At 68.5% G+C, this 57,280-nt stretch carries 53 protein-coding genes and 2 pseudogenes (2 of these 55 only partly in view); 27 read left to right on the top strand and 28 right to left on the bottom strand.

The features are described 5' to 3' along the window. Positions 1 to 508, bottom strand: partial view of a TetR/AcrR family transcriptional regulator gene (locus ABH933_RS09395; RefSeq protein WP_429415938.1) — the 5' portion only. 167 nt of this gene lie to the left of the window's left edge; the window shows 508 of its 675 coding nt (coding positions 1–508); the start codon lies at positions 506 to 508; its stop codon lies beyond the left edge, outside the window. Between the two features lie 84 nt (positions 509 to 592). On the opposite strand from ABH933_RS09395, the gene ABH933_RS09400 reads away from it, so the two are divergent. Next, entirely contained in the window at positions 593 to 2,197 is a 1,605-nt protein-coding gene (locus ABH933_RS09400; RefSeq protein WP_429415941.1) for an FAD-dependent monooxygenase, read from the top strand. A gap of 193 nt (positions 2,198 to 2,390) precedes the next feature. Beyond that, entirely contained in the window at positions 2,391 to 3,560 is a 1,170-nt protein-coding gene (locus ABH933_RS09405) for a hypothetical protein (protein ID WP_429415944.1), read from the top strand. 58 nt (positions 3,561 to 3,618) lie between these two features. Here the strand turns inward: ABH933_RS09405 and ABH933_RS09410 are convergent, their stop codons facing one another. Further along, positions 3,619 to 4,602 carry a heme o synthase gene (locus ABH933_RS09410; protein ID WP_429415947.1) on the bottom strand — a complete coding sequence of 328 codons (984 nt, stop codon included), beginning with the start codon at positions 4,600 to 4,602 and terminating at the stop codon, positions 3,619 to 3,621. Positions 4,603 to 5,061: 459 nt separating this feature from the next. On the opposite strand from ABH933_RS09410, the gene tkt reads away from it, so the two are divergent. The 6 genes from tkt to ABH933_RS09440 all read left to right on the top strand — a co-directional run bounded on the left by tkt (position 5,062) and on the right by ABH933_RS09440 (position 12,940). Beyond that, complete coding sequence (gene tkt / locus ABH933_RS09415) at positions 5,062 to 7,206, top strand: transketolase (protein ID WP_429415950.1); 2,145 nt, start codon at positions 5,062 to 5,064, stop codon at positions 7,204 to 7,206. Between the two features lie 5 nt (positions 7,207 to 7,211). After that, positions 7,212 to 8,339, top strand: a complete 1,128-nt coding sequence (gene tal, locus ABH933_RS09420) for a transaldolase (protein ID WP_429415953.1) — start codon at positions 7,212 to 7,214, stop codon at positions 8,337 to 8,339. Positions 8,340 to 8,344: 5 nt separating this feature from the next. Continuing rightward, on the top strand, positions 8,345 to 9,907 hold the full coding sequence (zwf, locus tag ABH933_RS09425; protein WP_429415956.1) for a glucose-6-phosphate dehydrogenase: 1,563 nt from the start codon (positions 8,345 to 8,347) through the stop codon (positions 9,905 to 9,907). Then, positions 9,904 to 10,812 (top strand): glucose-6-phosphate dehydrogenase assembly protein OpcA, encoded by a 909-nt coding sequence (opcA, locus tag ABH933_RS09430; RefSeq protein WP_429415959.1) that lies wholly within the window; start codon positions 9,904 to 9,906, stop codon positions 10,810 to 10,812. Before zwf ends, opcA begins: the two co-directional genes overlap by 4 nt. Before the next feature lie 121 nt (positions 10,813 to 10,933). Continuing rightward, on the top strand, positions 10,934 to 11,668 hold the full coding sequence (gene pgl / locus ABH933_RS09435) for a 6-phosphogluconolactonase (protein WP_429415962.1): 735 nt from the start codon (positions 10,934 to 10,936) through the stop codon (positions 11,666 to 11,668). A 198-nt stretch (positions 11,669 to 11,866) separates the two neighbouring features. After that, a complete protein-coding gene (locus ABH933_RS09440; protein ID WP_429415965.1) occupies positions 11,867 to 12,940 on the top strand; it encodes an MCE family protein in 1,074 nt (357 codons plus the stop codon). Positions 12,941 to 12,955: 15 nt separating this feature from the next. Here the strand turns inward: ABH933_RS09440 and ABH933_RS09445 are convergent, their stop codons facing one another. After that, positions 12,956 to 13,945 carry an alpha/beta fold hydrolase gene (locus tag ABH933_RS09445; RefSeq protein ID WP_429415968.1) on the bottom strand — a complete coding sequence of 330 codons (990 nt, stop codon included), beginning with the start codon at positions 13,943 to 13,945 and terminating at the stop codon, positions 12,956 to 12,958. Positions 13,946 to 13,986: 41 nt separating this feature from the next. Between ABH933_RS09445 and ABH933_RS09450 the strand changes: the two genes are divergently transcribed. After that, on the top strand, positions 13,987 to 14,826 hold the full coding sequence (locus ABH933_RS09450; RefSeq protein WP_429415971.1) for an SDR family NAD(P)-dependent oxidoreductase: 840 nt from the start codon (positions 13,987 to 13,989) through the stop codon (positions 14,824 to 14,826). Positions 14,827 to 14,894: 68 nt separating this feature from the next. Next, positions 14,895 to 15,587, top strand: a complete 693-nt coding sequence (gene pnuC, locus ABH933_RS09455) for a nicotinamide riboside transporter PnuC (RefSeq protein WP_429415974.1) — start codon at positions 14,895 to 14,897, stop codon at positions 15,585 to 15,587. Between the two features lie 45 nt (positions 15,588 to 15,632). Here the strand turns inward: pnuC and secG are convergent, their stop codons facing one another. Further along, positions 15,633 to 15,866 (bottom strand): preprotein translocase subunit SecG, encoded by a 234-nt coding sequence (gene secG, locus ABH933_RS09460; protein WP_215924022.1) that lies wholly within the window; start codon positions 15,864 to 15,866, stop codon positions 15,633 to 15,635. A gap of 169 nt (positions 15,867 to 16,035) precedes the next feature. Here secG and ABH933_RS09465 point away from each other — a divergent pair, with 169 nt between their 5' ends. Further along, complete coding sequence (locus ABH933_RS09465; RefSeq protein ID WP_429415978.1) at positions 16,036 to 16,809, top strand: META domain-containing protein; 774 nt, start codon at positions 16,036 to 16,038, stop codon at positions 16,807 to 16,809. 149 nt (positions 16,810 to 16,958) lie between these two features. Continuing rightward, positions 16,959 to 19,307 carry a thiamine pyrophosphate-dependent enzyme gene (locus ABH933_RS09470; RefSeq protein WP_429415981.1) on the top strand — a complete coding sequence of 783 codons (2,349 nt, stop codon included), beginning with the start codon at positions 16,959 to 16,961 and terminating at the stop codon, positions 19,305 to 19,307. 284 nt (positions 19,308 to 19,591) lie between these two features. Here the strand turns inward: ABH933_RS09470 and ABH933_RS09475 are convergent, their stop codons facing one another. After that, positions 19,592 to 20,803 (bottom strand): cytochrome P450, encoded by a 1,212-nt coding sequence (locus ABH933_RS09475; RefSeq protein WP_429415984.1) that lies wholly within the window; start codon positions 20,801 to 20,803, stop codon positions 19,592 to 19,594. A gap of 75 nt (positions 20,804 to 20,878) precedes the next feature. On the opposite strand from ABH933_RS09475, the gene ABH933_RS09480 reads away from it, so the two are divergent. Together ABH933_RS09480 and ABH933_RS09485 are read left to right on the top strand one after the other, a co-directional pair. Further along, the gene (locus tag ABH933_RS09480) at positions 20,879 to 21,691 is read left to right on the top strand and encodes an SAM-dependent methyltransferase (protein WP_429415987.1); all 813 of its coding nucleotides are present in this window, start codon (positions 20,879 to 20,881) and stop codon (positions 21,689 to 21,691) included. A gap of 5 nt (positions 21,692 to 21,696) precedes the next feature. After that, positions 21,697 to 22,701: a glycoside hydrolase family 3 N-terminal domain-containing protein gene (locus ABH933_RS09485; protein WP_429415990.1), complete on the top strand. Its 1,005-nt coding sequence runs from the start codon at positions 21,697 to 21,699 to the stop codon at positions 22,699 to 22,701. 78 nt (positions 22,702 to 22,779) lie between these two features. Here the strand turns inward: ABH933_RS09485 and tpiA are convergent, their stop codons facing one another. The 9 genes and pseudogenes from tpiA to ABH933_RS09530 form a co-directional block, all read right to left on the bottom strand. Beyond that, entirely contained in the window at positions 22,780 to 23,565 is a 786-nt protein-coding gene (gene tpiA, locus ABH933_RS09490) for a triose-phosphate isomerase (RefSeq protein ID WP_429415993.1), read from the bottom strand. Positions 23,566 to 23,568: 3 nt separating this feature from the next. Further along, entirely contained in the window at positions 23,569 to 24,780 is a 1,212-nt protein-coding gene (locus tag ABH933_RS09495; RefSeq protein ID WP_429415996.1) for a phosphoglycerate kinase, read from the bottom strand. 5 nt (positions 24,781 to 24,785) lie between these two features. After that, positions 24,786 to 25,805, bottom strand: coding sequence for a type I glyceraldehyde-3-phosphate dehydrogenase (gene gap, locus ABH933_RS09500; RefSeq protein WP_429415999.1), 1,020 nt, complete (start codon positions 25,803 to 25,805; stop codon positions 24,786 to 24,788). 413 nt (positions 25,806 to 26,218) lie between these two features. Then, positions 26,219 to 27,196, bottom strand: a complete 978-nt coding sequence (gene whiA, locus ABH933_RS09505; protein ID WP_215924045.1) for a DNA-binding protein WhiA — start codon at positions 27,194 to 27,196, stop codon at positions 26,219 to 26,221. Further along, positions 27,193 to 28,239, bottom strand: a complete 1,047-nt coding sequence (locus ABH933_RS09510) for a gluconeogenesis factor YvcK family protein (protein ID WP_215924027.1) — start codon at positions 28,237 to 28,239, stop codon at positions 27,193 to 27,195. The genes whiA and ABH933_RS09510 overlap by 4 nt, the downstream gene beginning before the upstream one ends. Continuing rightward, positions 28,236 to 29,162, bottom strand: a complete 927-nt coding sequence (rapZ, locus tag ABH933_RS09515; protein ID WP_429416003.1) for an RNase adapter RapZ — start codon at positions 29,160 to 29,162, stop codon at positions 28,236 to 28,238. Before rapZ ends, ABH933_RS09510 begins: the two co-directional genes overlap by 4 nt. A gap of 129 nt (positions 29,163 to 29,291) precedes the next feature. Next, positions 29,292 to 30,350, bottom strand: a pseudogene (uvrC, locus tag ABH933_RS09520) (excinuclease ABC subunit UvrC); the annotation flags it as partial. Between the two features lie 303 nt (positions 30,351 to 30,653). Next, positions 30,654 to 31,532: pseudogene (uvrC, locus tag ABH933_RS09525) on the bottom strand (excinuclease ABC subunit UvrC); the annotation flags it as partial. A gap of 44 nt (positions 31,533 to 31,576) precedes the next feature. Beyond that, on the bottom strand, positions 31,577 to 32,446 hold the full coding sequence (locus ABH933_RS09530; protein WP_429416006.1) for a LysR substrate-binding domain-containing protein: 870 nt from the start codon (positions 32,444 to 32,446) through the stop codon (positions 31,577 to 31,579). A gap of 77 nt (positions 32,447 to 32,523) precedes the next feature. Here ABH933_RS09530 and ABH933_RS09535 point away from each other — a divergent pair, with 77 nt between their 5' ends. From ABH933_RS09535 to ABH933_RS09545, 3 genes are read left to right on the top strand one after another with little or no spacing between them, the layout of a single operon-like run. Next, on the top strand, positions 32,524 to 33,543 hold the full coding sequence (locus tag ABH933_RS09535) for a bile acid:sodium symporter family protein (RefSeq protein ID WP_429416009.1): 1,020 nt from the start codon (positions 32,524 to 32,526) through the stop codon (positions 33,541 to 33,543). Positions 33,544 to 33,585: 42 nt separating this feature from the next. Next, positions 33,586 to 34,026: a PaaI family thioesterase gene (locus ABH933_RS09540; protein ID WP_429416012.1), complete on the top strand. Its 441-nt coding sequence runs from the start codon at positions 33,586 to 33,588 to the stop codon at positions 34,024 to 34,026. Continuing rightward, on the top strand, positions 33,939 to 34,580 hold the full coding sequence (locus ABH933_RS09545; protein ID WP_429416015.1) for a YbhB/YbcL family Raf kinase inhibitor-like protein: 642 nt from the start codon (positions 33,939 to 33,941) through the stop codon (positions 34,578 to 34,580). The genes ABH933_RS09540 and ABH933_RS09545 overlap by 88 nt, the downstream gene beginning before the upstream one ends. 89 nt (positions 34,581 to 34,669) lie before the next feature. On the opposite strand, the gene ABH933_RS09550 is transcribed toward ABH933_RS09545, so the two are convergent. Together ABH933_RS09550 and ABH933_RS09555 are read right to left on the bottom strand one after the other, a co-directional pair. Continuing rightward, complete coding sequence (locus ABH933_RS09550) at positions 34,670 to 36,619, bottom strand: CocE/NonD family hydrolase (RefSeq protein ID WP_429416018.1); 1,950 nt, start codon at positions 36,617 to 36,619, stop codon at positions 34,670 to 34,672. A 202-nt stretch (positions 36,620 to 36,821) separates the two neighbouring features. Further along, positions 36,822 to 38,051, bottom strand: coding sequence for a winged helix-turn-helix domain-containing protein (locus ABH933_RS09555; RefSeq protein WP_429416021.1), 1,230 nt, complete (start codon positions 38,049 to 38,051; stop codon positions 36,822 to 36,824). 142 nt (positions 38,052 to 38,193) lie between these two features. Between ABH933_RS09555 and ABH933_RS09560 the strand changes: the two genes are divergently transcribed. Next, positions 38,194 to 39,864: an FAD-binding dehydrogenase gene (locus ABH933_RS09560; RefSeq protein ID WP_429416026.1), complete on the top strand. Its 1,671-nt coding sequence runs from the start codon at positions 38,194 to 38,196 to the stop codon at positions 39,862 to 39,864. Between the two features lie 23 nt (positions 39,865 to 39,887). Further along, positions 39,888 to 40,592 (top strand): haloacid dehalogenase type II, encoded by a 705-nt coding sequence (locus ABH933_RS09565; protein ID WP_429416029.1) that lies wholly within the window; start codon positions 39,888 to 39,890, stop codon positions 40,590 to 40,592. A 3-nt stretch (positions 40,593 to 40,595) separates the two neighbouring features. On the opposite strand, the gene ABH933_RS09570 is transcribed toward ABH933_RS09565, so the two are convergent. Next, positions 40,596 to 41,279 carry an HAD family hydrolase gene (locus ABH933_RS09570; RefSeq protein ID WP_429416032.1) on the bottom strand — a complete coding sequence of 228 codons (684 nt, stop codon included), beginning with the start codon at positions 41,277 to 41,279 and terminating at the stop codon, positions 40,596 to 40,598. A gap of 97 nt (positions 41,280 to 41,376) precedes the next feature. Between ABH933_RS09570 and ABH933_RS09575 the strand changes: the two genes are divergently transcribed. Together ABH933_RS09575 and ABH933_RS09580 are read left to right on the top strand one after the other, a co-directional pair. Then, positions 41,377 to 42,177: an ABC transporter ATP-binding protein gene (locus ABH933_RS09575; protein WP_429416036.1), complete on the top strand. Its 801-nt coding sequence runs from the start codon at positions 41,377 to 41,379 to the stop codon at positions 42,175 to 42,177. A 109-nt stretch (positions 42,178 to 42,286) separates the two neighbouring features. Beyond that, a complete protein-coding gene (locus tag ABH933_RS09580) occupies positions 42,287 to 42,682 on the top strand; it encodes a DUF3291 domain-containing protein (protein WP_429416039.1) in 396 nt (131 codons plus the stop codon). Between the two features lie 13 nt (positions 42,683 to 42,695). On the opposite strand, the gene ABH933_RS09585 is transcribed toward ABH933_RS09580, so the two are convergent. The 7 genes from ABH933_RS09585 to ABH933_RS09615 all read right to left on the bottom strand — a co-directional run bounded on the left by ABH933_RS09585 (position 42,696) and on the right by ABH933_RS09615 (position 49,881). After that, complete coding sequence (locus ABH933_RS09585) at positions 42,696 to 44,165, bottom strand: amino acid permease (protein ID WP_429416042.1); 1,470 nt, start codon at positions 44,163 to 44,165, stop codon at positions 42,696 to 42,698. 150 nt (positions 44,166 to 44,315) lie between these two features. After that, positions 44,316 to 44,831, bottom strand: a complete 516-nt coding sequence (locus ABH933_RS09590) for a DUF4333 domain-containing protein (protein WP_429416044.1) — start codon at positions 44,829 to 44,831, stop codon at positions 44,316 to 44,318. A gap of 220 nt (positions 44,832 to 45,051) precedes the next feature. Beyond that, complete coding sequence (locus tag ABH933_RS09595; protein WP_429416047.1) at positions 45,052 to 46,518, bottom strand: amino acid permease; 1,467 nt, start codon at positions 46,516 to 46,518, stop codon at positions 45,052 to 45,054. Between the two features lie 308 nt (positions 46,519 to 46,826). Continuing rightward, positions 46,827 to 47,210, bottom strand: coding sequence for a PH domain-containing protein (locus ABH933_RS09600; RefSeq protein ID WP_429416050.1), 384 nt, complete (start codon positions 47,208 to 47,210; stop codon positions 46,827 to 46,829). A 106-nt stretch (positions 47,211 to 47,316) separates the two neighbouring features. Next, positions 47,317 to 47,796: a 6,7-dimethyl-8-ribityllumazine synthase gene (ribH, locus tag ABH933_RS09605; RefSeq protein WP_429416053.1), complete on the bottom strand. Its 480-nt coding sequence runs from the start codon at positions 47,794 to 47,796 to the stop codon at positions 47,317 to 47,319. 137 nt (positions 47,797 to 47,933) lie between these two features. Next, positions 47,934 to 49,184 (bottom strand): bifunctional 3,4-dihydroxy-2-butanone-4-phosphate synthase/GTP cyclohydrolase II, encoded by a 1,251-nt coding sequence (locus ABH933_RS09610; protein ID WP_429416056.1) that lies wholly within the window; start codon positions 49,182 to 49,184, stop codon positions 47,934 to 47,936. A 76-nt stretch (positions 49,185 to 49,260) separates the two neighbouring features. Next, positions 49,261 to 49,881: a riboflavin synthase gene (locus ABH933_RS09615; protein WP_429416059.1), complete on the bottom strand. Its 621-nt coding sequence runs from the start codon at positions 49,879 to 49,881 to the stop codon at positions 49,261 to 49,263. Between the two features lie 621 nt (positions 49,882 to 50,502). Between ABH933_RS09615 and ABH933_RS09620 the strand changes: the two genes are divergently transcribed. Next, positions 50,503 to 50,967: a hypothetical protein gene (locus ABH933_RS09620; protein ID WP_429416062.1), complete on the top strand. Its 465-nt coding sequence runs from the start codon at positions 50,503 to 50,505 to the stop codon at positions 50,965 to 50,967. On the opposite strand, the gene rpe is transcribed toward ABH933_RS09620, so the two are convergent. After that, on the bottom strand, positions 50,942 to 51,601 hold the full coding sequence (rpe, locus tag ABH933_RS09625) for a ribulose-phosphate 3-epimerase (RefSeq protein ID WP_429417751.1): 660 nt from the start codon (positions 51,599 to 51,601) through the stop codon (positions 50,942 to 50,944). The genes ABH933_RS09620 and rpe overlap by 26 nt on opposite strands. Before the next feature lie 272 nt (positions 51,602 to 51,873). Between rpe and ABH933_RS09630 the strand changes: the two genes are divergently transcribed. Then, the gene (locus tag ABH933_RS09630) at positions 51,874 to 52,296 is read left to right on the top strand and encodes an ATP-binding protein (protein WP_429416064.1); all 423 of its coding nucleotides are present in this window, start codon (positions 51,874 to 51,876) and stop codon (positions 52,294 to 52,296) included. Positions 52,297 to 52,491: 195 nt separating this feature from the next. Beyond that, the gene (locus tag ABH933_RS09635; protein WP_215921117.1) at positions 52,492 to 53,283 is read left to right on the top strand and encodes a SigB/SigF/SigG family RNA polymerase sigma factor; all 792 of its coding nucleotides are present in this window, start codon (positions 52,492 to 52,494) and stop codon (positions 53,281 to 53,283) included. A 174-nt stretch (positions 53,284 to 53,457) separates the two neighbouring features. On the opposite strand, the gene trxA is transcribed toward ABH933_RS09635, so the two are convergent. From trxA to ABH933_RS09650, 3 genes are all read right to left on the bottom strand, one after another. Continuing rightward, positions 53,458 to 53,802 (bottom strand): thioredoxin, encoded by a 345-nt coding sequence (trxA, locus tag ABH933_RS09640; RefSeq protein ID WP_215921031.1) that lies wholly within the window; start codon positions 53,800 to 53,802, stop codon positions 53,458 to 53,460. Then, positions 53,799 to 54,266 carry a MerR family transcriptional regulator gene (locus ABH933_RS09645; protein WP_429416068.1) on the bottom strand — a complete coding sequence of 156 codons (468 nt, stop codon included), beginning with the start codon at positions 54,264 to 54,266 and terminating at the stop codon, positions 53,799 to 53,801. Before ABH933_RS09645 ends, trxA begins: the two co-directional genes overlap by 4 nt. Positions 54,267 to 54,385: 119 nt before the next feature. Continuing rightward, the gene (locus tag ABH933_RS09650) at positions 54,386 to 54,853 is read right to left on the bottom strand and encodes a carboxymuconolactone decarboxylase family protein (RefSeq protein WP_429416071.1); all 468 of its coding nucleotides are present in this window, start codon (positions 54,851 to 54,853) and stop codon (positions 54,386 to 54,388) included. Positions 54,854 to 55,278: 425 nt separating this feature from the next. On the opposite strand from ABH933_RS09650, the gene ABH933_RS09655 reads away from it, so the two are divergent. The 3 genes from ABH933_RS09655 to ABH933_RS09665 form a co-directional block, all read left to right on the top strand. Then, entirely contained in the window at positions 55,279 to 56,226 is a 948-nt protein-coding gene (locus ABH933_RS09655) for a UbiD family decarboxylase domain-containing protein (protein WP_429416074.1), read from the top strand. Next, positions 56,117 to 56,443, top strand: a complete 327-nt coding sequence (locus ABH933_RS09660) for a hypothetical protein (RefSeq protein ID WP_429416077.1) — start codon at positions 56,117 to 56,119, stop codon at positions 56,441 to 56,443. The genes ABH933_RS09655 and ABH933_RS09660 overlap by 110 nt, the downstream gene beginning before the upstream one ends. Before the next feature lie 73 nt (positions 56,444 to 56,516). Continuing rightward, a protein-coding gene (locus tag ABH933_RS09665) for an NAD(+) synthase (RefSeq protein WP_429416080.1) crosses the window boundary here: on the top strand, positions 56,517 to 57,280 show its 5' portion. The gene runs 1,303 nt beyond the window's last position; the window shows 764 of its 2,067 coding nt (coding positions 1–764); the start codon lies at positions 56,517 to 56,519; its stop codon lies beyond the right edge, outside the window.

Consider the following 57,280-nt stretch of genomic DNA (forward strand, 5'->3'; position numbering starts at 1 on the left):
CGGCTGCGGGGAATGCGTCGAGGTGATCGGCGATCTCGTTGCGCTGCTCGGCGCTGAATTGCCCTGCGAGCCGGGCGAATTCCTCGTTTACCAGGGCGGCCTGCTGGACCGCGCGCAGCACCGGCCAGTGCTCGCGCGCGAAGCGCCAATAGGTTTCGACGTGGAAGCGGACCGCGTCCGGATCGGTGAAGTCGGGATTGTGCGCTTCTACCTCGACGGCCGTATCTCCCTCGGCAGCAAAATCTTTCATCAGGGCCTGGAGTAATTCCTCCTTGCTCCCGAAGTGATTGTAGAAAGATCCGGCCGCACGCCCGGCCGCCGCGGTGATGTCGGTGATCTTGGTGTTGAGATAGCCGCGCTCGGCGAACAACCGCCGCGCCGCACTCTTGAGCGCCTGTTCGGTCTCGGCCGAGCGTTCCTTGCGGACGCCACGTTCCCGGCGGCCGGCCCCTTCCCCGCGACCGTCCCGCGACGCACCACCGGCTCCTGCGACGCCTCCCGCGGCCATCGACACCACCTCCTTGACAGCGGACCCTATCAACAGAATACTGAATCTACATTCACTGAATTTTGATTCACCATAGGAGTTGCCATGTCACCCCGGGTACTCATCGCCGGAGCCGGGCCGACGGGCCTGACCCTCGCCATCGATCTGGCCCGCCGTGGCGTCACGGTACGGATCGTCGACCAGGCCGAAGAGTTCTTCGCCGGATCTCGGGGAGACGGCATCCAGCCGCGCACGCTGGAGATATTCGAGGATCTGAGCGTCCTGGACGCGGTGCACGCGGCCGGATCGCCGCAAGCGCCGATGCGCGTGTTCCTCGACGGCGAGTTCGTCACCGAGCGGCGGATGAGCGATCTGCGCGAGTCGACTCCGGATGTGCCGTATGCGAATCCGTGGGTGCTGGGCCAGTCCGATACCGAGGCGATCCTGCGCTCGCGCCTGGCCGAGTTCGGCGTCGAGGTCGAATTGTCCACGGCCCTGGTCACATTCACCCAGGATGCCGAGGGGGTCGCCGCCGTGCTCGCGGGGCCGGGCGGCCCCGAGACGATGCGCGCGGACTATCTGGTCGGCGCGGACGGCGGTCGCAGCACGGTGCGCAAGACCCTCGCCATCGCCTTCGAGGGCAGCACGGACGAATCGATCCGGATGCTGCTCGGCGACGTCCCGGCCGACGCGCTCGACCACGAGTTCGGCTACTGGTTCGCCGCGGCGCGGGAACCGGGCGCGGGAATCGCGCTGACCCCGCTGCCCGGACGGCGGCTGTTCCAGTTCGCGGCGCCCCTGGCCCAGGATGCCGAACCCACCCGCGCGGTGCTTCAGGACCAGTTCGACCGGCTGTCCGGGCGCGCCGACGTCGCGCTCGGCGAACCTGTCTGGTCCACGGTATGGCGGCCGAATATCCGTCTCGCACAGCGCTTCCGGGACGGACGGGTCTTCCTGGCGGGCGACGCCGCGCACGCCCATCCCCCCACCGGCGGGCAGGGCATGAACACGGGCATCGCGGACGCCTACAACCTGGGCTGGAAGCTGGCCGCCGCGCTCGCGGGCACTCCCGAGGCGCTGGATACCTACGAGCCCGAACGCCGCGCGGTCGCCGCGCGGGTCCTGGGCCTGAGCTCGGACCTGCTCGACAAGCACGTGTCGGGCGAACCGGACGCGCTGCATCGCGGCGAGGAGACCCATCAGCTTTCGGTCACCTATCGCGCCCCCGGCGCGTCCGGCGCCCTCGTCGCGGGCGACCGCGCGCCGGACGCTCCCCTGCGCCGCTCCGACGGCACATCGATCCGCCTCTTCCAGCTACTCGCGGGCCCATACTTCACCTTGCTGCACTTCCAGCCCGCCACGACCTCGACCACTCCAGCCGACGGCATCACGGGCGGGACCACTGCGGCGGACGGCACCGCAGGCGCGGCCGCACCCGCCGACACCACCACACGCACGACCACACCAGCCAACGGCATTACGGTCCGGACCGCACCCGCCGACACCACCGTCGCGGCGGACGACCTTCCGACGACGCTCACAGCGGGCTCCACCATCAGGGAGTTCTCGCTGACCACGCCCGACACCGACCCCCGCGACGACCAGTTGCTCGCCGTCGACAACCTCGCGTTCACCGCTTACGACGCCGTTCCCGGCACCCGGATCCTGATCCGCCCGGACGGTTATCTGGCCTGGCGCAGCGATCGCTGACACATCCCGCGTCCCCGGACGGACGTCCGACCTACATCGCTGGATGAATCCCGGTGTGGCCCGGACGGTCTCGATCTTGGATCCTTTCTGCTGGCGCGCAAGCCTGGCCGCTCCGGTGCCCGTACGCTCTACGGTGTTCGGGCGACCGAGTGCGCGGTCGGAAGATGAGGACATCGGGTAGGGGTTGATAGCGATGTTGGTGAAGGTCCGTGGTGACGACCCGTCACGGCTGTCCAGTACCGAGCGGACGGTGGTGAACTGGCTCAAGTCGTGGACCGGGTCGCATGCGCTCGGCGGTATCGCGCTCGTGCGGTCGCGCGCGGCCGACGTCATCGTGTGGACGCCGAAGACCTGCGTGGTGGTCGTGGTGAAGGGCTTCACCGAGCGGGTCAACGGCACCCTGCGGTGTTCGGACACCGAGCCCTGGACCATCGACGGCGCCCTGGCCCCGCTCGAGGACGTGGACGAAGGCACCGAGCCGATGGACGAGATCCACTACCGCACGAGCGAACTCGAGCGCGAACTGCGCTCCGCGCCCGGGCGCGAATCGGTCGCGGTGATGGGCATCGTGCTGATCATCCCGCAGCTGGGCACCCGGATCGCGCTGGAGAAAGGCCCGCTGCCACCGGGAATCGACGTGGTGGTGGGCGATGGGCCCTCGTCGTTGCGCGCCTATTTCACCCGGATCGCGGGCGACGAATCCGGCGCCGGCGGGCCCGATTCCTGGGATGCCGCGCAGGTCGGCCAGGCCCTGGGCATGCTCGGATTCGCAGCGGCGGCAACCTATTCCGATCTCGTCGCCGAGGGCTTCGGGACTCCCAGCGCGAAACGCGCCGCGGCACCGGAACCCGTCGCGGCGCAGCGGGCCGCGGCGCTGCCGGTCCCCGAGCCCGAGCCGGCACCGCCGCGGAGCGCGCCGCGTCCCACGCCACCGCGGCCGCGGTCCGCTCCGCCACGCGAATTCGCCGCCGCACCACCGCCGGTCACTCCCCCGCGCGAATTCGCCGCGGCTCGGGCCCAATCCCCCGCCGGGGCACCCGAATCCGGGACGGCGCCGTCGTATCAGCCCACGCCGCAACCGTATTCGGTGCCGTTCGATCCACGCCCCCCCAAGGCCGAGCGCCCACCCCGCCGCAATCGCAGCATCGCACCGCTGATCGTGCTCGGCTTCCTGGTGGTCGTGCTGGCCGTGGCGGCCATGTGCACCGGCGGCGGAGGCGGCAAACGCACCACCCCGGCGCCGGGATCGTCCCAGACGACCCTCACCACACCACCGTCGTTCACCACCGCCCCCGAACGCACCATCCCGACCGACACCAACGGCCCGGCCTGCTTCCCCCTGCAGCCCTGCCCGGGCAGCTGAACAGCGTCACCAAAAGGGCCGAGCGGAATTCCACCGCTCGGCCCTGATGCGTTGACCCTCAGAAGAACATGTGTCCGATCGTGTGCCAGCCCAGCACCGAATCCACTGCCAGACCGCAGAATACGACGGCCAGATAGTTGTTCGACTGCAGGAACAACCGCAGCGGCTTCACCGACTCCCCACGCCGCACACCGGCGTACAGCTGATGCGCCATCAGCAGGAACCACGCGCCCGCCACCAGCGCGACAGCGCCGTAGATGACGCCCGTGGCCGGAATCAGCGCCAGCGTGGCCAGCACCGTGAGCCAGGTGTAGATGACGATCTGCTTGGTCACCGCGCGCTCGGTGGCCACCACGGGCAGCATCGGCACCCCGGCCGCGCGGTAGTCCTCCTTGTACCGCATGGCAAGCGCCCAGGTGTGCGGCGGTGTCCAGAAGAAGATCACCAGGAACAGCACGATCGCGGGCCAGCCGATGGTGCCCGTCACCGCGGACCAGCCGACCAGCACCGGCATGCAGCCGGCCGCGCCGCCCCACACGACGTTCTGCGAGGTGCGGCGCTTGAGCCCCATCGTGTAGACGAAGACGTAGAACAGGATGGTCGCGACCACCAGCAGACCGGACAGCAGATTCGCCTGCCACCACAGCCACGCGAAGGATCCGACGCCCAGGGTCACACCGAAGACGAAGGCATTGCGCGTCGGCACGGCCTCGCGGGCCAGGGGCCGCTTCGAGGTCCGCTTCATCACCTTGTCGATGTCGGCATCCGCCACACAGTTCAAGGTGTTCGCGCTGGCCGCACCCATCCAGCCGCCGAACAGGGTGGCCAGGATCAGCCGGATCTCGACGTGGCCGCGGTCGGCCAGCAGCATGGTGGGGATCGTGGCCACCAGCAGCAGTTCGATCACGCGCGGCTTGGTCAGCGCGATGTAGGCCAGCACCCGCCGGGTCAGCGCCGAGAGTGGTCCGGTGCCGGTGACACGGTCCGCCAGCACCGTCGAGGAGGAGCCATGCGCGCCACCCGGGTGTTGCCCAATCCGCACTGTTTCTCCTCGCAGGTGGTGCATCGATCCGGTTACGGAACTTCGGCGCGCCAGCTCGGCGGAACCCCTTCGACCAGGGCACTCCTCCGGCGGCAGCGCCGACTACTACAGACGATGGTAGACCCTGGCCGGGAGTGCTTCCGCACCCCCTGCCGCGAATCCGCCCCTGTCGCAGCCACAGTCTCGCCCTCACCCGGCCCGGCGCCGCCAACCGGCGTCAGGGCCCCCTGCCGATCGCGCCGGGCCGCGGCCCCGGCGCGCGGCCGCGCCGCCACGTGCGCAAACGACACCCTCGGCTCGCCCGGACGGTATCGGACAGCGCGAATACGACCGTGACGAAACAGTGACACGCCCCGGTCCGGCAGGGTTCTGTCGTCACGACCGGGGCCGGGCCTCTAGGGTGGTGGGCAACAGCCCAATCCGCCCCTGAAGTTGACGAAGGTCAGGAGAATTCCGGTCGTGTCAGTCACAGACGACATCCGCGCCCTCACCCAGCCGAACCATCCGGCCGACTGGACCGAATTGGACACCAAGGCGGTCGACACCGTCCGCGTGCTCGCCGCGGACGCTGTGCAGAAGGTCGGCAATGGCCATCCCGGCACGGCGATGAGCCTGGCGCCGCTGGCGTACACGCTCTACCAGCGCATCATGCGCCTGGATCCGACCGATCCGACGTGGGTCGGCCGCGACCGGTTCGTGCTGTCGTGCGGGCATTCCAGCCTCACCCTGTACATCCAGCTGTACCTGGCCGGCTTCGGCCTCGAGCTCACCGATCTCGAGGCGTTGCGCACCTGGGGATCGCTGACCCCGGGCCACCCGGAATACCGGCACACCGAGGGCGTGGAGATCACCACCGGGCCGCTCGGCCAGGGCCTGGCCGCCGCGGTCGGCATGGCGATGGCCGCGCGGCGCGAGCGGGGCCTGTTCGATCCGGCCGCCGCGACCGGCGCGAGCCCGTTCGACCACTTCGTCTACGTCATCGCCTCCGACGGCGACATCGAGGAGGGCGTGACCTCCGAGGCCTCCTCGCTGGCGGGCACCCAGGAGCTGGGCAACCTGATCGTCATCTACGACGACAACAAGATCTCCATCGAGGACGACACCCGCATCGCCCTGGGCGAGGACACCGCGGCGCGCTACCGCGCCTACGGCTGGCACGTGCAGGAGGTCGAGGGCGGGGAGAACGTCACCGCCATCGAGGCCGCGATCGAGGCCGCCAAGGCGGTCACCGACAAGCCGTCGTTCATCCAGCTGCGCACCATCATCGGCTACCCGGCCCCGAAGAAGATGAACTCCGGCGCGGCGCACGGCGCGGCCCTGGGCGCGGACGAGGTCGCGGCCACGAAGAAGGTCCTGGGCTTCGATCCGGACAAGTCCTTCGACGTCGCCGCCGAGGTCATCGCCCACACCCGCACCAACTCCGCCGATCGCGCCAAGGCAGCGCGCGCGGCCTGGCAGGACCAGTTCGACGCGTGGGCCAAGGCCAACCCGGAGAACAAGGCCCTGTTCGATCGCCTGCAGGAGCGCACGCTGCCCGAGGGCTGGGAGACCGGCCTGCCGACCTGGGGCGCCGATCCCAAGGGCACCTCGACCCGTAAGGCCTCGGGCAAGGTGCTGGCGCAGCTGGCCCCCGTGCTGCCCGAATTGTGGGGCGGCTCGGCCGATCTGGCCGAATCGAACAACACCACGATGCCCGACGTACTCAGCTTCGGCCCCACCGCGATCAGCACCGGCGTGTGGAAGACCGACCCGTACGGCCGCACCCTGCACTTCGGTGTCCGCGAGCACGCGATGGGCTCGATCCTCAACGGCATCGCCTTGCACGGCCCAACCCGCCCGTACGGCGGTACCTTCCTGGTGTTCTCCGACTACATGCGCCCCGCGGTGCGCCTGGCCGCGCTGATGCGGATCCCGGCCACCTACGTGTGGACGCACGACTCCATCGGCCTCGGCGAGGACGGCCCCACCCACCAGCCGATCGAGCACCTGGCCGCGCTGCGCGCCATCCCCGGCCTGAACGTGGTGCGTCCCGGCGACGCCAACGAGACCGCGCACGCCTGGCGCACGGTCCTGGAACTCGGTAGCGCCGAACGGCATTCGCACTTCAAGCCCGCCGATACCGTGCACACCGACGGCCCGTCGGCGCTGGCGCTGACCCGTCAGGACCTGCCGGTGCTCGAGGGGACCAGCTACGAGGGCGTGCGCCGCGGCGGCTACGCGCTGGCCGAATCCTCCACCGGCACACCGCAGGTAATCCTGATCGCGACCGGTTCGGAACTGCAGCTCGCGGTCGAGGCGCGCACTAGGCTGGAGGCGCAGGGCATCGGTACCCGGGTGGTGTCCATGCCGTGTGTCGAGTGGTTCGACGCACAGGACAAGGCCTACCGGGACGAGGTCCTGCCGCCCGCCGTCCGGGCCCGCGTCACCGTCGAGGCCGGAATAGCGATGCCGTGGCACCGGTTCACCGGTGCGGACGGCGAGAACGTGTCGATCGAGCACTTCGGTGCCTCGGCCGACTACAAGACCCTGTTCCGCGAGTTCGGCTTCACCGCCGACGCCGTGGTCGAGGCCGCCCAGCGTTCACTCGACAAGGTGAAGGGATAAGCGTTATGGCACAGAACGAAAACCTCGCGGCACTGTCCGCGGCGGGAGTGTCGGTATGGCTCGACGATCTGTCGCGGGACCGCATCCGGTCCGGCAACCTCGCCGACCTGATCGCCACCCGCAGCGTGGTCGGCGTGACCACCAACCCGACGATCTTCCAGGGCGCCCTGAGCAAGGGCACCGCGTATGACGAGCAGATCAAGGAGCTCGCCGCGCGCGGCGCGGACGTCGACTCGGCGATCCGCACCATCACCACCGACGACGTCCGCTCGGCCTGCGACATCTTCACCGAGACGTTCGAACGCACCGGCGGCGTCGACGGCCGGGTCTCCATCGAGGTCGACCCGCGCTTCGCCTTCGACACCGACAAGACGGTCGCGCAGGCGATCGAGCTGTGGAAGATCGTCGACCGGCCGAACCTGCTGATCAAGATCCCAGCGACCGAGGCGGGCCTGCCCGCCATCACCAAGGTCATCTCCGAGGGCATCAGCGTGAACGTGACGCTGATCTTCTCGGTCGAGCGCTACCGCGCGGTGATGGGCGCCTACCTGGACGGTCTGCGCAACGCGAAGATCGCCGGGCACGATCTGGCCCGAATCCATTCGGTCGCTTCGTTCTTCGTCTCCCGCGTGGACACCGAGATCGACAAGCGGCTCGAGGCCATCGGCACCCCCGAGGCCCTGGAGCTGCGCGGCAAGGCCGGCATCGCCAACGCCCGCCTGGCCTACGTCGCATACCAGGACGTCTTCGACGACGGCCAGCACACCTCCACGTTCGCGCGCCTGGCCGCCTCCGGCGGCGCGACCAAGCAGCGTCCGCTGTGGGCCTCCACCGGTGTGAAGAATCCCGACTACCCGGACACCATGTACATCACCGAGCTCGTCGCTCCCAACACGGTGAACACGCTGCCGGAGAAGACCATGCAGGCCTTCGCCGACCACGGCCCCCTCGAGGGCGACAAGGTCTCCGGCACGGGCGCGGCCGCCCAAGGGGTGTTCGACCAGCTCACCGCCGTCGGCATCGATCTGAGCGACGTCTTCGACGTGCTCGAGCGCGAGGGCGTGGACAAGTTCGAGAAGTCCTGGGAAGAACTGCTCACCGCTACCACGGCCGAACTCACCGGGGGCAAGTAACCGATATGGCCGGAGACGAGACAGCGGCCGTCCCGGTGAATCCGCTGCGCGAGGAGCGCGACAAGCGGCTACCCCGGATTGCAGGCCCGTGCAGCATGGTGATCTTCGGTGTGACCGGGGATCTCTCGCGCAAGAAGCTCATGCCCGCGATCTACGACCTCGCGAACCGGGGGCTGCTGCCGCCCGGTTTCGCGCTGGTCGGTTTCGCGCGCCGGGACTACAAGGACGAGGACTTCGCGCAGGTCGTCCTCGAGGCGGTCAAGGAGCACTCCCGCACGCCGTTCCGCCAGGAGGTCTGGGAGCAGCTGTCCGAGGGCATCCGCTTCGTGCAGGGCACCTTCGAGGACGACGCGGCCTTCTCCCAGCTCGCCGCCACGCTCAAACAGCTCGACAAAGAGCGCGGCACCGGCGGCAATCACGCCTTCTACCTATCGATTCCGCCCAACGCCTTCCCGCAGGTGCTCAAGCAGCTCTCGCGCACGGGCCTGGCCAAACCGGCCGATCCGGGCCCGGGTAAGCCCAAACCCTGGCGGCGAGTGGTGATCGAGAAGCCGTTCGGGCACGATCTGGCCAGCGCCAAGGAGCTCAACGCCCTGGTCAACGAGGTGTTCCCGGAGGAGACGGTCTTCCGGATCGACCACTACTTGGGCAAGGAGACGGTCCAGAACCTGTTGGCCCTGCGCTTCGCCAACGAGATGTTCGAGCCGATCTGGAACTCCAACTACGTCGACCACGTCCAGATCACGATGGCCGAGGACATCGGATTGGGCGGGCGCGCGGGCTATTACGACGGCATCGGCGCCGCGCGCGACGTCATCCAGAACCATCTGCTGCAGCTCATGGCGCTGACGGCGATGGAGGATCCGATCAACTTCAACCCGCGCCAGCTCCAGATCGAGAAGATCAAGGTGCTGCAGGCGGCCAAGCTGGTCGAACCGCTCGACGAGACCACCGCCCGCGGCCAATACGCCGAGGGCTGGCAGGGCAGCGAGCACGTCGTCGGGCTGCTGGACGAGGAGGGCTTCGACCCGCAGTCCAGCACCGAGACGTACGCGGCGATCACCGTCAACGTGGAGACCCGCCGCTGGGCGGGCGTCCCGTTCTACCTGCGCACCGGAAAACGCCTGGGCCGCAGGGTGACCGAGATCGCGGTGATGTTCAAGCGGGCGCCGCATCTGCCGTTCGACCAGACCATGACCGAGGAACTCGGGCAGAACGCGCTGGTGGTGCGGGTGCAGCCGGACGAGGGCATCACGCTGCGATTCGGGTCCAAGGTGCCCGGGTCCAGCATGGAGGTCCGCGACGTCAACATGGATTTCAGCTACGGCGAGGCGTTCACCGAATCCTCCCCCGAGGCGTACGAGCGGCTGATCCTGGACATGCTGCTCGGGGTGCCGTCGCTGTTCCCGGTCAACGAGGAGGTCGAATTGTCCTGGCGCATCCTCGATCCCGTGCTCGAGCACTGGGCCGCCAGCGGTAAACCCGAACCGTACGAATCCGGTACCTGGGGTCCGGCCTCGGCCGACGAGATGCTCGCGCGCAGCGGGCGGGAATGGCGGCGGCCGTGATCGTCGATATGCCCGACACCACCACCCAGGCGGTCAACAAGCGCCTGGTCTCGCTGCGCGAGTCCAGTGGCGTGGTCACCGTCGGACGGGTCCTCACGCTGGTGGTGTGCACGCTGGACAGCTCCGAGGCCGAAGATGCGATCGCCGCGGCCAACGACGCCAGCCGCGAGCACCCGTGCCGGGTGATAGTGCTGGCGCGTGGCGACCGGTTCGCCGAGACGAAGCTGGACGCGCAGATCCGCGTCGGCGGCGACGCGGGCGCGGCCGAGGTGATCGTGCTGCGGCTGCAGGGCGAGCTGGTCAATCACGAGTCCAGCATGGTGATCCCGTTCCTGCTGGCCGATACGCCCGTGGTGGCGTGGTGGCCGCGTGGTGCCCCGCAGTTCCCGTCGCAGGATTCGGTGGGGCGCTTGGCGATTCGCCGCATCACCGATGCCACCTTCGCTCCCGATCCGCAGGCCGCGATCAAGAAGCGGCTCGAGTCGTACGCGGCCGGGGATTCGGATCTGGCCTGGAGCCGGGTCACCTACTGGCGGGCGCTGCTGGCCGCGGCCCTGGACGAGCCGCCGTTCGAGCCGGTCCAGTCGGTGACGGTCTCGGGGCTGCAGGAAGAGCCCGCCCTGGACATCCTGGCGGGCTGGCTGGCCTCGCGCCTGGGCTGTCCGGTGGTCCGGCGCACGGGCGAGTTGAAGGTGGAGCTGCACCGGCCGTCGGTCTCGGTCGGGATCACCCGGCCGCAGACCGGCCGCACCGCGACGCTCACCCGCACCGGCGAACCCGATCAGCGCTTCGCCCTGGCCCGCCGCGAAACCACCGACTGCCTCTCCGAGGAGCTGCGCCGCCTGGACGCGGACGACGTCTACGCCGAGGCGCTCGCGGGCATCGCGAAGGTGACCTACGAATAGGCTCGATCGCAAGCGGCCTGCGCGGAATCCGAATCGGTGCCCGCGCAGGCCGTTTCGCATCCTCGAGCCGAATCGCCGAAAGCGGCATCGCACAACCGAATCAGCGGACGAAAGGGGACTCATGAACCAGCCGAACGTCGAGGTGCATTCCGGCACAGCGGATCTGGTGGCCGCGGCGGCGGCGCACTTCGTCGCCGTGGTGACGAAGGCGCAGTCCGAGCGCGGGTCGGCGTCGGTGGTGCTGACCGGCGGGGGCACCGGCATCGGGCTGCTGGAGATGGTGCGCAAGTCACCCGGGGGCATCGACTGGTCGCGACTGGACGTGTTCTGGGGCGACGACCGGTTCGTTCCGGCGGGCGACGGCGACCGCAACGACCTGCAGGCCCGCCAGGCGCTGCTGGATCACGTGCCGCTGGATCCGTCGCGGGTGCATCCGATGGCCGCCTCGGACGGTGAATACCCGGACCCGGTCGAGGCCGCCGCGGAGTACTCCGCCGCCGTGCACGCCCACCTCGCCGAGCACGGCTCGTTCGATCTGCACCTGCTCGGCATGGGCGGTGAGGGGCACATCAATTCGCTGTTCCCGCATACCGATGCGGTCCGTGAGGAGCACGAGCTGGTGGTGGCGGTGACGAATTCGCCCAAGCCTCCGCCGGTCCGGATCACCCTGACCCTGCCGGCGGTGCGCCGCACCCGGCACGTGGTGCTGGTCGTCGGCGGCGAGGCCAAGGCCGCGGCCGTCGCCGCGGCGCTCAATGGCGCGGCGCCCGTGGACATTCCGTCGGCTGGCGCGATCGGCACCGAGTCCACGACGTGGCTGCTGGACGAGCCCGCCGCCGCCGATCTCCCCCGCTGACCGGGACCGAAACCGCACATATTCCCTCCTCCGGCCCGGCCGCGTACGTGCGGCCGGGCCGGAGTCTCTCTGCGCTCGCGGATTTCCGATAGCCGGTTTCACCGTTTTCGCTGCGGGAAGCCCTGCCCTGGCGGCACCCTTCTAGTGAAGCATCGACACAAAACTCGGTGCTTTGTCTCGGGGATGAGGAGCGGGGCGATGAGATATCCGGTTCGGGTCGGCGCGCTCCTGCTGCTCGGAGTCCTCACGCTGACGACGGGCGGCTGTTCGATGTCGTCACGATCCGGCGCCACCCACATCACGGCCGAATTCCGCAGTATCACAGGCATGTTCGAAGGAAACCCCGTGACCGTACTGGGCATCCGGGTGGGCCGCGTCGATCGAATCGTCCCGCACGACACCTACGCCGAGGTGCACATCACCGTCGACGGCGGCGTGCAACTCCCGCAGAACGTCACCGCCGCACTGATCTCCCCCTCGATCGTGACCGACCGGCACATCGAGCTGACCCCGCGATACACCGGCGGAGCCGAGCTGCCCGCCGATGCCTACCTTCCGCTGGACCGGACCCGCAGCCCCGTCGAACTGGACACCCTCCTGAGGACGATCGACCAATTCACCGCCGCATTGCGTCCTCGCCCCGGCGGCACCGCGGGCCCGCTGGACGCCGACCTGCTGTCCCGGATGCTCGACGGCCGGGGCAAGCAGATCCACGACACCCTCGCGGCGCTGACGGGCGCCCTGCGGACCGGCGTCGCCGACCGGGATGCGATCTCGCACATCATCGTCACGCTGGACGAGCTGACGAGGACGTTGGCCGGAAACGACCGCTGGGTGCGGGAATTCAGCAATCAGATCAGCCGGATGATCGAATTACTGGCCGAGCAATCACCGGGATTGCAGGCCACCCTCGACCAACTCGAGGCGGTGCTGAGCGGTACGGGAACCGCCTTCTACCAGTACCGCGACCGCCTCACCTCGGCGCTGACCGGACTGACCACCGTCGCGGAACAGCTCCGCGCGAATGCCGCCGGCGTCACCGAGATCACCGACGTCCTGCCGCTGCTACTGGAGAACCTCGACGGTGTCGTCGACCGGCCGGGCGGCCATGCCCGCGGGCACGTGGTGCTCGGTGCGTTCTTCTCCGGCGAGATCATCACCACCTTCTGCGAGCGCATCCAGATGCGGGCCGGCGGTTGCCACACCGGAAACGTGCAGGACCTCGGCCCGGATTTCGGCCTGACCGCGGCCCTGCTCGGGCTGTCGCGTTGAGTCCCGCCGAACCGGTCAGTGCCGGCCGACCGGCGAGAGCTCGGCCAGATGCGTCAGGAGGAACTCGTTCACCGCGCCCGTACGCTCCAGCTGCACCAGATGCCCTGCACCCTCGACCTTTTCGACCGCGCGCAGATCGCGGACGTTGGCACTCAGCGTGGCCAGTGGGTCGCGGCCGCTGAAACCCTCCATGTCCGGGTCGTTTTCGCCGTACAGGAAGTAGGCGGGCACCTCCACGACCGTCGGCAGCTCCGCGGTCAGTTCCCAGTTGCGGTCCAGGGCCCGATACCAGTTCAGGCCGCCGGTGAATCCGGTGCGCTCGAATTCCGTTGCCAGAATTTCGAATTCACCCTCGGTCAGCCACTTCCAGGGCAGCTCGGGGGCCTGCGGCAGCACGTCGAGATAGCCCAGGCCCGGCGGGTTCTTCCAGGTGTCCAGGTAGTGGTAGTCGCCACTGAGCGAGTAGTAGACGCGGGCCAGGAATTCCCTCGGGCGCGCAGCGAGTTCGGCGTCCGCCACCCCGGGCGTCTGAAAGTACGACAAATGCAGGAAATGCCGCTCGGCGGCTCGGGTCCAGAACGCCGAGGGCGCCTTGGGCGGGCGCGGGGCGTACGGATTGTTCAGCACGAAGACCGCCTCGACCCGCTCGGGCGCGCGCAGTGCCAGCTCCCACACCAGCTGCGCTCCGAAGTCCAGGCCCACGAAAACCGCTCGCTCGGCACCCAATTCATCGAGCAGGCCCAGCAGGTCGGCGATCACCTCGCGGTTGGTGTGCGCCTCGACGCCCTCGGGCGCCTCGGTGCGGCCGTATCCGCGCAGATCGGGGGCGATGGCGTGATATCCGGCCGCGGCCAGCACGGCCAGCTGCCGATGCCAGACGAACCAGCCGTGCGGGAATCCGTGACAAAAGATCACGGGAAGCCCCTCGCCCTGCTCGGCGATATGCATCGAGATGCCGTTGGTCTGCACGAACCGATGTGTTGGCTCCACGCCGTCTCCATCCATTACTAGAACATGTTCTCATTCCAAGGTAGTGTCCCGAAACTATGAGCGGAACACTTTCCGGCAAGGTCGCGGTCGTCACCGGCGCCAGCCGGGGCATCGGCAAGGGCATCGCGCTGGAACTGGGCGCGGCCGGCGCGACGGTGTACATCACCGGCCGCACCGCGAGCCCGGGCCGCCTGCCCGGCACCGTCGCGCAGACCGCCGAGGAGATCGCCGAGCTCGGCGGTGTCGGGGTGCCGTACGTGTGCGACCACCGCGACGACGATGCCGTGCGGGGCCTGTTCGAGCAGATCCGCGCCGACCACGGACGCCTGGATGTGCTGGTGAACAACGTCTACAACGCACCGGCCTCCGCGCGCTGGCTCGGCCGCCCGTTCTGGGAGGTGCCGCCGGAGGCCTGGGACGAGAGTTTCGACATCGGCGTCCGATCCCATTACGTGGCAAGCGTTTTCGCCGCTCCCGCACTGATCGAGTCCGGTGGCCTGATCGTGAGCATCTCCTCCCCCGGCGCGGAACACTTCACCCACAACACCGTGTACGGCGTCGCGAAGTGCGCGGTCGACCGGCTCACCGCCGATATGGCCCACGATCTCGCCGACACCGGCGTCACCGCGGTCTCGCTGTGGCCCGGCATCGTCAATACCGAACTGCTGCAAATGGTTCCGCCCGACGCCGACGACCGCCGCCTGATCACCCTGCCCGGCGAAGGCACCTTCGACCTGAACGAGGCCGAGACTCCCCGCTTCCCCGGCCGCGCCGTCGTCGCGCTCGCCACCGACCCCGACCGCCGCGCCCGGACCGGAAAGGCCTGGCGGGTGCGCGATCTCGCCGATGCCTACGGCTTCACCGACATCGACGGCCGCGTACCCCGACTGGGCTGAGGCAGGACTACGCCGGGCCGGCTGCGGCATCGAGGATGAGAAATGACACCCGAACGGTTACAGCTGAGGTGAATCCTGTCTTCGCGCTGCTCGACGCCAAGCTGACCATCGCGCATTCGCAGATCCTGTGGCGCGAGATCATCGGCAATGTATTCGGCGTCGGCTCCGCGGTCGGCGGCATGCGGCGGCGGGTCTGGGCGTGGCCGATCGGGATCGTAGGCAATGCGCTGCTGTTCACCGTGTTCGTCGGGGGGATCTTCCACACTCCGCAGCACCTGAACATGGCGGGCCAGGCCGGGCGGCAGCTGATGTTCATCGCGGTCAGCGCGTACGGCTGGTGGGGGTGGTACCGGCACGCGCGGGCCGAATCCGGGCTCGAGCATCGCGGCGTCGTCCCGCGCTGGGCCACGACCCGGGAGCGCTGGGTGCTGGTCGTCGCGATGGCGGTGGGCACCCTCGGGTTCGCGAAGCTGTTCGCCCTGATCGGCTCGTACGGGCCGTGGTCCGAATCGTGGATCTTCACCGGATCGGTGCTGGCAACCTATGGCATGGCGCGCGGGCTCGCGGAGTTCTGGGTGATCTGGATCGCGGTCGACCTGGTGGGGGTGCCGCTGTTGCTGAAGGCCGGCTATTACCCCTCTGCCACGCTGTACCTCGTCTATGCGGGCTTTGTGGTGTGGGGATTCGCCGTGTGGTTCCGGACCATCAAGGCCGCGGACTCCACGCCGCGGCCGGATCTCGCGGCAACCGGTACACAGTGAGAGAGGGCCCGCCCAACGGCGAACCCTCGTAGTGTCGCGGACCCGCTAGCCGAACTTGATCTCCAGGCCGATGCCGAGGATCGCGATGACCCAGACCAGACCGGTGAAGATGGTGATGCGGTCGAGGTTCTTCTCCACGACGGTCGATCCGGACAGGCTGGACTGCACGCCGCCGCCGAACAGGCTGGACAGGCCTCCGCCCTTCGCCCGGTGCAACAGCACCAGCAGCACCAGCAGCAGGCTGGTGATCACCAGGAGGATATCCAGGAACATGCGCATGTCCGATAGTTTATGCGTTACCCGGCGCGAAGCTCGCATCAGGTGATCGTGCGCGTCCGCCACCCGGGCGGCGGCCCGCGGTCCACCGGTCGGGATCCCCTCGACGGGGCCGAAATCGCCCGGGCTCGGCTACCCGGCCGCACCGATGAGCACCGGTACCATCGCTCGCATGCCCGCACTGCTGCGATTGGTCCCCGTACTGGTCGCCGCCGGACTGGCAGCCGCCTGCTCCGGCCGGGCGCCGACGTGGCCCGGGCCGACGCCGATGGGACACACCTACATCTCCACCGCCGTCACCGGCACCCGGATTCCCGGCGGCGGGCCGCTCACGCTCACCTTCGCCGACGGGCGGGTATCCGCCGATTCCGGCTGCAACACCAGCACCGGCCCCGTCTCGTTCGACGGCTCCGTGCTCCGGGTGTCGGGAATGGCGAGCACGATGATGGCCTGCGCAGGCGCCAAGTCCGGCGCGGACGCCTGGCAGACCGGGCTGCTGCAATCCGCACCGACCTGGAAGCTCAGCGGCAGCACCCTGACCCTCTCGGGCAACGGCACCACAGTGACGCTGACGGACAAGCAGGTCCTACGGCCGGATCTCCCGCTCACCCGCACCACCTGGGTGGTGACGACCCTGCTGCGCCCGAGAGGCCAGGTCCGCTCACCGACCCTCGAGACCGTGCTCCCGACTCTCACGATCGCCCCCGACGGCCAGGTCTTCGGCAGCGCGGGCTGCAACCGGATGACCGGCACCGCCCAGATCGACGGTTCCCAGGTGACATTCCAACTGGGCACGACCCGGATGGTGTGCGCGCCGGACGTCATGGACGTCGAACGGCAAGTCCTCGAGGCCCTGAACGGCGCGACCGAGGCCACGGTCGATTCCGACACCCTCACCATCCGTAATTCGTCGAACAACACCGGACTCGTATTGCGGGCGGAGTGAGCCGCAGCCGCGCTCAGCCACGCGGATCGAGCGCACCCGGATACAACCGCCCGCGCAAACCTCGAACCAGAACGCCGGGAGACTCTGGGCACGCTCGAGCTCACTGCGAAACGCCCACCCTGCGCCGAGGTGAGAGGCAGCATGGACACGTGATCAACGAACGGGAAGCTGAACTCGATCGGCGGTTCCGTGCCGCTGTGTCCGCCGTCCGCCCCGGATCCGCCCGCGCCGCAACCGAGCCCGTGGTGCCCGGTAGCCGATATTCCGCCGCCGACGTGCTGGAGTTGTTCGACGCGCAGGTCGCCAGCCGGCATCTGGATCTGGCCGCACGGCGGCTCACCGCGGCCGGGCAGGGGTACTACAGCATCGGATCGTCCGGGCACGAGGGCAATGTCGCGCTGGCCGAGGTGCTGGCGCCCACCGATCCCGCACTGCTGCACTATCGTTCGGGTGCCTTCTTCGTGCGCCGCTGCCGCCGGGTGCCCGGGCTGGATCCGATTCGCGACGTGCTGCTCGGCGTGGTCGCCGCGGCCACCGATCCGATATCCGGTGGGCGCCACAAGGTTTTCGGCAGCGCGCCCGCCGCCGTCATCCCGCAGACCTCCACGATCGCCTCCCATCTCCCCCGCGCGGTCGGGCTGGCATTCGCGCTGGACCGGGCCACCCGACTGGGCCGATTCACCGCCTGGCCATCGGATTCGGTGATCCTGTGCACCTTCGGGGATGCCTCGGCCAACCATTCCACCGCCGCCGGGGCGATCAATACCGCCGTGCACACCGCGCACCAGCAGGTGCCGATGCCGGTGCTGTTCGTCTGCGAGGACAACGGGATCGGCATCAGTGTCCGCACACCCCCGGACTGGATCCAGCAGGCTTACGGATCGCGGCCCGGGCTCCGGTATTTCGAGGTCGACGGCACCGATCTGCTGGAGACACTGAGCATCTGCGATGCCGCCGCGCGCTGGGTGCGGGAGAACCGCCTCCCGGCGTTCCTGCGGCTGCGCACGACCCGCCTGCTGGGCCACGCCGGATCCGATGTGGAATCGGCCTACCGCCGCGCCGCCGACATCGACGAGGACCTGCGCCGCGACCCGGTGACCGCCACCGGCCGCCTTCTGGTCGCCGCGGGCGCGGCGACCGGGCCAGAGGTCATCGCCCGCTATGACGCCGTTGCCGCCGAGATCGCCGAGATCGCCGAACAGGTCCAGCGCGAACCGAAGCTCACCACGGCCGCCGCGGTCACCGCCACCCTCGCGCCGCACCATCCGGACCGAATCCGGGCCGACGCCCTGCGCACTCGGCCACTCCCCGACCCGGCCCCGCCGACCGGAACCGGCATCTTCGACACCCACCGCCTGGATCCCACCGACCCGAATTCCGCGTACCGCGAGGGATCCGGCGACCAACCCGCCGCCGAGGCGGTCCCCGCTGACAAATCACCCGAGAGCACGTCGGCAGTCGAATCAGCGATGCGAGACTCGGCCGCGGCACCGCGAATGACGCTGGGGCAGGCCATCAATCACACCCTCGGCCAGTTGCTCGAGCGGGACGGGGACGTGCTGGTGTTCGGTGAGGACGTCGGGCGCAAGGGCGGGGTGTACGGGGTCACCAAGGGATTACAGCGCGCGTTCGGGGCGCGGCGGGTGTTCGATACGCTGCTCGACGAGCAGAGCGTGCTCGGCACCGCGCTGGGGGCCGCGCTGGCCGGATTCGTGCCGATTCCCGAGATCCAGTATCTCGCCTACGTCCACAACGCGCTGGATCAGATCCGGGGCGAGGCCGCGACCCTGCCGTTCTTCTCCGACGGGCAGTACCGCAATCCGATGGTGGTCCGCATCGCGTCGTACGCCTATCAGCGCGGCTTCGGCGGCCACTTCCACAACGACAATTCCGTTGCCGCGGTGCGGGATATCCCTGGCGTGGTGATCGCTTCCCCTGCCCGGGCCGACGACGCCGCGGGCATGCTGCGCACCTGCGTCTCCGCCGCCCGGGTGGACGGGCGAGTGTGCCTCTACCTCGAGCCGATCGCGCTGTACCACACCCGCGACCTGCATGCCCTCGGCGACGAGGGCTGGCTCGCGGCCCCCACCGCCGAACCAGCCGACCTCGGCCGCGCCCGAATCTACGGCGACGGAACCGATCTCACGATCGTCACCTTCGCCAACGGCGTCCCGATGAGCCTGCGCGCCGCACATCGCCTGTCCGAGCGAGGAATTCACGCCAGGGTGCTCGACCTGCGCTGGCTCGCCCCGCTCCCGGTCGAGGACCTGCTCCGCCACGCCCGTGCCACCGGCCGCGTGCTCATCGCCGACGAGACCCGCCGCACCGGCGGTGTCTCCGAGCCGGTCTGCGCCGCCCTGCTCGACGGCGGCTTCACCGGCGCGATCGCACGTGTCACCAGCGAGGACAGCTTCGTCCCCCTGGGCCCGGCCACGGCGACAGTTCTGTTGGACGACAACACCATCGAGACCGCCGCCACCAAACTCGTCGCCATGTGAGGTCGCACCGGTCACTGGGGCAGTAGCGTGCGAGGACAGCGTCGTCCCGCCGAGCCCGGTCACAGCCGCGGTCCTGTTGGACGACAACACCATCGAGACCGCCGCCACCAAACTCATCGTGACGTAAGCACTCAGCTAGCGTCGTATGTGGCCCCCAGGAAGGACCGAATCGGTTCGTCGTAGGCGCCACTTATACGCCGAGAGCCGGTTCGCCGTCGGTCCACTCGGCCTCCATTCGAAGGCTGTGCGCCGATATGTCGCTCCCGACGGCGTCGGCTACTTCCTCAGCGCGGAACGAGAGTGGTGGGGAGTGCGGCGAACCCGCGATTGTTGGAGGAGTGGATGCGCCGCAGCCCGGCCTCATTCACCTCGAAATCGGCTGTGCGCGAGACGATCTCCTGGAGCGCGATGCGCAGCTCGAGCAGGCCCAGGTTGGCGCCGAGGCAGTGGTGGCGGCCGCTGCCGAAGACCAGGGTGTCGGCGGTGGTGCCGTTCAGAGTGATGGAGCGGTCCAGATCGAACATCTCGGGACGGGCGAACACCTCCGGGTCGCGGTTGGCCGAACCGGTGACCAGCAGAATGCGTGCGCCGGCGGGAATCTCGACGCCGTGCAGCTCGGTCGGGGCGGTGGTGGTGCGCAGCATCGTCTGGCCCGTGGGGTCCCAGCGCATGGCCTCGTTGATCCAGTCTTCGATGCGCGCGTCCGCCGGCCCCGACCCCAGCGCGAGGCGGCGCTGGTCGGGATGCCGCCATGCGGCGTGCCACACGTTGCCCAGCGTCAGCATCGTGGTCTCGATGCCCGCGCCGACCAGCAGGATCAACACGCCGACGATCTCCTCGGGGGTGAGCCGGTCGTCACCGTCGGCGGCGTCCAGCAGCCCTGACAGCAGATCGTCGCCGCGGCGCTGTGCCCGCTCGATGGTGAGCTCGGTGTAGTAGCCCACCAGCGCGCCGACCGCCTGCATGGCCTCGGGCCGTAGGTCGGTCGACTCGTCCTCGGTGTACATGATCTCCATGCCGAGCTTGCGAACCATATCGCGATCGGCCTGCGGCACGCCCACGAGTTCGGAGATCACCTCCGTCGGAAACGGCCCGGCGAATTCGGACATCAGGTCGAAGCTGCCCCGCTCGAGCAGCGGTTCCAGCAGCCCGCGGGCGATCTCGCGCAGCCGCGGCTCGAGCGACTGCACCCGATGCTGGGTGAACGCCCGCATCACCAGCCCGCGCAGCCGGGTGTGCTTGGGCGGATCCATCGCGACGAAGGAGAAGAACCGCTCCGCCTGCGGCCCCCAGAACGCCGGCTCCATCCGCATCCCGTTCGCGCTGGAGAACCGCTCGGAATCCCGCAATGCGGCCAGCACGTCGCCGTGCCGGGACAACGCCCAGAAGTCGTCCGTCTCGTTCCGGAACACCGGCGCCTGCTCACGCAGCCGCTCGTAGTACGGATACGGGTCACTGTGAACGTCGAAATCGTATGGGCTGTACTGCAACTGCATGACGAAGCCTTCCGGGTGTACCGGTTCACTAGCCGAGCTGACATGATCACAGTAGTCGACAGGAAAGAGGACGTCGTGGACTCTGAATTCGCACCGGACGGTATCGATGTCACTACTCCGCATCCGGCGCGTCGCTACGACTACTGGCTGGGTGGCGAGAACAACTACGAGGCCGACCGGGAATCGGCCGAGTTGGTCGCCGAGGCGTTCCCGACGATCCGCTTCGCGGCCCTGGAGAACCGCAAGTTCCTGCGCCGAGCGGTGACCCATCTGACCGAGGAGGCCGGCATCCGGCAGTTCCTCGACATCGGCGCGGGACTGCCCACGGCGGGCAATGTGCACGAGATCGCGCAGGGCATCGCGCCCGAATCGCGCATCGTCTACGTGGACAACGACCCGATCGTGCTGATCCACGCCCGGTCCCTCCTGGACAGCGCCCCCGAGGGCGCCACCGCCTACCTCGACGCCGACGCCCGCGACCCCGAGAAGATCCTGTCCCATCCCGACCTGCTGGCCACCCTGGATCTGAGCAAGCCGGTGGCGCTCATGCTGGTGGCGATCATGCATTTCTTCACCGACGACGATCGTCCCCACGAGCTGGTGCGGCGGTTGTGGGGCGCGCTGGCTCCGGGCAGCTACCTCGTCATGACCCACGCGACCAACGACCACCTCACCCAGGAGGATCTGACCGAGACCCGAGAGGCCAACGAGCGCAGCGGAATTCCCTTCCAGCTGCGATCGACGGCCGAGTTCTCCCGCTTCTTCGACGGACTGGAACTGGTGCCGCCGGGGGTGACCTCCGTGATGACCTGGCGCCCGGAAACCTGGCGCGCCCACCCCCGCCCCGAGGCGGTCTCGATGCTCGCCGGGGTCGGGCGGATATCATGACGGTAATGCGAACGATTACCCGACGCGGATTCATCACGTCCGCATCCGCCGCCGCACTCGGTGTCACCGCGCTCGCGATGCCCACCGCGAACGCGAGCGCACTGCCCCCGGAACGACGCGTCATCTACTCGTACGCGGGCGCTCAACCGCCGGCGGAACTGCTGACGCTCGCATCGAAGGGCCAGATCGGCGGCGTGATCTTCTTCGCGGACAATATTTCGTCGGTGCAGCAGGTCGCCGGGGTCGCCGCCGAGTTCCGCAAAGCGTCCCCGACTCCGCTGATCCTCACCGTCGACCAGGAGGGCGGTCAGGTCAATCGCCTGCCCGGTGGTCCCGCGCAATCCGCCAAGCAGGTCGGTGCCAGCGCCGACGTGTCGGCCGCGGCCCGCGATCAGGCGGCGACGGCCGCGCGGGTGCTCACCGCGGCCGGGATGAACACCAACCTCGCGCCGGTCGTCGACGTCTACCGCACTCCCGGGGACTTCACGGACCACTACGGGCGCAGCTTCTCGAACAATCCGTCCGTGGTGGCGACGTGCGCCGGCTCGTACATCAGCACCCTGCAGGGCAGCAAGGTGTCGGCGTGCGCCAAGCATTTTCCGGGTCTGGGCGCGGCGGCGACGAATGCGAATACCGATGAGGTCCCGGTGACGATCGATCGGCCCGCGAACGAGCTGACAAGCGTGGACATGTTCCCGTATCAGCGGGCCATCCAGGCCGGTATCGCCCTGGTCATGCCGTCCTGGGCAAAGTATCCCGCCTTGGATCCGGCCAACCCGGCGGGCATGTCGACGATCATCCTGCAGAATCACCTGCGCCAGCGGCTCGGTTTCCGGGGGCTGATCATCAGCGATGCCCTCGAGGCCGGAGCCCTCGGCTCGTACGGATCCACCGGAAATCGGGCCATCAGCGCGGACCGTGCGGGTGTGGATCTGCTGTGCTGCTCCTCGCGGAACATCGAGCAGGGCAAGGAGGCCACCCAGGCCCTGCGCCAGGTCGCGCCGCGCTGAGGCCCGCGCCGCCGGACAACGAGATCGGTCCCGGTCGCGCAGTGCGACCGGGACCGACTTCTCTTGCGGGACAGCCGCTTACGGCAGCGGGCCGCCCGCGGCGATCGCCGACAGCGTGGCGAATTCGTCGCCCTTGAGGGACGCACCGCCGACCAGGGCGCCGTCGATATCGGTCTGCGCGACCAGCTCGCCGACGTTCTTGGCGTTCACCGAACCGCCGTAGAGCACGCGCACGCCCGCGGCGACCTCCGCCCCGGCCAGCTCGATGAGCTCGCCGCGGATGACGCCGCACACCTCCTGCGCGTCGGCCGGGGTGGCCACGCGGCCCGTGCCGATCGCCCAGACCGGCTCGTAGGCGATGACGACCTTCGAGATTTCCTCCGCCGTTAGGCCCTTGAGCGATCCGCGCAGCTGCTCGAGGCAGTAGGGCACGTGCTCGCCGGCCTCGCGCACGCCCAGCCCCTCCCCGATGCAGACGATCGGGGTGAGGCCGTGCTTCAGCGCCTGCTTGGCCTTGGCCAGCACGGTCGCGTCGTCCTCGTTGTGGTACTGCCGCCGCTCCGAATGCCCCACCACGACGAAGGTGCAGCCCAGCTTGGCCAGCATCGAGGCGCTGATCTCGCCGGTGTACGCACCCGACTCGTGCACCGAGACGTCCTGCGCGCCGAAGGTGACCAGCAGCCGATCGCCCTCGATGAGGGTCTGCACGCTGCGCAGGTCCACGAAGGGCGGGAGCACCGTGACGTCGACCTTGTCGAAGTACTTGTCCGGCAGCGCGAACGCGATCTTCTGCACCAGGGCGATGGCCTCGAGGTGATTGAGGTTCATCTTCCAGTTGCCCGCGATGAGCGGTTTACGTGCCACGGCTCAGTCCTCCAGTACCGCGATGCCCGGAAGTTCCTTGCCCTCCAGGTATTCCAGCGACGCGCCGCCGCCGGTGGAGATGTGCGAGAAACCGTCCTCGGGCAGGCCCAGCGTGCGGACCGCCGCGGCCGAATCGCCGCCGCCGACCACGGTGAACGCGCCCTTGCCGGTCGCGGTCACGATCGCCTCCGCGACGCCCCGGGTACCCGCGGCGAAGTTCTCGAACTCGAACACGCCCATCGGGCCGTTCCAGAACACCGTCTTCGCCTCGGTGAGCAGCGCCGCGAAGCGCCGCACCGACTTCGGGCCGATATCCAGGCCCATCCAGCCGTCCGGAATCTCGTTGGCGGGCACGATCTTCGAATCCGCATCGGCCGAGAACCCGGACGCCGCAACGATGTCCACCGGCAGGTGGATCACGTCGGCGAAGCGGTCCAGCAGATCCTGGCAGGTGGCCACCATCTCCGGCTGCAGCAGCGACGTGCCCACCGAAAGGCCCTGCGCGGCAAGGAAGGTGAAGCACATACCGCCGCCGATGACCAGCGTGTCGACCTTCGGCGCCAGCGCCTCGATGACGGCCAGCTTGTCCGAGACCTTCGAGCCGCCGAGCACGACCGCGTACGGCCGCTCGGTGTCGGTGGTGAGCTTGCGCAGCACCTCGACCTCGGCCGCGACCAGGGTGCCCGCATAGTGCGGCAGCACCTCGGCCACGTCGTAGACCGAGGCCTGCTTGCGATGCACCACGCCGAAGCCGTCGGAGACGAACGCGCCGTCGTCGCCGACCAGTTCGACCAGCGCGCGGGCCAGCTTGGCGCGCTCGGCGTCGTCCTTGCTGGTCTCGCGGGGATCGAAGCGGATGTTCTCGAGCAGCATCACGTCGCCGTCGGTCAGGCCCTCCGACCGTGCCAGCGCGTCCTGGCCGACCACGTCGCCGGCGAGCTGGACGTTGCGGCCCAGCTCCTCGGCGAGCCTGGCGGCGACCGGCGCCAGCGACAGCGCCGGATCCGGCTCGCCCTTGGGGCGGCCCAGATGCGCGGTCACGACCACCTTGGCGCCGGCCTCGGCCAGCGCCTTGATCGTCGGCGCCGAGGCGATGATGCGGCCCGGGTCGGTGATGACGCCGTTGTCCAGGGGGACGTTCAGGTCGGAGCGCACCAGCACGCCCCGACCCTCGACACCCTCGTTCAGGAGATCCTGAAGTGTCTTAACCGTCATGCCGATTAGAGCGACTTGCCGACGAGGCCGATGAGATCGGCGAGGCGGTTGGAGTAGCCCCACTCGTTGTCGTACCAGGAGTAGACCTTCACCTGATCGTCGATGACCTTGGTCAGCGGGGCGTCGAAGATCGACGAGTGCGGGTCGGTGACGATGTCGCTGGACACGATCGGGTCGACGTTGTACTTCAGGATGCCCTTCAGCGGGCCCTCGGCGGCGGCCTTGAACGCCGCGTTGATCTCCTCGACCGTCGCCTTCTTGGCCAGGTCCGCGGTCAGGTCGGTGATCGAGCCGGTGGGGACCGGGACGCGCAGCGAGTAGCCGTCCAGCTTGCCGTTCAGCTCGGGCAGCACCAGGCCGATGGCCTTGGCGGCGCCGGTGCTGGTCGGCACGATGTTCAGCGCGGCGGCGCGCGCACGACGCAGATCCTTGTGCGGGCCGTCCTGGAGGTTCTGGTCCTGGGTGTACGCGTGGATCGTGGTCATCAGGCCCTTGACGATGCCGAACTCGTCGTTGAGGACCTTGGCCAGCGGGCCCAGGCAGTTCGTGGTGCACGAGGCATTGGAGATGATGTTCTGGCTGCCGTCGTACTTGTCGTCGTTGACGCCCATCACGATGGTGATGTCCTCGTCCTTGGCGGGCGCGGAGATGATCACCTTCTTGGCACCGGCGGCGAGGTGGCCCTTCGCCTTGGCGCCATCGGTGAAGATGCCGGTCGATTCCACGACCACATCCACGCCCAGGTCGCCCCACGGCAGCGCCGACGGGCCCTCCTTGATCGCCAGCGCCTTGATGCGCTGATCGCCGACCACGATGGTGTCGTCGCCGTCGAGCGAGACATCCTGGGGCAGGCGACCCAGGACCGAGTCGTACTTGAGCAGGGTCGCCAGCGTGGCGTTGTCGGTGAGATCGTTCACCGCCACGATCTCGATGTCCGTGGTGCCGAGCGCCTTCTGCGCCTCGACCGCCCTGAAGAAGTTACGTCCGATGCGGCCGAAGCCGTTGATCCCTACCCGGACAGTCACGTTATCGCTCCTCAGCTTTCCCGCGGATTCATTTTCCGTTGCCAGTCCACCCTAATGCCCTGTCATTACGTCACAGACAGGCCCCTGGTCGCGGTGAGGTCAGTTGGGTACCATCCCGCCTGCGCGCCGCCCAGCAGATCCTCGGGCACAACCCCGTCGCCCCAGGGGTACAACATGATCTATCGCCACAAACTACCCGAATCGGGCGCCGCACGCCACACCAAAGTTGCCGTGGCGCAAGGCAATTCACGCCGCGCATACCGGTCGGTCACATTCTCCCGATCGCCGTCCGAGTCGCCGGGACACGCAATCGCCGCAGCGCGGACACTCGTGCTGCGGCGATTGCCGGGTCGACCGGATCGGGACGGGCGGCTCGCGTCAGCGGGGGCTGACGCCAAGTACCGCCCGCGACCTCACGCGTCCTCGAGCAGTTCGGCGGTGACCGCGGATTCGGTGTCGGGGATACCCAGCTCCTTGGCCCGCCGGTCCGCCATCGACAGCAGGCGGCGGATGCGGCCCGCGACAGCGTCTTTGGTCATCGGCGGATCGGCGAGCTGCCCCAGCTCCTCGAGCGAGGCCTGCCGATGCTCCACCCGCAGCTTGCCCGCGGCGGCCAGATGATCGGGCACGTCGTCGCCCAGGATCTCCAGCGCGCGCTCGACCCGGGCGGCCGCGGCGACCGCGGCGCGCGCGGAACGGCGCAGGTTGGCATCGTCGAAATTGGCCAGCCGGTTGGCCGTGGCCCGGACCTCGCGGCGCATCCGCCGCTCCTCCCAGGTCAGCCGCGTGTCCTGGGCGCCCATCCGGGTGAGCAGCGCGCCGATTGCCTCGCCGTCGCGAACCACCACGCGGTCGGTGCCGCGCACCTCGCGAGCCTTGGCGGAGATACCCATCCGCCGGGCCGCACCGACCAGGGCCAGCGCGGCCTCGGGCCCCGGGCAGCTGACCTCGAGCGCGGAGGAGCGGCCCGGCTCGGTGAGCGAGCCGTGCGCGAGGAAGGCCCCGCGCCACGCCGCCTCGGCATCGGCGATGCTGCCGCCGACGACCTGGGCGGGCAGGCCGCGCACGGGGCGCCCGCGCACGTCCAGCAGGCCGGTCTGGCGCGCCAGCGCCTCGCCCTCCTTGGACACCCGCACCACGTACCGCGAGGTCTTGCGCAACCCGCCGGCGCCCAGCACATGCACGTCGGAGCCGTAGCCGTACAGCTCGAATATCTCCCGGCGGAGGCGGCGCGCGATGGAACCCATGTCCACCTCGGCCTCGACGATCACCCGGCCACCGACGATGTGCAGACCGCCCGCGAACCGGAGTAGCGCCGACAGTTCCGCCTTGCGAGATGAGACCTGCGAGACGGACAGACGGCTCAACTCGTCCTTCACCTCGGCTGTCATCGCCACGAGACCCGCTCCTTTCCACCCAACGCGGACCGCACATCCTGGCCCATGTGCCGTCCTTCGACTCGAAGTCCTGCTGATTCCGGCCGTGGCAGCCGGATCATCTGATCCAGTGCGGCGGCTAGCTTTCCGGGGTGGTGCCGGTCCGTTCCAGCCTCGGCAACATCAGCGAAGGTTACTCGCGCACGCAGCTGTTCGGCAGCTCTTGCTACATGTTCGCGTTCCCTACCCTCGGGTACCGACCCCGAATCCACCACCACGTGGTCCACCGCGAAATCCGGTGCGTGCTGGGACAATACATGCAAGTGACGCTCGGCGGAGAATCCGGCCGTCTCCCCGGGCTCGGCGGCCAGGTTGAGCACCAGGATTTTTCGGGCACGGGTGTGCACCAGCGCCTCGTGCAGACCCGGCACCAGCACGTGCGGAATCACGCTGGTGAACCACGATCCAGGGCCCAGCACCACGACGTCGGCGTGTTCGATGGCCGAGGTCGCCTCCGGGCTAGCGGGCGGATCCTGCGGTATCAGGCGCACCCGGCGCACCTTGCCCGGCGTGGTCGCGACGGCCACCTGCCCCCGGATGCACCTGCTCACCCGGGGATCGGCCTCCAGGCCCGAGACGTCGGCCTCGATGGTCAGCGCGGCCGGGGACATCGGCAGCACCCGCCCGGTGCAGTGCAGCATCTCGCCCGCCGCGTCCAGCGCGGCCACCGGATCGCCGATCACCTCGGTCAGCGCGGCCAGGATGAGATTGCCCGCCGAATGCCCGGCCAGGGCGCCCGTGCCGCCGAAGCGGTGCTGCATCGCACGGGCCCACAGCCCGTCGGTCTCCTGCGCCAGCGCCGCCAGCGCCATCCGCAGATCGCCCGGCGGCAGCATGCCCAGCTCGGCACGCAGCCGCCCGGACGAGCCACCGTCGTCGGCCACCGTCACCACCGCCGCGATATTCGAGGTGAGCCGGCGCGCCGCGGTCAGCGTCGCATAGAGCCCGTGCCCGCCGCCCAGGGCGACCAGTGCCGGACCCTGCCCGTCCGCACTCATTCGCGCCCCAGATCCCGGTGCACCACGCGAACGACACCGGCCTCGTCGCCCGCTTCTCCCAATGCCTCTCCCAGCGCCTCTGCCACTGCCACGCTGCGGTGCTTACCGCCCGTGCAGCCCACTGCCACGGTCATGTAACGCTTCCCCTCTTGGCGGTACCCGTCGGTCGTCAGATCTATCAGGTGGCGGCAGGTCCGCAGATAGTCCTGCGCGCCCGGCCGGGACAGCACGTACTCGCTGACCACCGCGTCCTGTCCCGTGTGCTCACGTAATTGCGGTACCCAATGTGGGTTGGGCAGGAAACGCAAATCAAACACCATATCGGCGTCGAGTGGAACTCCGTACTTGAAACCGAACGACTGGATTGTGACCTGCAGCGCGGCCGGCGCGCCGCCGCCGTAGGCCTCCTCCAGCTTGCGATGCAGCTGATGCACCGACAGCGCGGTGGTATCGATCACCAGGTCGGCCGCGGTTTTCACCGAGTCGAGCCGCGAGCGCTCGGCCGCGATGCCGGCCGAGAGGGTGCCGTCGGCGCTCTCGCTCTGCAGCGGGTGGCGACGGCGCGCGAATCCGAAGCGGCGAATCAGCACGTCGTCGGATGCCTCGAGGAACAGGATCCGAGTGCGCACTCCCGCGGCCCGCAACTGATCGGCGACCGCCGAGAGGTTGCCGGTGAAGAAGCGGCTTCGCACATCCATCACCAGCGCCAGCTGCCGGATCGGCGGATCGGCGGAGACGCCCAGCTCGATCATCCGCTCGATCATCTCGGGCGGCAGATTGTCCAGGACGTACCAGCCGAGATCCTCGAGCACCCGGGCGGCCGTGCCGCGGCCCGCACCCGAGAGCCCCGTGACGATGACCACCTCGACGCGCCGGGTCGCAAGCGCATCGGCCCCGCTGCCGTTCGATTCCACGCTGGTCATGTCCTACCGGATCCGTTGCTGACTGTCATGCGATCATCCTGCCCTTCGGGACTGCTCGGTGCCGGACACGCAGAGCGGCCGACACCGAGACGTAACCGTGCCACATCGGATTCGTGCGGGCGCACCGGCTCACTCGCCGCGCAGGGCCGCGAGCACCGCCTTCGCTGTCGCCACCCCGATCCCCGGGACGGCCGTGATCTCTTCCACCGTAGCCTGTTCGAGTCGGGCGACCGACCCGAAGTGCGTGACCAGCGCGGTGCGCCGCGTCTCTCCCAGGCCGGGCACGGAGTCCAGCGCGGAGGCAGTCATCCGGCGGGAGCGCTTGCTGCGATGGAAGGTGATCGCGAAGCGATGCGCCTCGTCACGAACCCGCTGCAACAGGTAAAGCGACTCGCTGTTGCGCGGCATGATCACCGGGTCCGGCTCGCCGGGCACCCACACCTCCTCGAGGCGTTTGGCCAACCCGATGACCGCGACGTCGGTGATGCCCAGCTCGTCCAGGACCTCCGCGGCCGCCGCGACCTGCGGCGCGCCGCCGTCGACGACGTACAGATTAGGCGGATAGGAGAACTTGCGGGGCTTGCCCGTCTTCGGGTCGATGCCCGGAGTCGGATTGTCCTCCGCCTCGGCGATCTCCTGGTCGCGGCGCAGTCGCTGGAACCGGCGGCGGGTCACCTCGGCGATGCTGCCCACGTCGTCGGAGCGGCCCTCGCCGGCGGCCTCCTTGATCGCGTAGTGCCGGTACTCGGACTTCCGTGCGAGCCCGTCTTCGAACACCACCAGCGAGGCCACCACATCGGTGCCCTGCACATGGCTGATGTCCACGCATTCGATCCGCAGCGGTGCGGTGTCCAGGTCCAGCGCCTCCTGGATGCCTTGCAGCGCAGCCGATCTCGCGGTCAGATCGCCCGCGCGTTTGAGCTTGTGCTGGGCCAGCGCCTCGGCCGCATTGCGCTGCACGGTCTCCATCAGCGCCTTCTTGTCCCCACGCTGCGGCACCCGCAGGCGCACGGCCGCGCCGCGCAGGTCGGTGAGCCAGGCCTGCACCTGCTCCGCGTCACCGGGCAGGGCGGGAACCAGCACCTCCCGCGGCACCACGGCCGCCGAGGTATCGGCGTCGGACTGCTCGGCGAACGCGGCCTGCTCGCCGTAGAACTGCATGAGGAACTGCTCGACCAGCGCTGCGAGTTCGCGCTCGGCGGATTCCGGCACCGCTGCCTCGGAATCCCGGTCCGCGCTGGAATCCGGCCCCGCGCCGGAATCCCGTCCGGCGGCGGAATCCGGGCCGCCGTCAGAGTCCCGTCCGGCGTCGGAATCCAGCCCGGCAGCGGAATCCGGCATAGAGGCATCGGCTGCGGCCTGCGCCGCCGCCGGGGCCTGGGCATTGCGCTCCGCATCCGAAGTCTCCGCGGCGCGATCGGCTGTGCTCCCGGCGGGGGCGTCGGCCTGCGCCGATTCGGGCGATCCCGAGCCGACCAGATCGACCGCGTCGCCGGACTTGTCCACCACCCAGCCACGCTGACCACGCACCCGGCCGTCACGCACGTGGAAGATCTGCACCGCGGCTTCGAGCTCGTCGGTGGCGAAGGCGACCACGTCGGCATCGGTGCCGGTGCCCAGCACCACGGCCTGCTTCTCCAGGGCGCGGCGCAGCGCCTGCACGTCGTCGCGCAGGCGTGCGGCGGTCTCGAAGTCCAATTCCTCTGCCGCGGCGTGCATCCGGCGTTCCAGATCGCGGACCATGCGATCGGTCTTGCCCGCCAGGAAGTCGCAGAAGTCCTCGGCGATGCGGCGGTGCTCGGCGGCGCTGACCCGGTCGATGCACGGCGCGGAGCACTTGTCGATATATCCGAGCAGGCAGGGGCGGCCGATCTGCCCGTGCCGCTTGAACACTCCCGCGGAACAGGTGCGCATCGGGAAGACCCGCAGCAGCAGATCGACCGTCTCCCGGATGGCCCAGGCGTGCGCGTACGGCCCGAAGTACCGCACGCCCTTCTTCCGCGCGCCACGGTAGACGAATACCCGCGGATACTCCTCGTTCATGCTCACCGCGAGCATGGGGTAGGTCTTGTCGTCGCGATAGCGGACGTTGAAGCGCGGATCGAATTCCTTGATCCAGTTGTATTCCAGCTGAAGGGCTTCCACCTCGGTGGACACCACGGTCCACTCGACGGACGCGGCGGTGGTGACCATCTGCCGGGTGCGCGGATGCAGGGCGGCGATATCGGCGAAGTATGAATTCAACCGGCTGCGCAGGCTCTTGGCCTTGCCGACGTAGATGACCTGTCCGAACGAATCCCGGAATTTGTACACCCCGGGCTCGACGGGGATGGTGCCCGCCGCCGGTCGGTACGTCGCTGGATCTGCCACGTCACCAGACTAACGACCAGCACCGACAGGAAATCCGGCTGTCCTCACCCCAGCTGCCGCATCCGGCCCTGATGCGCCCGGCGCGCGCCCGCGGTGATCGCCTCGCACAGCGCGCGCTCGGGCTCGGACAGCCGGCTGCGGCGGCGCAGCAGCACGAATTCCAGCTCGCCCACCTCGGGCAGCCGCTCGTCCTCGACGGCGAAAAGCCCGGCGGGAAGCAGGCTTTCGGCGTGCACGATCACCCCCAGACCCGCGAGCACCGCCGCGCGCAACCCGAGCTGGCTGTCGCTGGTGCACGCGATGCGCCAGGTGCGGCCATGCAGTTCGAGGGCCTCGAGCGCGGCCTGGCGGGTCATGCTCGGCGGCGGATAGGTCACCAGCGGCACCGGATCGGTGAAACCCGTTGCGCCCGAACGCCCCGCCCACACCAGCCGGTCGCGCCACAGCAGTTCCCCGTGCCGCTCCCCCGGCCGCCGCTTGCCGACCATCAGATCGAGCTCCCCGGCCGCCATGCGGTTCTTGAGATTCTCGCTCAACCCGACGGTCAGCTCGAGGTCCACGCCCGGATGGCTGCGCTGGAATTCCAGCAGCACGTCCGGCAGCTCGCGGCCCATCACGTCGTCCGAGGCGCCGAGGCGGATCAGGCCGGTCAGCCGCGAGTCGGAGAAATACCGTTCGGCCTGCGTCTGCGCGTCGAGGATGGCGCGGGCGAATCCGACCATCGCCGCGCCGTCGGCGGTCAGGGCCAGATTCCGCGTGTCGCGGCGGAACAGCTCCCGGCCCGCCGCCTGCTCGAGCCGGGCGATATGGCCGCTCACGGTGGATTGCCGCAGGCCCAGGATGCGCCCCGCGGCCGTGAAGCCGCCCGCCCGCTCGACGGCCAGGAAGGTGCGCAGCTGGTCCGGATCGAACATATTGATCACGATACGCGTTCGAATATATCGAATCCAACGTCTTTTGCGATTAGTAACCGGGATCGTATCGTTGTCCTGTGAAATTGTTGGCCAAACTCCGCATCGACGGCTTCATGCTCGGCATCCTGGCCAGCGTCGTGATCGCCGCCGTGCTGCCCGCGCGGGGCGAGGCCGCCCATGTCCTGGACTGGGCCACCAAGATCGCGATCGGGATCCTGTTCCTGCTCTACGGCGCCCGGCTGAAGCCGCGCGAGGCGCTCGACGGGCTCAGGCACTGGCGGCTGCACTCGATCGTGCTCGCCGTCACCTTCTTGGTGTTCCCGCTGATCGGGCTGGCGCTGCGCATTCTGGTGCCCTCGGTGCTCACCGACGATCTCTACACCGGCGTGCTGTACCTGTGCCTGCTGCCCTCGACGGTGCAGTCCTCGATCGCGTTCACCTCGATCGCCAAGGGCAATGTGGCCGGCGCGGTGGTCAGCGCGTCGCTGTCCAATCTGATCGGCGTGTTCGTCACCCCGCTGCTGGTGATGCTGCTGATGAACACGACCGGCCAGGCCACGGTGTCGATGAGTTCCATCGTGGCGATCGTCGCGCAGGTGCTGCTGCCGTTCCTGGCCGGTCAGCTGCTGCGCACCCGGATGCAGGCGCTGATGAAGCACGCCACCGTCACCAAGACCGTGGACCGGGGGTCGGTCTACCTGGTGGTGTACACGGCGTTCAGCGACGGCATGGTCGAGCACATCTGGCGCGGCATCTCACCGCTGTCGCTGATCGCGGTCGTCGTGGTGTGCAGCGCGGTGCTGGCCTTCGTGCTGGCGCTGACGACCACGATCGGCAGGATGCTGCACTTCAACCGCGGCGACCGCATCGTGATGATCTTCTGCGGTTCGAAGAAGAGCCTGGCCAGCGGGCTGCCGATGGCGACGGTGCTGTTCGCGGGCCACGCGGTCGGGCTGATCGTGCTGCCGCTCATGATCTTCCACCAGATCCAGCTCTACGTGTGCGCCTGGCTGTCGGGCCGCTGGGGCCGCCAGGCCGAGGAGGCCGCGGCGCGCGAGGCCGCCGGGAGCGAACCCGTTGCGACCGAGGCCTCCTGAGCACAAGATCGTCAGTGACGGACTGCACGAGGAGCTTTGCAGATGACGGACGTGACGGAATCCCTGAGCACCGCCGAGGAAGCGCGGCTGCGCGAGAGCATCGGCCGCCAGACCCTGCTGACGACGCTGGGAATCACCATCGGCAGCCTCGCCCCGGGCCGCGTCGTCCTGCACCTGCCGTTCAGCCGGGACATCTGCCAGCAGAACGGATTCGTCCATGCGGGCGCCATCACCACGGTCGCCGATTCGGCCTGCGGCTATGCCGCGCTGTCCCTGCAGCCGCCCGATCGAGACGTCCTCACCGTGGAATTCAAGGTCAACCTCATGAGTCCCGCTGTGGGACAGGATTTCCGGGCGACGGCAACCGTGGTGCGATCCGGAAGGAATCTCACCGTGTGCACCGCCGAGGTCGTCTCCGATGCCGACCTGTCGCGCCCGATCGCCCTCATGCAGGCCACACTCATGGCGGTCTCCCCCACCTGATCGGCGGCCGCGCGCTGTGCGACCGGCGCGCCGGACACCACACCCTCGCCTGGGCCCGCCCCGACCTGCAGGCGCCCGAATCCTTTGCCCTCACCAGCCCCGCCTTCGACCACGGCGCACCCATCCCCGAACGGCATCGCGGCCGCATCTTCGGCCCCAACGTCTCCCCCGCCCTCGTGTGGACGCCGCCACCGACCGGCACCGCCGAGCTCGTGCTCATCGTCCAGGACCCCGACGTCCCCTTCGATACACCGGCCACCCATGCGCTCACACTCGGCATAGATCCTGCGCTCCAAGGCATTCCGGAGAACGCCCTCATCCACCCCGGCCCGATCCCGGGCCTCTCGCACGGCAAGGGTCCCCTCGGACGCCGCTGCTGGGCCGGGCCCAAACCCCCGGCCTCGCACGGCCCCCACTCCTACGTCTTCCAGCTGTTCGCCCTCGATCACAACCCTGCACTACCTGCCGCCTTCACCCTCGCCGACGTGCTTCACGCCATGACCGGCCACGTCACCGCCCGGGCCCGCCTCGACGGCACCTACGAGGTCCCATAGCACTCGCCGGACCTGTGACGTGGAGACGGGCTGGTGGCCGGGCCGCCACCGCGCGAAACATCCCCGGCCGAGCCTTCGCCGAGCACCTGCTATTTCGTTGTGTCCATGGGGAATTCGCTGGACTCGCTGCCGCCTGCGGGGATGATCGGCAGCACCACCGAGGACGGGTGGGCGGGGTCGTGCAGGATGGTCTGGGTCGCGATCTGGGTGTCGGCGCTCTGACCGAAGGGCTGGCCGGTGTTGGGGTTGGGTGCGAACTGGGGGTAGTCGCTGCTGGAGATCTCCAGGCGGATCCGCGATCCCGCCTTGACCAGGTAGCTCGTGGGCCAGATCTTGATCGTGTACTGGTAGGGCTGGCCGGGGACGGTGGGGGCCGGGCTTTCCAGCGAGTCACGGAAGGGGGTGCGGATGATGCCGTCGTTGAGATTCATCGTGGAGCCGTCGGGGGCGACGGCGACCAGTTTCGCCGTGAAATCGGTGTCGGGCGCGGTGGAGGAGGCCCACAGCTTCACCTCGATGGGGCCGGTGAGTTCGGTGTCCGAAGGCATCGGCGCGGTGGTGTAGGTGAGCACGTCGGAGCGCTGTTCGACGACATACTGATCGTAGGGGCCCTGCGGGCCCTGCGATGCGCCGCAGCAGGAATGGCCGCCGGCGCTGGGCACCGGATCCAGCGGGTTGTAGTCGTAGACGTCCGGCTGCTGCGGATCCTTCGGCGGCGCCGCGGTGAGGGCGCCGGCGCGTCCGATCTCGCCGTTGCCACCGTTACCGGACAGGTAGTACGTGGTCCAGCGGGTGTTCGGTAGCGGCCAGGCCGTGGCCGTCTTCCACTTGTTCGCGCCCATCAGGAAGTAGTCGACCGTCGGGTGTCCGGCGACCTTGTTGTCCCGCCCCTTCAGGAAGTGGTCGTACCAGGCGAGCATCAGATCGTTGACCGGGCTGCTGCCGTTCGGATCGGCGATGTTGTCGAGCATCGGTGCGGACACGTCGGCGCCCGGGCGACCCCAGCCGACGTGGTCCCACGGGCCGATCACGATGCGCTGACCATCGCGAGCCTCGGGAGTGCCGCCGTGCTGCACCATGCCGCTGAAATTCTCGGTGCCGCCCGCCAGGAACGCGTCGTACCAGCCCTCGAAGTCCAGGACCGGAACCTTCACGTTCGCGTACTTGTCGCGAATGCTCCACTGCTTCCAGTAGTCGTCGCGGGTGGGATGGTCGATCCAGTCGTAGAACCAGGGCGCCACGGCCGGATCGCCCGGGTGGAAGGGCGGGAACTGCTGGTACGGGCGGAATCCCATCCAGCGGGTGTACTGCGCCGCATCGGCCTCCAACTGCTTGGCCGTCGCGGTGTCGCCGCGGTTGACCGCCGCGGTCGCCCCGATCGTGCCCATCGCCCACGGCTCGACGAAGGCCAGCCGGAATTCGCCGCCCTCGTAGGTCCAGCCGTCGTAGTAGTCCGAGGCGGTGTTCGACGGCACGATGGTGACCAGGTGCGGCGGCGCCGTGACCGCCGAAAGCCATTGCGTGGCACCCACATACGAGGAGCCGTACATGCCGACCTTGCCGTTCGATCCAGGCAGCTTCGCGGCCCATTCCACCGAGTCGTAGCCGTCGTTCTGGTCGTTGGCGAATTCGGTGAACATACCGCCCGAGGCGCCCTGCCCCCGGATATCCTGCACCACAACGAGATAGCAGTGCGAGGCGAACCAGTCCGGGGTCTGGAATCGATAGGGCTGGATTTGCGCCGCCGATTTGCCGTACTGGGTGCGCATCAGGATCACCGGCACGGGATCCGACGTCTGGGGCCGATACACATCGGCCTTCAACACCACGCCGTCGCGCATGGTTGCCGGGACGTTCTCCTGCTTGGACACCCCGCAACTACCGCGCCCCTGGGCGGGCGGCCACGCCCCCGGCGCCGCGGGCCCCGACGCGGACGGACCACTCGCCGATCCCCCGCACCCACTCAGAACCAGTATCGCGGCGGCAACAATCGCACCCGCCCGGACAATCCGATTGCGCCGCTGGCGATTCCACGACATCACTCGACGGTAACACCGGGCCATCGGCGACATGATCACATTCGGAAGTTCAGGACAGCCGCGGATCATCGGCACACCGCGCAGTCCTCGCCGCCCATCCGCCCGGCACGCGCGCGGCGGCCGGCGAGCTCGACCCGATCACCGCGCCGTCGCCCGGTCGACCATCCGATTCCGAACCGTCCGGCGGCCACGTGGCGCGGACTCATCGTCCGCCCCGCACCGCGTTGCGTAGTGCGCCCGCGAGATCGCCGCGCTCGCCGATCTCCACCGCATCCAGTTCGAGCCAATCGGCCAGCTCGCGCAACGACCGTGCGAGTTCGGCCGCGATGTACGCGCTGTCCCAGCCGGGCTCGGCGAACGCACCGGGAACCAGCAGCCGCCCCGCGGGCCGCTCGGCGCGCAGATCCACGCGCGCCACCAGTTCGCCGTCGAGCAGGAAGGCGAACACGTAATAGCCGTGCACCCGTTTGTGTTCGGGGGTGTAGATCTCGATGCGGTAGTGGAAGTCGAAGATCCGCTCGGTGCGCGACCGGAAGAAGATCAGCGGATCGAACGGGCACAGCAGCGCGGCACCGGTGATCCGCCGCGGGGTGCGCGCCCCGGCGCTCAGATATGCGGGCCTGTCCCAGCCGTCGACCTGCACCGGCTCGAGCTCGCCCGCGTCGAGCAGGTCGGCGATCGCGGGCTCGGTCTGCCGGCGGTGCAGGCGGTAGTAGTCGCGCAGATCCGGTTCGGTGGCGATGCCCAGGGCGGTGGCCGACCGGCGGACCAGCTCGCGCACGGCGTCGGGCTCGGAGACCTGGCGCGCGAGCACCTGCGGGGGCAGCACCCGCTCGGTCAGGTCGTAGTGCCGCTGGAAGCCGACCCGCCTGTCCACCGACAACTCGCCGATGGCGAACAGCTGCTCGCATATCACCTTGGTGTCGCTGTAGTTCCAGCCCCAATGATCCTTGTTGCGTGGGCGGTCCAGCTCGAGATGCCGCTCGACCTGCGCGGCGGTGCAGGGGCCGAATTCGCCGATCACCTCGAGCACATCCTTGGGCAGTGCGGGATTCCGCTCGAGCACCGCCCGGGCACCGCCCCAGCGGCCGTTGCGGTACTGCGCCATCCGCCATCGAAACAGCGGCCAGTCCTCGACCGGAACGACCGCGGCCTCGTGCGCCCAATACTCCACCAGACGGCGCGGGCGGCGGGCGCTGTGACTCCATGCCGCCTCGTCGAGCAGCTCGCGATCATAGGCGCCGATCCGGCTGAACACCGGCGCGTAGTGCGCCCGCACCACGGCCGACACCGAATCCAGTTGTAGCAGCTGCGTTTTCTCCCACACCCGCCCGATCGCGCGACGGGTGGGCGCCGCCCCCGAACGCGGGGCCCCGAACCCCTGCGCGGCGAGGGCCGTCCGGCGGGCCGCGGCTGCTGTCATGGTGCGCACGACAGCACCCTGCCATGTGGTACCGACAAGTTCGCCGGGTCCTGGTTCACCGCCGTCGGATCTGATACGTTGAACGCCATCCGATACATTCGTGTATCGAAATTCGGACAGCGTCAGCGCCCACCGTCGCGGAGGAGTTCTCATGGCACCGTCACAGCAGCCGGATGCGATCGTCGTCGGAGCGGGACTGGCGGGACTGGTCGCCACCTACGAGCTCACCCGCGCCGGTCACCGGGTGCTGGTCCTGGACCAGGAGAATCGCAACAACCTCGGCGGGCAGGCCTTCTGGTCGCTGGGCGGACTGTTCTTCGTCGACAGTCCCGAGCAGCGCCGCATGGGCATCAAGGACTCCTTCGAGCTGGCCTGGCAGGACTGGCAGGGCTCGGCCGGATTCGATCGCGAGGACCAGGACCTGTGGGGCCGCCGGTGGGCGCGCGCCTACGTGGAGTTCGCCGCCACCCAGAAGCGGCAGTACCTCCACGATCTCGGCCTCCGGGTGACGCCGCTGGTCGGCTGGGCCGAGCGCGGCGGTTCGGCCGCCGACGGGCACGGCAATTCGGTCCCCCGCTTCCACCTCACCTGGGGCACCGGACCGGAGGTCGTGCGCGTGTTTCTCGAGCCCGTGCTCGCGGCGGAGCAGCGCGGCCTGGTCGAATTCGCCTTCCGGCACCGGGTCGACGAACTGATCGTGCAGGACGGTGCGGTGGTCGGCGCCCGGGGCAGCGTCCTCGAGCCCACCGATCTCGACCGCGGCAAGGCGTCGTCGCGAGAAGTGGTGGGCGACTTCGAATTCCGCGCTCCGGCGGTGTTGGTCTCCTCCGGAGGCATCGGTCACAACCACGAGCTGATCCGCAAGAACTGGCCGACCGAGCGCATGGGTCCCTGCCCGCAGACGATGATTTCGGGCGTCCCGGCCCACGTGGACGGGCGCATGCTCGGGATCACCGAGTCCGCGGGCGGGCGCATCGTGAACCGGGATCGCATGTGGCACTACACCGAAGGCCTGCACAACTGGGATCCGATCTGGCCCGACCATGCCATCCGGATCATTCCCGGCCCGTCCTCGATGTGGTTCGACGCGAACGGAAAGCGGCTGGCCGCACCGAATTTCCCCGGATTCGACACCAACGCCTCGATGCGGGCGATCCTGGCCACCGGCTACGACTACTCGTGGTTCGTGCTGAATCAGACGATCGTCGAGAAGGAGTTCATGCTCTCGGGCTCCGAGCAGAACCCCGACATCACCGGCAAGGACTTGAAGTTCACGCTGCGGAGCCGGGTCGCCAAGGGCCCGTCGGGGCCGGTCGGCGCCTTCCTGAAGCACGGCGTGGACTTCGTGACCGCGAGCACCCTGCCGGAGTTGATCGCGGGCATGAATAAGCTCGCCCGCGGCCCCGAGCTCGAGCTCGCCGAGATCGAGCGCCAGATCGTCGCCCGCGACCGCGAGGTGGCCAACAAGTTCAGCAAGGACGCGCAGCTCATGGCCATCGGCAACGCCCGGCGCGCACTCGGCGACAAGATCGCACGCGTGGCCTCCCCGCACCGCATCCTCGACCCGGCACACGGCCCGCTCATCGGCGTCCGGCTCAACATCCTCACCCGAAAGACTCTGGGCGGCATCCAGACGAACCTGGACTCGCAGGTGATCGGCCCGGAGGGCGAGCCGATCACCGGGCTCTACGCGGCCGGTGAGGTGGCCGGATTCGGCGGTGGCGGCGTGCATGGCTACAACGCGCTCGAGGGGACCTTCCTCGGCGGCTGCATCTTCTCCGGGCGGGCGGCCGGACGCGCCCTGGCGCGGGCCGCGCGGTAAGCCCGGCGCAGTACCATCGCCCCATGATCGACCGGCCGCAGGCGCTCCTGTTCGATGTCCAAGGCACCGCAACGGATTTCCACGCCACGATCACCCGCGCATGCACGCGCATCCTGGGTGCGCGATACCCGGAGCGGGACTGGCCGGGATTCGTGAACGACTGGCGCGCGGCATATTTCGACCGCACTCGGGCGAACAACGCCTCCGACACCTGGATCAGCGTCGCCTCGGTCTACCGCGCCGCCCTGGACGACCTGCTGGACCGGCGGCGGCTGGATCTCGATCCGGCCGCGCGGCACGAACTCGCCTCGCAGTGGAAATTCCTGGACCCCTGGCCCGATGCGGTGCCCGGCCTGACCCGGTTACGCGCCGGTTACACGCTCGCCACCCTGTCCAACGCCGATGTCGATGCGGTGGTGAGCATCACGCGGCACTGCGACTTCCCGTGGCACGCCGTATTCGCCGCCGAGATGGCCGGCGCCTTCAAGCCCGATCCCCGCGCCTATCGCATGGCCGCTGGCTATCTGGGCCTGGAGCCGTCGCGAATCATGATGGTGGCCAGCCACAAGTACGATATCCGCGCCGCCGCCGAGCTCGGCTTTCGGACCGCATTCATCGCCAGGCCACTGGAATTCGGCGATCCCGCACTGGCCGATGCCGAGTTCTGCGACGAATTCGATATCAACGCACGAGATTTCCTGGACCTGGCCGATCGGCTCGGCTGCTGAGGCTCAGGGCAGCTCGTAGGCCGCGAGCGCATCGAGCAGCCCGGTGCGGCGCTCGACCGTCGGCGCCGGGTCGACATGGGCGAACGCGCACCCCAGTGCCGTTGCCGCGCCGTCGTTTTCGATGCTGTCGCCGACCATCAAGGCCCGCTCGGCCGGCACGCTCAGCCGGTCCAGGGCCCATTCGAAGATCGGCGGATCGGGCTTGACCACGCCCAGCTCGAAGGACAGGGCGTACTCGTCGATGTACCGATCCCAGCCGTGCGCGACGAAGGCCGGGCGGATATCGAAGGGAATGTTGCTGACCACGGCAACCTGAATCCCGTTGCCCGACAAGGCCTCGAGCACCTTGCCCGTATCGGGATAGGGCACCCATTCCCGCGGATCCACCATGCGCCGGTACAGCCGCCCGGCCGGGGCGGGATCCACGCCGCTCTGGCGCAGCACCTCGGCGTACACCTCCCGGTGCCTGGCCGGATCCAGATCGCGCCGCTCCCAGGCATCCTGGTGATGGGCATCGAAGGTCGCGGCCTGATGCACCGGCACGGTCATGCGGTGCAGCACCTCGGCCGATTCGGCCGCGTCGAACGGCCGCCCGTCGGCGTGGACGAGGTCCGCGGCCCAGCTCTCGTCGGCCTCGAGCCGGAACAACGTACCGGAGAAATCGAAAAGTACCGCTTGGAAGCTCACCCGGACAGCCTATCCGCCCGCAATCCCGGCCCCGCAAAGTCGTCCCATGACTCAGATCACCTATCAGCTTGTCTGAGGAGTTTGCTACCGTGGGCGCATGGTCGAGTCCCCCATCCTCCAGGTCACCGCCGTGGATTTCGTCCGCGGCGGCAGCGCGATCCTGTCCGAGGTGTCGCTGACGGTCCGCCCCGGTGAGCACTGGGCGCTGCTGGGCCCCAACGGCGCGGGCAAGACCACGCTGCTGAAGATGGCCGGGGCGTACGAGCACCCGACCCGCGGCGCGGTCGAGGTGCTGGGCCGGCGCCTGGGCCGGGTGGACATGCGCGAGCTGCGCACCGCGATCGGTCACGTGGATCCGCGCCACACGCTGCCGTACCCGCTGCGCGTGCACGAGGTCGTGCTCACGGGCCTGACCAACACCACCGATCTGCAGCAGCGCTGGACCCCGACCGCCGCCCAGCTCGCCGAGGCCGACCGGCTGATCGAGCTGCTGGGCGTGGCCCATCGCCGGGAGGCGCGCTGGCCCACGCTGTCCCAGGGTGAGCGCGGCCGCGCCCTGATCGCCCGCGCGCTGATGCCCAATCCCCGGCTCCTGCTGCTCGACGAGCCCGCCACGGGCCTGGACGTCGCCGGCCGCGAACAGCTCATCGACCGGATCGATCGCTTGCAAGCTGCCCATCCCGAGCTCGCCTCGGTGCTGGTCACCCATCACCTCGAGGAGCTGCCTCCGGGCACGACGCACGCCATGCTGTTGCGCGAGGGGCGCTGCGTCGCGACGGGCCCGGTCGGCGAGGTGCTCACCAGCGAGAACATCAGCGCCTGCTTCGACCACCCGATCCGGTTGAGCCGCACCGACGGCCGCTGGCAGGTACGCAGCGACCGGACCGTGCACGCCTAACGGCCCGCACCGGGACCAGCTCCCTATCTTGCCATTGACAAGATAGGGAGGACGTGCGATGTTTGCAGGGCAACGCCAACCCTGCGCCCCCTCGTCGAAGGTCCGGATCATGCCCACAGTGCCTTGGATAACCGTCAACCCGCCCATCGACTCGCAGGTTCAGGTGATGGCCTCCCGCCTGGAGGTGAAGTCACTGCACCAGGTGCCCGGATTCTTCCTGGCGTCACTGTCCCTGCTCAAACAGGCGCGCAATTCCCCTGGCGCGCTGGGCGTTACGCTCAAGGCCGAGCTGCTGCGGCGCACCTTCTGGACCCTGTCGGCCTGGTCCGACCGGGAGGCGCTGTCCGCCTATGCGGGCTCGGAGCCGCACAAATCGACCATCGCCCGCAAGCGAAAGGTCATGCGCGAGTCCACCTTTACCTTCTGGTTGGCCCCGGCCACGGAGCTACCGATCGAGTGGTCCGACGCGCAGCGGCGGCTGGCCGCCGAGCGCGCCGGATCCTGATCCCGGCCCGGAGCTATTTTTCGCCGTCGACGGGAATGTTGGCCACCACGGGGAATTCGCCGGTGTACCCCTCGCGCTGATGAGCGATGGCCAGCACCCGTTTCCGGACGACGAACCAGCCGATGATCAGCAGCGGAACGATGATCGCCAGGCTCGCGACGGTCCAGGTGCCGACCGGATAGTCGAACGCGGTGATCACCAGCACGACGAACAGGAAGATCAGCGTCGCAATGCCGGTGTAAGGCGCACCGAACATCCGGAACGCCGGGCGCTCCATCCGACCGCCCCGCCACAGCCGCCACAGCTTCAGCTGGCACAGCACGATCGTCGCCCAGGAGGCGAGGATCCCGAGCGAGGCCACGTTCAGCACGATCTCGAAGGCCTGTGAGGGCACGAGGTAGTTGAGCCAGATGCCGAACAGCGCGATCACACTGGTCAGCAGAATGCCGCCGAAGGGCACGCCGCGACGGTTCATCCAGCCGGTGAAGGTGGGCGCGCTGCCGTTCATGGACATCGAGCGCAGGATGCGCCCGGTCGAATACAGTCCCGCGTTCAAACTCGAGAACGCGGCGGTGAGCACCACGAAGTTCATCACCGAACCCGCATGCGGCACACCGAGTTTGTCGAAGAAGGTCACGAAGGGGCTCTCACCCGCCGAGTAGGCGGTGTAGGGCAGCAGCAGCGCCAGCAGCACCAGGGAACCGATGTAGAACAGTGCGATACGCAGGATCACCGAATTGATCGCGCGCGGCATGATCTTCTCGGGATTCTCCGTCTCACCCGCGGCGGTACCCACCAATTCGACCGCGGCGTAGGCGAATACGACGCCCGAGGTCACGGTGACCAGGGGCAGCACCCCGGTCGGGAACAGGCCGTGCGCGTGACTGATCACGCTCAACCCCGTGCTGTGTCCCTGGATCGTGAACCGGCCGCCCAGGAAAACCGCGCCGACCAGCAGGAAGCCCACCAGCGCGACGACCTTGATCAGGGCGGCCCAGAACTCCAACTCGCCGAACCACTTCACCGAGATCAGGTTGACGCTCAACACCAGTACCAGCGCGATCAGCGCCAGGATCCATTGCGGGACCGGTTGGAACACGCCCCAGTAGTGCAGATACGTGGCGATCGCGGTGGTATCCACGATGCCGGTCATCGACCAGTTCAGGAAGTACATCCACCCCGCGACGAAAGCCGCCTTCTCACCGAAGAACTCGCGGGCGTAGGACACGAACGACCCGGACGAGGGCCGGTGCAGCACCAGCTCGCCGAGCGCCCGCAGGATGAAGAAGACGAAGACGCCGCAGACGCCGTACACCAGGAACAGGCCCGGTCCCGCGCTGACCAGCCGCCCGCCGGCGCCGAGAAACAGTCCCGTCCCGATCGCGCCGCCGATGGCGATCATCTGTAGCTGACGCGGTTTGAGGCTCTTGTGGTAGCCACTCTCTTCCGCGCCGAGGAATTCCTTGTCCCGTACTCGGGTCATGTGACGGTTCAATCCTTCGCTGTGGTTTTGTCGAAGGCAGAGGTTACCTGGCCGATAGCGGTGGGGCGCACATCGACCTCGGATCCGGCACTTACCGCATGATCATACTGGTAGTGGCGTCAGAACTCGCTTGGACGGAAGTAGCTGACCCTATTGGCCGATGTTGACTGTGTACGAGTACTTCTCGCCCGTCACGGCGGACACCTGGAAGGTCACCGGCACACTCTTTCCGCCGACCTCGTTCACCGTGCACTTGCGGGTGCTGTCGACCGCAAGCTTCTGCAGGCCCTTGCAGTCGATCGAGGCCACATCGTTCTGGGAATAGGTCCGATACGTCTCGGTGATCTTGGTCTTGGCATCGTCGATGGTCACCACCGGGGCGTCGAACGCCGCCTCCACGTCCGGAATGCCGCCCTCGATCTTGGCGACCCGCACCGTGATCGGCCACGCCGCGCCCGACCGGTCGCTCGCCGTGCATTTGACGCTCGCGCCGACCGCGGTGGCGGGCGTGCCGGCACAGGACGGGTTCGCCGGAGACTCCGCGGCATCCTTGGTGAACAGCCGCGCGATCGCCGCCTGGGCGTCCTTGTCGGTGACCTGCGAATGCCCCGAGGACGAGCAGCCGAGGACAACCAAAATCGGCAGCAGAAGCAGCAGACGACGCATACGCGGATCCCTTCGAGACAGCATGGCCGCCAGTGGGCTCGCGGCCGAATCCCACAGAGCTATCACGGCATAACGGACAGTTCCACCGCACGGTCCGCAATGTGACTCAGGTCACTTGTCTTGATGGCAAGGGGGGTCGCCCTGTCCGGCGCCACATTTCACGCAGAACACGACGGCGGGGTGGGTCCGTGGACCCACCCCGCCGTTGTCCGGCAAGAACCTAGTCGCCGTCGACCGGAATGTTCGCCACGACGGGGTACGCCCCGGTGTACCCCTCGCGCTCCTGCGCGATGGCCATCACCTTCTTCCGCGCGGCGAACCAGCCGATGATCAGCAGCGGAACGATCACGACCAGGCTGGCCACCGTCCAGGTGCCGTCCGGATAGTCGAACGCGGTGATCACCACCACGGCGAACAGGAACACCAGCGCCGCGATGCCGGTGTACGGCGCGCCGAACATCCGGTAGGCGGGGCGCTGCACGAGCCCGTCCTTGGACAGCTTCCACAGCTTCAGCTGGCACAGCACGATCGAGGCCCACGACGCCAGGATGCCCAGCGAGGCGATGTTCAGCACGATCTCGAAGGCCTGCGACGGGACGATGTAGTTCAGCCAGATGCCGAACAGCGCGATCACGCTCGTCAGCAGGATGCCGCCGTAGGGCACGCCGCGCTTGCTCATCCGGCTGGTGAAGGTGGGCGCGCTGCCGTTCATCGACATCGAGCGAAGGATGCGCCCGGTCGAATACAGACCGGCGTTCAGGCTCGAGAACGCGGCGGTCAGCACGACGAAGTTCATCACCGAACCCGCATGCGGCACACCGAGTTTGTCGAAGAAGGTCACGAACGGGCTGACGCCGGCGTGGTATGCGGTGTAGGGCAGCAGCAGCGCCAGCAGCACCAGCGAACCGATGTAGAACAGCCCGATTCGCAGGATCACCGAGTTGATCGCGCGCGGCATGATCTTCTCGGGATTCTCCGTCTCACCCGCGGCGGTACCGACGAGTTCGACGGCCGCGTAGGCGAAGATGACGCCGGAGGTGACGGTGACCAGGGGCAGCAGCCCGGTCGGGAACAGGCCGTGGGAATGACTGATGACGCTGAAACCGGTGCTCTGTCCCTGGATCTTGAAGCGGCCACCCAGGAAGACCACACCCACGATCAGGAAGCTCACCAGCGCGACGACCTTGATCAGCGCGGCCCAGAACTCCAGTTCACCGAACCACTTCACCGAGACCAGGTTGACGCCCAACACCAGCACCAGCGCGATCAGCGCCAGCAACCATTGCGCGACCGGTTGGAACACGCCCCAGTAGTGCAGATACGTGGCGATCGCGGTGGTATCCACGATGCCGGTCATCGACCAGTTCAGGAAGTACATCCACCCCGCGACGAAAGCCGCCTTCTCACCGAAGAACTCGCGTGAGTAGGACACGAACGACCCCGAGGACGGCCGGTGCAGCACCAGCTCCCCGAGGGATCGGAGAATGAAGAAGACGAAGAGACCGCACACGCCGTACACCAGGAACAGGCCCGGTCCGGCATTGGCCAACCGGCCGCCGGCGCCGAGAAACAGTCCCGTCCCGATCGCGCCGCCGATGGCGATCATCTGTAGCTGACGCGGTTTGAGGCTCTTGTGGTAGCCACTCTCTTCCGCGCCGAGGAATTCCTTGTCCCGTACTCGGGTCATGTGACGGTTCAATCCTTCGCTGTGGTTTTGTCGAAGGCCGAACCTACCCGCTCGAGCGCCAACCGCGCGCGATCACTGCCGCCAATAGGGGGAGGATGAAACCTTGTGATTACCAAGGGGGTTCCGGGACGACACCCCGGCGCCCGACTCGCCGCGCCGGAGGCCATCGCCCCGGCGCCCGAAACACCCTGCGGCACTACGGCATACGCACGCCACACCGCAAGCTCGCGTCGGCACAGACGGTCCAGCGGATCGGCCAACCCGGAGGACACCCGTAGTTCACCGGGCGGATACCGTTGTCTGGAGTATCAGTTATCCTGCGCGGCGGTGTATTTCGCGCCGAGCTCACGGAAGCGATCCATCGCCTTCGCGGCGCGATCGCCGTCGTTCATCCGGATGGCCAGCATCGGCACGTACTCGTCACCGACCAATTCAAGCCTGGCCCAGGCCTTCTTGTCCGGGATCGAGATGCCGCGAATATCTTTCCATTGGAACTCGGTGTCGCCCAAGATATTTCGCACGACCACGCCCTTGTCCCCCACCCGGACTCGCGGACGGGTCAGCAACAGCACCGCACCGGCCAGCAACAGCCCGAACACGATGACCGCCGCCTGATCAGCGCCACGGAAATTGACCCCGGTGGAGCTGTGACCCGACAGCACCCCCGCCGCAATGAACAGGATCGCGATCACCGCGGCGATAATGCGGGAGTTGCGCACCGCCCGATGCGGGCGCACCTCCAGATCCCATGCGGTGTCCTGCGATTCGCGTTTCGACATTCGAACAGTCACCACCGGTTCAGACAGCCTGCCGCAGCGCCCGCAGGGTCAGCGCCGCATCCAGGGCCGCCGCGGCCGCCTGCTCGCCCTTGTTCTCCGCCGAATCGGGCAGCCCGGCCCGGTCCAGGGCCTGCGCCTCGGTGTTCACGGTCAGCACGCCATTGGTGACCGGCGTGCCCTCGTCGAGCGAGACCCGGGTCAGCCCGGCGGTCACCGCATCACAGACGTACTCGAAATGCGGTGTCTCACCGCGGATCACGACGCCGAGCGCGACCACCGCGTCGTGAGTGCGAGCCAGCGCCTGCGCGACCACCGGCAACTCCATCGCCCCGGCGCAGCGCACGAGGGTGACCTCCCGCACGCCCGCGTCGCGCGCGATCCGCTCGGCATTGGCCAGCAGGGTGTCGCAGATCGTGGTGTGCCACCGCGAGGCGACTATGCCGATGCGCAGGTCCTTCGCATCATCGAGCTCGAAGTCCGGTACCCCGGTGCCACTCACGACTGCGCCTCGCTGACGCTCGGCTCCGTCGTGCGCGGTGCACGCTGTGTCGATGATTCGCTCGCAAGCTCGCTCATGCGCTGGATCCGCCTCTCCGTGTAGTTTCCCGCCGCGCCCCGCGGCACGGCCGTTTGCCGCTAGTGCGCCGTCTCGCCCAGGTCCAGGTCGTCCAGGCCGACCAGATCGTGTCCCATGCGGTCGCGCTTGGTACGCAGGTAGCGCAGGTTCTCGGCATTGGCGCGCACCGGCATCGGCACCCGCTCGGTGATGCTCAGGCCGTACCCGTCCAGGCCCACCCGCTTGGCCGGATTGTTGGTCAGCAGCCGCATCGAGGAGATGCCGAGATCGACCAGGATCTGCGCGCCGGTGCCGTAGTCGCGGGCATCGGCGGGCAGGCCGAGCTCGATATTGGCATCGACGGTGTCGTGGCCACTGTCCTGCAGCTGATAGGCCTGCAGCTTGTGCAGCAGGCCGATGCCGCGGCCCTCGTGCCCGCGCATGTACAGCACCACGCCGCGGCCCTCGGCGGCCACCATCTCCATGGCCGCGTGCAGCTGCGGGCCGCAGTCGCAGCGCAGCGAGCCGAACACGTCGCCGGTCAGGCATTCGGAATGCACTCGGACCAGGACGTTTTCGCCGTCGTCGACACCCAGATCGCCGTACACCAGCGCGACGTGCTCGACATCGTCATAGATGCTCTTGTAGCCGACGGCCCTGAACTCGCCGTACGGCGTGGGGATCCGGGCCTCCGCGATCCGCTCCACCTGCTTCTCGTGCTTGCGCCGCCAGGAGATCATGTCGGCGATGGAGATCAGCGCCAGCTTGTGCTCGTCGGCGAAGACCCGCAGCTCCTCGGTGCGGGCCATGTCGCCCTCGTTCTTCTGGCTGACGATCTCGCAGATCACGCCGGCCGGGCTCAGCCCCGCCATGCGCGCCAGATCCACCGCGGCCTCGGTGTGGCCGGGACGGCGCAGCACGCCGCCGTCCTTGGCGCGCAGCGGAACCACGTGCCCGGGGCGGTTGAACTTGTCGGTGGTCGCGGCGGGATCCGCGAGCAGGCGCATGGTGGTGGCGCGGTCGGCGGCGGAAATGCCGGTGGTGACGCCCTCGCGCGCATCGACCGAGACCGTGTAGGCCGTGCCGTGCTTGTCCTGGTTGATCGCGTACATCGGCGGCAGGCCGAGGCGATCGCAGTCGGGGCCGGTCAGCGGCACGCAGATGTAGCCGGAGGTATAGCGAATCATGAAGGCCACCAGCTCGGGGGTGGCCTTCTCTGCGGCGAAGATGAGGTCGCCCTCGTTCTCTCGGCCTTCGTCGTCGACGACGACGACCGCCTTACCGGCGGCGATGTCGGCGACTGCGCGCTCGATGGTGTCGAACCTGGTCACGTCTGCTGTGCTCCGTCTCGAAATAGCTGCCCACTAAACATACGGTGTGAGGCCCGGCTGCCCTGCGCCGCCCGATCTATCCGCGCTGCATCAACCGCTCGACGTACTTGGCGATGATGTCGACCTCGAGATTCACCGTGGTGCCGACCGGGGCGGCGCCGAGGGTGGTGAGCTGGCGGGTGGTGGGGATCAGCGATACCTCGAGCCAGTCGCGATGGCTCGGCTCGCCCGCGTCGTCCACCCCGACGCCCGAGACGGTCAGTGAGATGCCGTCGATGGTGATCGACCCCTTCTCCACGACGTACCGGGCCAGCCCCTCGGGCACCGAGACACGCACGACCTCCCAGTTCTCCTGCGGATCGCGCGAGACGATGGTGCCGGTGCCGTCGACGTGGCCCTGCACGATGTGCCCGCCCAGCCGGCTGTCGACCGCGGCGGCGCGTTCCAGATTCACCCGCGCGCCCAGATCGAGCTTGCCGATGCTGGACCGGTTGAGCGTCTCGCCCATCACGTCGGTGGTGAAGCAGTCGCCGTCCACGACGTCGACGACGGTCAGGCAGACCCCGTTCACGGCGATCGAATCACCGTGGCGGGCATCGGAGGTCACGAGCTTGCCGCGGATGGTGAGCCGGGCCGCGTCGGCCAGCGGTTCGGCCGCAACGATCTCGCCCAGTTCCTCCACGATGCCTGTGAACATGCCCGCTTCTCCTTCTCATCCGGTGCTCGTCTGCGCCAACGGCCCGGACCGCGGGTGATATTCCCGCCGGACCGGTGCCCTCAGCCTAACGAGGCGGCCGGAACGCGATGGCGGGCAGTCTTGCTCAGCAGTGGGCCGGAGTTTCCGCGCCCGTTTCGATACCGCGGCTCCGGCGAATTCGGACAGACGCGGACGTCACGACTCGAACCGGCCCCCGGCCGTTGAATACGCCTCTGTAATTCCGATACAGAACGGCGATGCATCGCGGTTATAACGCCGATAGGCCCAGAAGCACCGATTTATGTCCGAATTTCGCGAGCCCAGGAAAAGAATTTCACCGAGGCGCAAACGGCCCAACATGACGTATTACCCACCCACGACGCGCTCACACATTACGCTTGCGTCGCGGACCGATCGGAAGCAATATTGTTATGCAGTTTGATCCTCGGAGGTCAACTTCTCCCCGGATTCAACCTCTCGCAAGGCAGTTCAGAGCGGAACCGTTCCACCACGTCGCCGCACCCGGCGGCGCGGCAATCGCAGGACAGTCAAACCGACGGAAGGTTGAGGCCCGCACGGGTCGGATCCAGGTTGAACAACAATACTGATAGGGGGTGCGGCGTGACCACGCTTCTCGATTCGACACTCGAAGTTCGCTGCGTTCAATATCGCCACGAATTTCATCTGCCAGCAACGATAGATCCGGCATCACGTCACATCCTGCTCGATATCGGCCAGCGCTACGGCGCGATCATTATGCCCGCCGACCTCGGCGAACGCGTCCACCAGCGGCTGCGGCAGGCCGGGCTCGCCGGGCCCGTCGTCCACCATCCCCGCGCGCGGCGGTGGACCTTCATCACCGGCCCGGCCCGGCCGGGTTCCCTTAGTACGGCGATCTCGGCGGAGCTGTTCCGGCTGTACGCGACCGTCGCCTGCGCCGGCAGCCAGGTGGTGCTGCCCTCGGCGGACGACGAGCGCACCGGATACCGCACCTGGGTTCAGGCGCCGGAAACCGCCGATGCCGTCCCGCCGCTGGAGGCGGTGATCGAGGCCACTCGCGTCAGCGCGGCACGACAACGGAACTAGCGCGCTTGCGCAGGATCTCGATCGCCGCGGCCGGGTCCGCGGTCCCGTAGACCGCAGATCCGGCGACGAAGCAGTCCACACCCGCCTCGGCGGCCTGCTCGATGGTGTCCATGTTGATGCCGCCGTCGATCTCCACGATGAGGTTCAGCTCGCCGGCGTCCACGAGCCGGCGGACCGCGCGCGCCTTCTCCAGCACGTGCGCGATGAACGACTGCCCGCCGAATCCCGGCTCCACGCTCATCACGAGCAGCGTGTCGAAATGGGCCAGCATCTGCAGATACGGCTCGATGGGCGTGTTCGGCTTGATCGCCAGGCCCGCGCGGCCACCCGCAGCGCGGATGTCGCGGGCGACCGCGACCGGATCGTCGGTGGCCTCGGCGTGGAAGGTGACGTTGTAGGCGCCGGCCTCCGCGTAGGGCGGGGCCCAGCGGCCCGGATCGGTGATCATGAGGTGGCAGTCGAGCGGGATGTCCGTCGCCTTCAGCAGGCTCTCGACCACCGGCATGCCGAGGGTGAGATTCGGGACGAAATGGTTGTCCATCACATCGACGTGGACCCAGTCCGCGCCCTCGATCGCCCGCATCTCCGCGGCGAGATTGGCGAAATCGGCGGACAGGATCGACGGCGCGATCATCGGTGCTGGACGGCGGAAGTACGGCTCGGCGCTGGAATCAGAGGACGCGGACACAGCGCGAAGTGTAGCGGCACCGCATCACGGTCCGGGCACGCCGTCCGGGCCCGGTGCGGGGCCGGATCGATCCGGCTGAACCGCAACGGATTGCGGCCGGGACACCGCGGCCGACGTGCGCGTTCCGCGGGCGGGCCCCCAGACCGCACCGGCGGGTCCGCGCCGCAATTTGGGCACGGATTCGATTGCGGCGCGATTATTTGGGTAGCCTTCACAGCGTGATCAACATTTCGGCGGAACAGGGACTGCGCGGCACCCCGGTGGAGATCGGTGTGGCGGCCACCGTGTCGCAGCTGCCGATCGTGCGCGGGCTCGCCGAAACCCTCGTTCTCCTCAGCGATTTCACCCTCGACGAGGTGGCGGACATCCGGCTTGCGGTCGACGAGGCGTGCTCGACGCTCATCGCTGTGGCGGCCCCCGGCAGCACGCTGCGGTGCCGGTTCACCGTGGGCGACAAGGATCTCCTGGTGCGCGTGAGCGGTGTCGCCGCCGCGCCCGGTCTGCCCGATCAGCGCAGTTTCGGCTGGCATGTGCTGCGCACCCTCACCGATGAGGTCGATGCCACCCAGGAGGCCCACGACGAGGCCGCCTCCGGTTACCCGACGATCGTCGAGTTCCGCCGGGCCCGGGGGAAGGCATAAGTGGCCGACGAGGACACCGTGTTCGAATCCGATGACGCTCTCCCCGCAAACGACGTGCAGACCCCGCACCCGGCACCCGGGATAAATCCGGGTGGCGAGGTCGGCGCGACGGGTCCCGCCGACCCGAAGGCCGAGGCCGACGGCGAGACCCGCCGCGACGAGGTCGACGAGACCGAGGAGGCGCCCGAGGACGAGGTGGCCGCCGACGAGGTCGCGGAGGTGACCGAGTCCGTCTCCGGATACGACGATGTCGCAATCCTTTTCGAGCGGCTGGCCGCGACCGAGGCGGGCAGCGCCCGGCACGGCGAGCTACGCACCCAGCTGATCAGCCGCTGCATTCCCCTGGCCGATCACATCGCCCGCAAATTCAGCGGGCGAGGCGAGCCCTTCGACGATCTCACCCAGGTCGCGCGCGTCGGACTGGTCCACGCGGTCGACCGGTTCGACATCTCCCGCGGCTCGAATTTCCTGTCCTTCGCGGTGCCCACGATCATGGGGGAGGTGCGGCGCTACTTCCGCGACAACACGTGGGCGATGCGAGTTCCCCGGCGCGTCAAGGAAACTCACCTGCGGATCGGCTCCGCGATCGACGCGCTGTCGCAGTCGCTGGGCCGCTCCCCTACCGCCAAGGAGATCGCCGCCGAACTCGAGATCGATCCGGACGAGGTGACCCAGGCGGTCATCGCGGGCAACGCGTACCAGCCCAGTTCGATCGATGCGGTCTCCGTGGGCCGCGATACCGAGGCCTCGCTGCTGGACACCCTCGGCGAAGAGGAGTCCCAGTTCGACCGGGTCGAGGAGTACGTGGCGATCCGTCCCCTGCTGGCCGGGCTGCCCGAGCGCGAGCGCCGCATCCTGACCATGCGCTTCTTCGAATCCATGACCCAGACGCAAATCGCCCAGCGCATGGGCATCTCGCAGATGCATGTGTCGCGCATCCTCGCGAAAACCCTTGCCCGCCTGCGTGAGCAGTCCAGCCGCGAGTAACTGTCCCGCCTCCCCGGAACTTCAGCGTGCCGTTACTTGCCACTCGACCTGCTCGTCGGGCCGCCGGTTGACGGCTCACTCAGGGTGGGCCCGTTCCCGGCGAGCTACGACCGTGCTGACGAAATCAGCTGTCGCCCGGACCAGCACCACAGGTGTCGCGGTCGACGTAGCCGCTCAGGGCAGGATATCGGCGAGCTCGCTGAGCAAACGGCGCTTGGGCCTCGCACCGACGAGGGTGCGGACCGGTTTACCGTCGCGGAAGAGCACCAGTGTGGGCATGGAGAGCACGCCGTAGGCCGCGCTGGTGGTCGGGTTCTCGTCGACGTCCAGCTGCACTACGGCCAGGTGATCGGCGTGCTCCGCGGCGATCTCGGCCAGTACCGGGGCGATCATGCGGCAGGGCGGGCACCAGTGGGCGGTGAAATCGACCAGCACCGGCAGCGGCGATTCGAGCACCGCGGCGGCGAAGGTCGCGTCGGTGACCGTGGTGACGGTGGTCGGCGAAACAGTGTGTGTCACTGGGGATCTCCCTTGTTCGACGCGGCCGCGGGATTGCGGCCGTGGACCTGGATCCGCGTAGCGGGGGCGGTGAACTCGCACCGCGGCGACCGGCCCGGCGTGGACGGCGCGGCCCGGTCCGCGGCATCCTCGAGCCGGCCGAGAATCCAGTTCCGGACACCCTGCAACTGCCCGATCAGCTCGTCGAGCTCGCCGAGCTTGTGCCGGTAGACCTCCGCCGAGGAGGGGCACGAGTCCCCGCTCGGATGTCCGGCCCGCAGGCAGTCCACGAACGGACGGATCTCCTCCAGGTCGAATCCGCAGTCCTGCAGGGTGCGGATCTGACGCAGAATCGCCAGGTCGGCCTCGTCGTAGCTGCGGTACCCGCTACTGTCCCGGCGCGCGGTCAGCAGACCCCGCGACTCGTAATAGCGCAGGGCGCGCGGGGTCGTCGACGCCAGTTCGGCAAGCTCTCCGATCCGCATTCCGGTCCTCTCCTCGGCCCGCCCGCGGGTGCGCTGCGGATCCGGATTCGACGCTAAAGGTTGACGTCGATGTCAAGGCAAGAAGAGGCGTCCGGCATTCCCGGGATGGCGTACCGGGGTCACCACCGGCCGGGCACGTACTCCCCGCCGATCTGGCCCGAGATGACGTTCAGCCGGTTCCAGGCGTTGATCGTCGCGATCAGCGAGATCAGCGCGCCGATCTGGTCGTCGTCGTAGCTGTCGCGAACCTCGGCCCAGGTGTCCTCGGAGATCGCGCGGCCGTTGTCCGCCAGGCGGGTGCCCTCCTCGGTCAGCGCCAGGGCGGCCCGCTCGGCCGGGCTGAACACCTTCGATTCGCGCCAGGCAGCGACCATGGCCAGCCGCACCGCGGTCTCACCGGCGTGCGCGGCATCCTTGGTGTGCATGTCCAGGCACATCCCGCAGTTGTTGATCTGCGAGGCACGAATCTTCACCAGCTCCTGCGTGGCCTTGGGCAGCGCGGACTCGTCGATAACGCGCGCGGCGGTCACCAGGCGCTTGTTGTACTTGGCGGCAACTTCGTTCTCGTACAGCGCGAAACGGGTCATTGTCTTCTCAATTCTCTCGTGTCGATCGGGCTTCACGAGGTTGACGAGGCGGCCGGCCGCGGTGTGACACCGCACCGAAATCGCCGGGTGAGACGTGCGTCTCACCCGGTCCAGCGGCGGGTGGCGCGGCGGACCGAGCGCGCGTCCGCGTAGCCGGCGGCCGACCGCGGTTTTCGGGTGGAACACACGAATTCGTCGGCCGCGAGTGCCATCGGGAACCGCGATCGGTGCTGTCGCGTTCTGTCCCATCTCGGCGCGATTCGTCTCTGGGAAGGTCGCTGGGCGTCCGGCAAGATCACCGAGAGGGTGCCGCGCGGCGTGCAGCACGGCCACCTTGCTCTCGCGAAAGGGTTGTCCCACATGGGAATTCATGCCATCTACACTCCGCTCTGGCCGACGCGCGCACCAAACCCGGCATCGAACCGGTGGTGGTCGAGCGGGCCGAGGCGCCCTGCAAGCAGAACATCATGCTCGGCGACGACATCGACCTGCTGAAATTTCCCACACCCTGGATTCACGGCAACGACGGCGGGCGCTACATCCAGACCTTCGGCGCCAACATCGTGAAGACTCCGGACGGTTCCTGGACCAACTGGTCGATCAATCGCATGATGATCCACGACAGGTCCAGCCTCGCCTGCCTGCTGCCGCGCACCCAGCAGATCGGCATCATCCGCTCACGGTGGATCGAGGCCGGTGAGCCCATGCCGATCGCGGTGGCCCTCGGCGTCGAGCCCGGCCTGCCGATCGTCAGCGGCATGCCGCTGCCCCAGGGGGTCGACGAAAGCCATTACCTGGGAGCGGTATTCGGCGAGGGCATCGAGGTGGTGCCCGCGGAAACCGTCGACCTGCTCGTCCCGGCCACGGCGGAGATCGTCATCGAGGGTTACGTTGCCATCGAGGAGACCGTCCCGGAGGGGCCGTTCAACGAGTACCCCGGCTACAACGCGACGGAGACCTCGCCGAAGGCCGTCCTGCACGTCACCGCGATCACTCACCGCGACAATGCGATTCTGCCCGTCGTGGCCGCCGGGCCACCGGTCGAGGAGGACGACACCGTCACCGGCACCGCCTCGGCCGCCGAAATTCTGCACCTGCTGCGCGAGGCCGGACTACCCATCGCGTCGGCCTGGTACAACCCCGAGGCCGCGCTGCACTGGCTCACCCTCGCCGTGCACCGGGACTGGCACGAGACCACCGGCCTGGCCTCCCAAGAGCTGGTGGCCAAGATCGCCGATGTGGTTGCTCGGCGGCCCCGCCGCCGTGCACGCCCCCAAGACCCTGGTCGTCGAGGACGACGTCGACATCACCAACCTGGCCGAGGTCGTCTGGGCGTTCGCCACCCGCTCCCACCCCGACATCGACCGCGGTGAATTCCACTACCCCCGCAAGCTCACCGACCCGCTCGCCATCTATCTGTCCGAGGACGAGCAGCACGGATTCAGCGCGGGCAAGGTCATCTACAACTGCCTGCTCGCCGACCTCTACCCGGCCGAACGCCGCCCCGCCAAGGGCAGCTTCGAGAACGGCTGGCCCGCCGAAATCCAGCAGCGGGTGCTGGAGGGCTGGAGCCGGTACGGCTATCGGTAAGCACCGTGATCCGGGCGGCGGTGCCGTAGATTCAGGGCGACCATGATCACCGGACCGCGAGTAAGGCGATGGTGTGCAGCTGCCCTTCGATTCGCTCTACCGGCACGGGTTCGCCCGGGTCGCGGTGGCCGTGCCGCCGGTGCGAGTCGCCGATCCGGCGTACAACGCCGAGCAGACGCTCGAGCTGGCTCGGCGCGCGGCGGCCGACGGGGTGGTGCTCACCGTCTTTCCCGAGCTCGGGCTGTCGGCCTACACCGCGGACGACCTCTTTCATCAGGACGCGCTGGATCATGCGGTCGATCGGGCCCTGCGCCGGCTGGTCGACGAGAGCATCCGGATCGATACCGTGCTGGTGGTGGGCGCACCGGTGCGCGCGCAGGGGCGGCTGTTCAATTGCGGCATCGTGATCGCGCGCGGCCGGATCCTGGGCGCGGCGCCCAAGAGCTATCTGCCCAACTATCGGGAGTTCTACGAGAAGCGGCAGTTCGCCGCGGCGCGCGAGGCCCTGGACGACCACATCACCATTGCCGGGCAGCGGGTTCCGTTCGGGGCCGATCTGCTGTTCACGGCGATGAATGTCGAGGGTTTCGTCTTCCATCTGGAGATCTGCGAGGACGGGTGGGTTCCCCTGCCGCCCAGCGGTTTCGCGGCCCTGGCTGGGGCGACGGTACTGGTGAATCTGTCGGCGAGCAATATCGTCGTCGGCAAGGCCGATTACCGGCGGCAGCTGTGCGCCTCGCATGCGGCGCGCTACGTCGCGGCGTACCTGTATTCGGCTGCGGGATACGGCGAGTCGACCACCGATATGGCCTGGGACGGGCAGGCGCTGGTCAGCGA

It is taken from the genome of Nocardia sp. GP40, from assembly GCF_050434125.1.
Taxonomy (GTDB): Bacteria; Actinomycetota; Actinomycetes; order Mycobacteriales; family Mycobacteriaceae; genus Nocardia; species Nocardia albiluteola.

What these genes read in the sequence shown, in the direction of transcription:
- ABH933_RS09400 (WP_429415941.1), top strand. Translation starts at nt 593, where the DNA reads ATGTCACCCCGGGTACTCATCGCCGGAGCCGGGCCGACGGGCCTGACC.
- ABH933_RS09405 (WP_429415944.1), top strand. Translation starts at nt 2,391, where the DNA reads ATGTTGGTGAAGGTCCGTGGTGACGACCCGTCACGGCTGTCCAGTACC.
- tal (WP_429415953.1), top strand. Translation starts at nt 7,212, where the DNA reads ATGGCACAGAACGAAAACCTCGCGGCACTGTCCGCGGCGGGAGTGTCG.
- zwf (WP_429415956.1), top strand. Translation starts at nt 8,345, where the DNA reads ATGGCCGGAGACGAGACAGCGGCCGTCCCGGTGAATCCGCTGCGCGAG.
- pgl (WP_429415962.1), top strand. Translation starts at nt 10,934, where the DNA reads ATGAACCAGCCGAACGTCGAGGTGCATTCCGGCACAGCGGATCTGGTG.
- ABH933_RS09440 (WP_429415965.1), top strand. Translation starts at nt 11,867, where the DNA reads ATGAGATATCCGGTTCGGGTCGGCGCGCTCCTGCTGCTCGGAGTCCTC.
- ABH933_RS09445 (WP_429415968.1), bottom strand. Translation starts at nt 13,945, where the DNA reads ATGGATGGAGACGGCGTGGAGCCAACACATCGGTTCGTGCAGACCAAC.
- ABH933_RS09450 (WP_429415971.1), top strand. Translation starts at nt 13,987, where the DNA reads ATGAGCGGAACACTTTCCGGCAAGGTCGCGGTCGTCACCGGCGCCAGC.
- secG (WP_215924022.1), bottom strand. Translation starts at nt 15,866, where the DNA reads ATGCGCATGTTCCTGGATATCCTCCTGGTGATCACCAGCCTGCTGCTG.
- ABH933_RS09465 (WP_429415978.1), top strand. Translation starts at nt 16,036, where the DNA reads ATGCCCGCACTGCTGCGATTGGTCCCCGTACTGGTCGCCGCCGGACTG.
- ABH933_RS09475 (WP_429415984.1), bottom strand. Translation starts at nt 20,803, where the DNA reads ATGCAGTTGCAGTACAGCCCATACGATTTCGACGTTCACAGTGACCCG.
- ABH933_RS09485 (WP_429415990.1), top strand. Translation starts at nt 21,697, where the DNA reads ATGCGAACGATTACCCGACGCGGATTCATCACGTCCGCATCCGCCGCC.
- ABH933_RS09495 (WP_429415996.1), bottom strand. Translation starts at nt 24,780, where the DNA reads ATGACGGTTAAGACACTTCAGGATCTCCTGAACGAGGGTGTCGAGGGT.
- whiA (WP_215924045.1), bottom strand. Translation starts at nt 27,196, where the DNA reads ATGACAGCCGAGGTGAAGGACGAGTTGAGCCGTCTGTCCGTCTCGCAG.
- ABH933_RS09510 (WP_215924027.1), bottom strand. Translation starts at nt 28,239, where the DNA reads ATGAGTGCGGACGGGCAGGGTCCGGCACTGGTCGCCCTGGGCGGCGGG.
- rapZ (WP_429416003.1), bottom strand. Translation starts at nt 29,162, where the DNA reads ATGACCAGCGTGGAATCGAACGGCAGCGGGGCCGATGCGCTTGCGACC.
- ABH933_RS09530 (WP_429416006.1), bottom strand. Translation starts at nt 32,446, where the DNA reads ATGTTCGATCCGGACCAGCTGCGCACCTTCCTGGCCGTCGAGCGGGCG.
- ABH933_RS09540 (WP_429416012.1), top strand. Translation starts at nt 33,586, where the DNA reads ATGACGGACGTGACGGAATCCCTGAGCACCGCCGAGGAAGCGCGGCTG.
- ABH933_RS09550 (WP_429416018.1), bottom strand. Translation starts at nt 36,619, where the DNA reads ATGTCGTGGAATCGCCAGCGGCGCAATCGGATTGTCCGGGCGGGTGCG.
- ABH933_RS09560 (WP_429416026.1), top strand. Translation starts at nt 38,194, where the DNA reads ATGGCACCGTCACAGCAGCCGGATGCGATCGTCGTCGGAGCGGGACTG.
- ABH933_RS09565 (WP_429416029.1), top strand. Translation starts at nt 39,888, where the DNA reads ATGATCGACCGGCCGCAGGCGCTCCTGTTCGATGTCCAAGGCACCGCA.
- ABH933_RS09575 (WP_429416036.1), top strand. Translation starts at nt 41,377, where the DNA reads ATGGTCGAGTCCCCCATCCTCCAGGTCACCGCCGTGGATTTCGTCCGC.
- ABH933_RS09580 (WP_429416039.1), top strand. Translation starts at nt 42,287, where the DNA reads ATGCCCACAGTGCCTTGGATAACCGTCAACCCGCCCATCGACTCGCAG.
- ABH933_RS09585 (WP_429416042.1), bottom strand. Translation starts at nt 44,165, where the DNA reads ATGACCCGAGTACGGGACAAGGAATTCCTCGGCGCGGAAGAGAGTGGC.
- ABH933_RS09590 (WP_429416044.1), bottom strand. Translation starts at nt 44,831, where the DNA reads ATGCGTCGTCTGCTGCTTCTGCTGCCGATTTTGGTTGTCCTCGGCTGC.
- ABH933_RS09595 (WP_429416047.1), bottom strand. Translation starts at nt 46,518, where the DNA reads ATGACCCGAGTACGGGACAAGGAATTCCTCGGCGCGGAAGAGAGTGGC.
- ABH933_RS09615 (WP_429416059.1), bottom strand. Translation starts at nt 49,881, where the DNA reads ATGTTCACAGGCATCGTGGAGGAACTGGGCGAGATCGTTGCGGCCGAA.
- rpe (WP_429417751.1), bottom strand. Translation starts at nt 51,601, where the DNA reads ATGATCGCGCCGTCGATCCTGTCCGCCGATTTCGCCAATCTCGCCGCG.
- ABH933_RS09645 (WP_429416068.1), bottom strand. Translation starts at nt 54,266, where the DNA reads ATGCGGATCGGAGAGCTTGCCGAACTGGCGTCGACGACCCCGCGCGCC.
- ABH933_RS09650 (WP_429416071.1), bottom strand. Translation starts at nt 54,853, where the DNA reads ATGACCCGTTTCGCGCTGTACGAGAACGAAGTTGCCGCCAAGTACAAC.